Source organism: Enhygromyxa salina (assembly GCF_002994635.1).
Lineage (GTDB): Bacteria > Myxococcota_A > Polyangia > Nannocystales > Nannocystaceae > Plesiocystis > Plesiocystis salina_B.
Genome location: NZ_PVNL01000121.1, coordinates 1 through 57,671, shown reverse-complemented (window position 1 = coordinate 57,671; position 57,671 = coordinate 1). Strand labels below are relative to the sequence as shown.

38 protein-coding genes are annotated in these 57,671 nt (G+C 69.6%); 16 read left to right on the top strand and 22 right to left on the bottom strand.

Translation table 11 applies throughout. The features are described 5' to 3' along the window. Window positions 1-7 precede the first annotated feature (7 nt). Together gcvH and ENSA7_RS32025 are read left to right on the top strand one after the other, a co-directional pair. Window positions 8-391 carry a glycine cleavage system protein GcvH gene (gcvH, locus tag ENSA7_RS32030; RefSeq protein ID WP_106093209.1) on the top strand — a complete coding sequence of 128 codons (384 nt, stop codon included), beginning with the start codon at window positions 8-10 and terminating at the stop codon, window positions 389-391. A 31-nt stretch (window positions 392-422) separates the two neighbouring features. Beyond that, the gene (locus tag ENSA7_RS32025) at window positions 423-1,577 is read left to right on the top strand and encodes an aminotransferase class V-fold PLP-dependent enzyme (protein WP_106093208.1); all 1,155 of its coding nucleotides are present in this window, start codon (window positions 423-425) and stop codon (window positions 1,575-1,577) included. Between the two features lie 12 nt (window positions 1,578-1,589). Here the strand turns inward: ENSA7_RS32025 and ENSA7_RS32020 are convergent, their stop codons facing one another. After that, window positions 1,590-4,172: an MMPL family transporter gene (locus ENSA7_RS32020; RefSeq protein ID WP_146158377.1), complete on the bottom strand. Its 2,583-nt coding sequence runs from the start codon at window positions 4,170-4,172 to the stop codon at window positions 1,590-1,592. 150 nt (window positions 4,173-4,322) lie between these two features. Between ENSA7_RS32020 and ENSA7_RS32015 the strand changes: the two genes are divergently transcribed. From ENSA7_RS32015 to ENSA7_RS32005, 3 genes are all read left to right on the top strand, one after another. Further along, the gene (locus ENSA7_RS32015; RefSeq protein WP_106093206.1) at window positions 4,323-5,987 is read left to right on the top strand and encodes a sodium-dependent transporter; all 1,665 of its coding nucleotides are present in this window, start codon (window positions 4,323-4,325) and stop codon (window positions 5,985-5,987) included. A gap of 191 nt (window positions 5,988-6,178) precedes the next feature. Beyond that, a complete protein-coding gene (locus tag ENSA7_RS32010; protein WP_106093205.1) occupies window positions 6,179-6,997 on the top strand; it encodes a hypothetical protein in 819 nt (272 codons plus the stop codon). A gap of 281 nt (window positions 6,998-7,278) precedes the next feature. Further along, window positions 7,279-8,358: an STAS domain-containing protein gene (locus tag ENSA7_RS32005; RefSeq protein WP_244923978.1), complete on the top strand. Its 1,080-nt coding sequence runs from the start codon at window positions 7,279-7,281 to the stop codon at window positions 8,356-8,358. A gap of 90 nt (window positions 8,359-8,448) precedes the next feature. Here the strand turns inward: ENSA7_RS32005 and ENSA7_RS32000 are convergent, their stop codons facing one another. From ENSA7_RS32000 to ENSA7_RS31985, 4 genes are all read right to left on the bottom strand, one after another. Beyond that, window positions 8,449-9,489 (bottom strand): fatty acid desaturase family protein, encoded by a 1,041-nt coding sequence (locus tag ENSA7_RS32000; protein ID WP_106093204.1) that lies wholly within the window; start codon window positions 9,487-9,489, stop codon window positions 8,449-8,451. A 144-nt stretch (window positions 9,490-9,633) separates the two neighbouring features. After that, window positions 9,634-15,201 (bottom strand): AAA family ATPase, encoded by a 5,568-nt coding sequence (locus ENSA7_RS31995; RefSeq protein WP_106093203.1) that lies wholly within the window; start codon window positions 15,199-15,201, stop codon window positions 9,634-9,636. A gap of 109 nt (window positions 15,202-15,310) precedes the next feature. Beyond that, entirely contained in the window at window positions 15,311-20,989 is a 5,679-nt protein-coding gene (locus ENSA7_RS31990; RefSeq protein ID WP_106093202.1) for an ATP-binding protein, read from the bottom strand. A 20-nt stretch (window positions 20,990-21,009) separates the two neighbouring features. Continuing rightward, window positions 21,010-22,524, bottom strand: a complete 1,515-nt coding sequence (locus tag ENSA7_RS31985; protein WP_146158376.1) for a hypothetical protein — start codon at window positions 22,522-22,524, stop codon at window positions 21,010-21,012. 60 nt (window positions 22,525-22,584) lie between these two features. Here ENSA7_RS31985 and ENSA7_RS31980 point away from each other — a divergent pair, with 60 nt between their 5' ends. Next, window positions 22,585-24,711, top strand: a complete 2,127-nt coding sequence (locus ENSA7_RS31980) for a tetratricopeptide repeat protein (RefSeq protein WP_146158375.1) — start codon at window positions 22,585-22,587, stop codon at window positions 24,709-24,711. A 142-nt stretch (window positions 24,712-24,853) separates the two neighbouring features. On the opposite strand, the gene ENSA7_RS31975 is transcribed toward ENSA7_RS31980, so the two are convergent. From ENSA7_RS31975 to ENSA7_RS31950, 6 genes are all read right to left on the bottom strand, one after another. Further along, a complete protein-coding gene (locus tag ENSA7_RS31975) occupies window positions 24,854-27,241 on the bottom strand; it encodes a rhomboid family intramembrane serine protease (RefSeq protein ID WP_146158374.1) in 2,388 nt (795 codons plus the stop codon). Between the two features lie 33 nt (window positions 27,242-27,274). Beyond that, window positions 27,275-28,255: an acetyl-CoA carboxylase carboxyltransferase subunit alpha gene (locus ENSA7_RS31970; protein WP_106093198.1), complete on the bottom strand. Its 981-nt coding sequence runs from the start codon at window positions 28,253-28,255 to the stop codon at window positions 27,275-27,277. Further along, entirely contained in the window at window positions 28,252-29,274 is a 1,023-nt protein-coding gene (gene miaA / locus ENSA7_RS31965) for a tRNA (adenosine(37)-N6)-dimethylallyltransferase MiaA (RefSeq protein WP_181234306.1), read from the bottom strand. Before miaA ends, ENSA7_RS31970 begins: the two co-directional genes overlap by 4 nt. After that, complete coding sequence (gene mutL / locus ENSA7_RS31960; protein ID WP_106093196.1) at window positions 29,271-31,352, bottom strand: DNA mismatch repair endonuclease MutL; 2,082 nt, start codon at window positions 31,350-31,352, stop codon at window positions 29,271-29,273. The genes miaA and mutL overlap by 4 nt, the downstream gene beginning before the upstream one ends. A 138-nt stretch (window positions 31,353-31,490) precedes the next feature. Continuing rightward, window positions 31,491-32,384 (bottom strand): GGDEF domain-containing protein, encoded by an 894-nt coding sequence (locus ENSA7_RS31955; RefSeq protein WP_106093195.1) that lies wholly within the window; start codon window positions 32,382-32,384, stop codon window positions 31,491-31,493. 345 nt (window positions 32,385-32,729) lie between these two features. Then, window positions 32,730-33,977 carry a phosphoglucose isomerase-related protein gene (locus tag ENSA7_RS31950; RefSeq protein ID WP_181234305.1) on the bottom strand — a complete coding sequence of 416 codons (1,248 nt, stop codon included), beginning with the start codon at window positions 33,975-33,977 and terminating at the stop codon, window positions 32,730-32,732. Between the two features lie 91 nt (window positions 33,978-34,068). On the opposite strand from ENSA7_RS31950, the gene ENSA7_RS31945 reads away from it, so the two are divergent. Both ENSA7_RS31945 and ENSA7_RS31940 read left to right on the top strand, forming a co-directional pair. After that, on the top strand, window positions 34,069-35,646 hold the full coding sequence (locus tag ENSA7_RS31945) for a penicillin-binding transpeptidase domain-containing protein (RefSeq protein WP_181234304.1): 1,578 nt from the start codon (window positions 34,069-34,071) through the stop codon (window positions 35,644-35,646). 31 nt (window positions 35,647-35,677) lie between these two features. Next, the gene (locus ENSA7_RS31940) at window positions 35,678-36,901 is read left to right on the top strand and encodes a tetratricopeptide repeat protein (protein ID WP_146158372.1); all 1,224 of its coding nucleotides are present in this window, start codon (window positions 35,678-35,680) and stop codon (window positions 36,899-36,901) included. Here the strand turns inward: ENSA7_RS31940 and ENSA7_RS31935 are convergent. The 4 genes from ENSA7_RS31935 to ENSA7_RS31920 form a co-directional block, all read right to left on the bottom strand. After that, window positions 36,885-37,679, bottom strand: coding sequence for a thioesterase II family protein (locus ENSA7_RS31935; protein ID WP_106093191.1), 795 nt, complete (start codon window positions 37,677-37,679; stop codon window positions 36,885-36,887). The genes ENSA7_RS31940 and ENSA7_RS31935 overlap by 17 nt on opposite strands. Before the next feature lie 636 nt (window positions 37,680-38,315). Next, window positions 38,316-38,918 carry a hypothetical protein gene (locus tag ENSA7_RS31930; protein WP_146158371.1) on the bottom strand — a complete coding sequence of 201 codons (603 nt, stop codon included), beginning with the start codon at window positions 38,916-38,918 and terminating at the stop codon, window positions 38,316-38,318. A gap of 392 nt (window positions 38,919-39,310) precedes the next feature. After that, window positions 39,311-39,637, bottom strand: a complete 327-nt coding sequence (locus ENSA7_RS31925; protein ID WP_181234303.1) for a PEGA domain-containing protein — start codon at window positions 39,635-39,637, stop codon at window positions 39,311-39,313. A 7-nt stretch (window positions 39,638-39,644) separates the two neighbouring features. Further along, window positions 39,645-40,613, bottom strand: a complete 969-nt coding sequence (locus ENSA7_RS31920; RefSeq protein ID WP_106093188.1) for a hypothetical protein — start codon at window positions 40,611-40,613, stop codon at window positions 39,645-39,647. A 180-nt stretch (window positions 40,614-40,793) separates the two neighbouring features. Between ENSA7_RS31920 and ENSA7_RS31915 the strand changes: the two genes are divergently transcribed. Beyond that, window positions 40,794-41,681, top strand: a complete 888-nt coding sequence (locus ENSA7_RS31915) for a hypothetical protein (RefSeq protein ID WP_146158370.1) — start codon at window positions 40,794-40,796, stop codon at window positions 41,679-41,681. A gap of 10 nt (window positions 41,682-41,691) precedes the next feature. Further along, complete coding sequence (cysS, locus tag ENSA7_RS31910; RefSeq protein WP_106093248.1) at window positions 41,692-43,320, top strand: cysteine--tRNA ligase; 1,629 nt, start codon at window positions 41,692-41,694, stop codon at window positions 43,318-43,320. A 71-nt stretch (window positions 43,321-43,391) separates the two neighbouring features. Here the strand turns inward: cysS and ENSA7_RS31905 are convergent, their stop codons facing one another. The 4 genes from ENSA7_RS31905 to ENSA7_RS31890 form a co-directional block, all read right to left on the bottom strand. Continuing rightward, the gene (locus ENSA7_RS31905) at window positions 43,392-44,084 is read right to left on the bottom strand and encodes a hypothetical protein (protein ID WP_106093186.1); all 693 of its coding nucleotides are present in this window, start codon (window positions 44,082-44,084) and stop codon (window positions 43,392-43,394) included. Between the two features lie 137 nt (window positions 44,085-44,221). Continuing rightward, the gene (locus ENSA7_RS31900; protein ID WP_244923977.1) at window positions 44,222-45,616 is read right to left on the bottom strand and encodes a Vgb family protein; all 1,395 of its coding nucleotides are present in this window, start codon (window positions 45,614-45,616) and stop codon (window positions 44,222-44,224) included. Window positions 45,617-45,733: 117 nt separating this feature from the next. Continuing rightward, complete coding sequence (locus ENSA7_RS31895; protein ID WP_106093185.1) at window positions 45,734-46,399, bottom strand: hypothetical protein; 666 nt, start codon at window positions 46,397-46,399, stop codon at window positions 45,734-45,736. A 30-nt stretch (window positions 46,400-46,429) separates the two neighbouring features. Beyond that, window positions 46,430-46,684 carry a DUF4169 family protein gene (locus tag ENSA7_RS31890; protein WP_106093184.1) on the bottom strand — a complete coding sequence of 85 codons (255 nt, stop codon included), beginning with the start codon at window positions 46,682-46,684 and terminating at the stop codon, window positions 46,430-46,432. A gap of 91 nt (window positions 46,685-46,775) precedes the next feature. Here ENSA7_RS31890 and ENSA7_RS31880 point away from each other — a divergent pair, with 91 nt between their 5' ends. After that, the gene (locus ENSA7_RS31880; protein ID WP_181234302.1) at window positions 46,776-48,683 is read left to right on the top strand and encodes an IgGFc-binding protein; all 1,908 of its coding nucleotides are present in this window, start codon (window positions 46,776-46,778) and stop codon (window positions 48,681-48,683) included. Between the two features lie 140 nt (window positions 48,684-48,823). Continuing rightward, entirely contained in the window at window positions 48,824-49,687 is an 864-nt protein-coding gene (locus tag ENSA7_RS31875) for a hypothetical protein (protein ID WP_106093181.1), read from the top strand. Between the two features lie 23 nt (window positions 49,688-49,710). Here the strand turns inward: ENSA7_RS31875 and ENSA7_RS31870 are convergent, their stop codons facing one another. Together ENSA7_RS31870 and ENSA7_RS31865 are read right to left on the bottom strand one after the other, a co-directional pair. Next, window positions 49,711-50,922 carry a hypothetical protein gene (locus tag ENSA7_RS31870; RefSeq protein WP_106093180.1) on the bottom strand — a complete coding sequence of 404 codons (1,212 nt, stop codon included), beginning with the start codon at window positions 50,920-50,922 and terminating at the stop codon, window positions 49,711-49,713. A 61-nt stretch (window positions 50,923-50,983) separates the two neighbouring features. Then, entirely contained in the window at window positions 50,984-52,729 is a 1,746-nt protein-coding gene (locus tag ENSA7_RS31865) for a formate--tetrahydrofolate ligase (protein ID WP_106093179.1), read from the bottom strand. 171 nt (window positions 52,730-52,900) lie between these two features. On the opposite strand from ENSA7_RS31865, the gene ENSA7_RS31860 reads away from it, so the two are divergent. Both ENSA7_RS31860 and ENSA7_RS31855 read left to right on the top strand, forming a co-directional pair. Continuing rightward, a complete protein-coding gene (locus ENSA7_RS31860) occupies window positions 52,901-53,581 on the top strand; it encodes a hypothetical protein (protein ID WP_106093178.1) in 681 nt (226 codons plus the stop codon). A gap of 9 nt (window positions 53,582-53,590) precedes the next feature. After that, complete coding sequence (locus ENSA7_RS31855; protein ID WP_106093177.1) at window positions 53,591-53,875, top strand: hypothetical protein; 285 nt, start codon at window positions 53,591-53,593, stop codon at window positions 53,873-53,875. Window positions 53,876-53,884: 9 nt separating this feature from the next. Here the strand turns inward: ENSA7_RS31855 and ENSA7_RS31850 are convergent, their stop codons facing one another. After that, the gene (locus ENSA7_RS31850) at window positions 53,885-54,439 is read right to left on the bottom strand and encodes a DUF421 domain-containing protein (protein WP_106093176.1); all 555 of its coding nucleotides are present in this window, start codon (window positions 54,437-54,439) and stop codon (window positions 53,885-53,887) included. Between the two features lie 249 nt (window positions 54,440-54,688). On the opposite strand from ENSA7_RS31850, the gene ENSA7_RS31845 reads away from it, so the two are divergent. Together ENSA7_RS31845 and ENSA7_RS31840 are read left to right on the top strand one after the other, a co-directional pair. Beyond that, window positions 54,689-56,248, top strand: coding sequence for a serine/threonine-protein kinase (locus ENSA7_RS31845; protein ID WP_181234301.1), 1,560 nt, complete (start codon window positions 54,689-54,691; stop codon window positions 56,246-56,248). A gap of 18 nt (window positions 56,249-56,266) precedes the next feature. Continuing rightward, window positions 56,267-57,671, top strand: a 1,405-nt coding sequence (locus ENSA7_RS31840) for an aldehyde dehydrogenase family protein (protein ID WP_106093174.1), incomplete at its 3' end; no start/stop codon positions are given.

Here is a 57,671-nt window from a genome sequence, read left to right as displayed (position 1 = left end):
ACACCACATGAGCGAACTGCCCGAGAACCTCCGCTACACCAAGGACCACGAGTGGGCCCGGCGCAACGACGACGGGACGATCACCGTCGGCATCACCGCCCACGCCGTCGGTCAGCTCGGCGACATCACCGCCGTCAGCTTGCCCGACGTGGGCGAGGCCCTCGAGGCCGGCGAGCGCTTCGGCGACATCGACTCGGTCAAGGCCGTCTCCGATCTGTACGCCCCGATCACGGGCGAGGTCGTGGAGGTCAACCGGGCCCTCGACAACGAGCCCGAGATCATCAATTCCGAGCCCTACACCGAAGGGTGGATGATCCGGATCCGCCCGGCCGAGGGCGTCGATCTCGGCGAGATGCTCGACGCCGAAGCCTACCGCCAGCTCCTGGACTAGCCGCTTCACAGCGGCACGCGTGGCCACCACCATGGCTGAACCCAAGATTGACGCCGAGCTCGAGCGCTACCGCGAGGACTACCCGATCCTCGCGGATAGCGTGTACATGAACAGCAACAGCATGGGCGCGATGCATCGGGGCAGCGCCGAGGCGCTGCGCGAGTACACGCAGGTGTGGGAGCGCGAGGGCGTCGAGGCGTGGGACCACTGGCCTGCGTTCATCGATGAGACCGCCGACATGGTGGCGCGCTTCTTCAATGGCGGGCGTGGCAACACCACGCTCGGCGAGAACGTCGCGACTTTGCAAGCTCGGGTCGCGAGCTCGCTCGACTACGCCAAGCGGCCCAAGGTCGTGATCGAGCAACTGATGTTCCCCAACGTGATTTACGTGTGGGAGCGGTTCGCCCGGCTGGGGGTCGAGCTCGAGCTGGTGCCGAGCGACGACGGCGTGACGATCTCGACCGAGCGGATGCTCGAGGCGATCGATGAGCGGACCAGCATCGTGTCGATCTCCCACGCGGTCTACGTCTCGGGCGCGCTGCTCGATGTCCCGGCGATCTGCAAGCGCGCCCACGAGGTCGGCGCGCTGGTCATGTGCGACGTGTACCAGACCGCGGGCGTGGTCCCGATCGACGTGCAGGCGTGGGATCTGGATCTGTTGGTCGGCGGCAGCCACAAGTGGCTGTGCGGCGGGCCCGGCACGTGTTTTTTGTGGGTCCGGCCGGGGCTGCGCGAGCAGCTCGAGCCCATGACGACCGGGTGGATGGCTCACGCGGCCCCGTTCGACATGGCGCCCGCGCCGATCGAGCTGGCCACGGACAGCTGGCGCATGCTCGCGGGCACGCCCTCGGTCCCGGCCTACTACGTGGCCCGCAACGCCTACGAGAACCTGCTCGAGATCGGCGTCGATCGGATCCGCGCGCACAACCTCGCGCTGTGTCGGATCATCATCAAGCGCGCGCTCGAGGCCGGGCTGACCGTGCGCTCGCCGATCGACGACGCCGCGCGCACGGGCTTTGTCGCCGTCGACTTCCCGAGCAGTGAGGCCGCCAGCAAGGTGCTGGTCCACGAGCGCTACAAGCATGACTGGCGGCCGAATTGCGGGCTGCGGATCGGGCCACACTTCTACAGCACGCAGGCCGAGGTCGAGCGCATGATGACGCGCGTGATCGAGCTGGCCCGCTGATGCCCGGTAATATCACCGTGTCTCGGCGCGGAGCGGATAGAGCACCAAGAACGCCACGCCGACACAGACTGACAGGGCGAGGATCCCCACCTCGCCGATGCTGCGCAGGCCCAGGTGGTCAGCCGCCAGCAGGCCCGAAAACCCAGCGACCGTCGTCAGCGTGGCGAGCATCGCCGCCCTGCTGGTCGCGCCGAGGTTGGTGCCTGTTCGCGCATGCCACAGGTGAATGCTGGCGTCGATCCCGAGGCCGACCACCGCGGGCATCACCACGATATTGAAGAAGTTCAAGCGCAGCGGCCACTCGCCCATGATCCCGAGCGTCAAGATCAGCCCGAGCCCCAGGCTGGCCGCGCAGATCAGCGTGGGGATCAGGCGACGCAGATCGAGGGCGATGAACACCAGCATGATCAGGAGCGCCCAGATCGGCAGGCGTCGCGCGTCGTGTTCGACGAGCGCCATCAGGTCGGCGAACACCAGCCGACTGTCCGCGGCCAGCACATCGGTGCCCTCGGTCAGCACGTCGAGCCGGTCGCGGACTGCGATCAGCTCGTCGATGCTCCACCCAGCGATGTCGAGGCATGCATGGGCGATCCGATCGCTGCGACCGTCCTTCTCCGTGAACGGTTCGACGGCCCAATCCGGCAGCTCGCTGACTTCGAGCGGCTTGGCCTTGCTGAGCCGCTCGAGCGCCTCGAGGTGGCTGCGGTGCTGCTGCGCCTGCGCGTCGAGCTCGGGCAGCTCGGCCAGGAAGCCGTTCGTCAGCTCGATCAGGGGCGCGATGCTGCGTTGCTTGGCCAGCTGATCCGTCGGCATCAGGGTGCGCAAGCTGTAGACCTCCCGCACCCAGGGTGTGCGCGGGGCACCAGTCTCGACGGCGCCGGGCAGCAGCTTGGTCTGCTCGGCCTGCATGCGCGCGACCACCAGATCGAGCTCGGCCGGATCATCGGCGAGCAGCGCGAGGGTCTTGGCGCAGCGGCCACCCGTCGCCCCATAGTTGATCGTGTGGGTGGTCGCCGCCGTCTGGCTGCGCAGCGCCCGGGTGTCTCGCTCGAAGCCGAGCTTGGGTGCGCCGAGCATGCCGAACACCGCCAGCCCGACCAGCAGCGCGACGCGGGCGACCTGCAGCGGGCGCAGGAGCTTGGCCGGGACCCGCAAGCCCGGGGTGCCGGCTCGGCCGACCCTGGTCACGCGCCGCAGCGGTCCCAGCAACGAGTCGATCACCGGGACCAAGACCAGCGCAAACACAAAGCAGATCGTCACGCCGAGCGCCGAGATGACGCCGAACTCGCGAAACGCCTGGAACTCGGCCAGGCGCAGCGCAACCAGACAGCCGACCGTGGTCAGCATGGTCGCGGTCAGCGGGCGCAAGTTGGCGCTGACTACGGCGGGCCAGTCGGCGTCCCGGCCTTGCGCCTGGCGTTGGGCGTAGAGGTGGACGCCAAAGTCGACCCCCATGCCCAGCAGCACGGCGAACAAGAACACGGTCAGCGCGTTGAGCTCGCCATAGACGGCGGTCGCGACGGCGAGCGTCACCGCCATCGACACCGCGACCGGAACCAGCACCAAGACCAGCGCGCGCGCGCTCCAAAATCCCAGCCCCAGCACGGCGATGATCAGCGTGGCCGAGATCCACGTCGCCCGAGCGGCGTCGCGCACGATCGTGTCGACCTCCTTCGAGACGTCGTAGGCAGCGACGACCTCGACCCGGGCGTCGACGGCGACGCCGCGCGCCTTGGCAGCGGCGACGCGGGCCTCGATCCGCGCGACCACCTCCTGGGCGAACTCGACGTCGGTCGCCGGGATCGAGAGGCTGGCCTGGAGCACGCGGATGTCGCCAGTCTCGCTGGCGTATGGTTCGCCGATCCGTGGCTCCCAGACGATCTCGCCCGCCTCGTTCTCGCCGGGCCAGATCAGCTGCAGCTCTTTGTTGCTCAGTTGGCCGTGCGCGCCCGCTGCCTCGCGCTGCTCCGTCAAGAACCGGTCGAGATCGAACCCCGGCTCGGCGGCTGCGGGCGGCGTCGAGGGTGGTGCGCCCTCGTCGAGCGCTGCCTGATCCGTGGGCGCGTCCCAGTCGTCCCCCTGGATCGCCTCGATGTCGATTGGATCACCTGTCAGCCCTGGGCCGAGCGCGCCCGCGACCGCCTGCTTGCGCTGATCGGTCAGAGTCTCGCGCAGCTCGTCGATCTGCGCGAGCTCGAGGAAGTACAGGGCGTGGTCGCGCAGCGGTGTGAAGTCGCGATGGATCGAGACCCCCGAGGTCTCGGACCAGCTCGAGACCTCGGCCGCGAGCTCGTCGATCATGATCGCGTTGGCTTGCTCGTCCGGGCTCTCGACCGCGACGACCAGCCGCTCGGCGCTGCCTTTGCGGGCCTCGATCGTGTCGAGCGCGACCACGCTCGGCGCGGTCTTCGGCAGTAGCGCGCGTAGATCCGTGTCGACCCGGATCTGCGCGCCGTAGAGCAGCGACACGCCCGCGAGCAGCAGCGCGAGCACGATCATCGACGCGCTGCGTTCCCGGCGTTCCACGAGCCAGGCGACCTGACGCACCACGATCCGCGTGAAGGGCCCCGAGGGTCGCCCGGCACCAGGGTTCATCGGGCGCAGACTAGCCGCTCGCAGGCAGGTCGACGATGGGCCGCCCGGGCGCCGCCCGCGAAACCGCAGCCCGGAGCCGTGTTTGCGAAGCACGCGTGACAGGCGACGCTCGCGCAGATGGCCGCGTGCGATCTTGTCCCGACACGACATATGGCGGGCCAACAAGCGGGCGCGACAAATCAGACCAAGGACCAATGGGGTACCCGCATCGGCGTGATTCTGGCCGTCGCGGGCTCGGCCGTCGGTCTGGGCAACTTCTTGCGATTCCCGGGGCAGGCAGCCGCCAACGGAGGCGGGGCGTTCATGATCCCCTACTTTTGCGCGCTGCTCGTGCTCGGGATCCCGATCGGCTGGGCCGAGTGGACGATGGGCCGCTACGGCGGGCGCAAGGGCTTTCACTCGGCCCCCGCGATCATGGGCGTGATCGGCCGCGGTCGCGCAGCTCGCTACCTTGGCATCATCGGCGTGCTGATCCCGCTCGGGGTCTCGTTCTACTACGTGTTCATCGAGTCCTGGTGCCTCGGCTACTGCTGGCAGTTCGTCGAGGCCATGCTCGGCGGTGAGGGCCTGGGCATCGATCCAAGCGCGAGCATCGAGGCCCAGACCCGCGCCTCGGCCAGCTTCTTCGCCGAGTTCACCGGCCAGCGCGGCGACGGAGTGATCTTCACCGAGCTCCGCGAGACCGCGCTGTTTTGGCTGGCGGTCATCGCCGTCAACGTGTTCTTCGTGTTCCGCGGGCTGTCCAAGGGCATCGAGAAATTCTGCAGCCTGGCGATGCCGGCGATGGCGATCTGCGCGCTGATCGTGTTGATCCGCGTGTTGACGCTCGGCCCCAACCCCGACGCGCCCGAGCAGAACGTCGCCAACGGGCTGGGCTTCATGTGGAACCCCGACTTCGCGGCGCTGGCCCGGCCACAGACCTGGATGGCCGCGGCCGGGCAGATCTTCTTCAGCCTCTCGGTCGGCTTCGGGGTCATCATCAACTACGCCAGCTACCTGAAGAAGAAGGACGACGTGGTGCTCTCGGGTCTGACCGCGTCGGCGACCAACGAGGTGTTCGAGGTCGGGTTTGGCGGGATGATCACCCTGACCGCGTCGTTCGTGTTCCTGGGCCTGTCAGGCACGATCGGGGCGGTCGCGGGTGGCTCGTTCGGGCTCGGGTTTCAGACCCTGCCGGTCGTGTTCGCCCACATGCCCATGGGCGACCTGATCGGCGCGCTGTGGTTCTTCATGCTGTTCCTGGCCGCGATCACCAGCTCGCTGTCGATGTACCAGCCGACCCTGGCGTTCGTGCAGGAGGCGCTCGGGACCGACCGCCGCCAGTCGACGGCGCTGGTGACCGTGCTCGGTGTCGCCGGCTCGGCCTGGGTCGTGTGGTTCAGCGCCGGCAGCGTGGCGCTCGGGACGATCGACGACTGGGTCGGGACCTTCTTGATCGTGGTGCTCGCGGCGATTCAGGTGATCGTGTTTGGCTGGGTGATGGGGATTGAGCGGGGCCGCAACGAGGCGCACGAGGGCGCCCAGATCCACATTCACCCGGTGTTCTGGTTCATCATCAAGTACGTCGCGCCGGCCTATCTGTTGGTCACGATCGGTCGCTTCGTCTGGGTCACCTTGCCCGAGTGGATCGCGGCGCTCGGGGCCAACCCCGTCGCACGCAACACGGTGTTGTTGATCGGCGTGGTCGTCGTGTTCCTCTGTGCGCTGGTCTACGTCGGTGAGAAGCGCTGGCGCGCGCTCGGGATGGACGTCGATGGTGTGGACCCGCCCAACGATGATGATGACGACCTGCAGTCGAACGGAGCGACGCCATGACCACCACCGGGATCGTGTTCATGATCACCTCGCTGACCTGCGTGTGGGGGCTGGCGCTGTGGTGCTACCGCAAGGTACTGGCGTCGCCCAAGCCACCCGAGCCGCCCGACGACTAGAGCTTCGCTTGCGGAGGCGTGGGCGAGGTGGGACCCTGTGCACATGGTCGTGCGTGTGATCGAGCAGGCCCGCTGATGTTCATCGTCGCGATCACCCGCTGGGGGGCTGGATTCGACCAGCAGCTACCGGAGCTCGCGAGCATGCTCGGCATGTTTCCCTACGATCTGCGGGCGCGGGTCGCTGGCCCGCTGCCCGTGATCGTCGCCCGGATCCCCGAGCGTGAGCGCGCGTCACAGCTGCTGACCAGGCTGCGCGACTGGGGCCACGGGGTGGTCGGCTGCGACGCAGACACGGTCCCGAGCGCGGCGGCCATGCATCAGCCCCGCGACTTCAGCTTTGACGGCGAGACCCTGCGCACCCAAGACCACGCCAGCGCGCCCGCGTCGATCCACGCCAGCGAGGTCTATGCGCTGATCCACGCCATGGTCCTGGCCGATCACCAGACCACCAAAGAGCGCACCAGCAAGAGCTTCAGCGCCGCGCGGGCCGTGCTCACGGGCGGCATGGTCATGACCCGCACCAGCACCAGCACCACGCACAGCAACACGTCCGAGTCCGAGGAGCGCATCTATCTGTTCAGGCGCACGGGCACCCGGTTGGGCGATCCCATGCTGTTTTGCCAGCACCAGCTGCGCTACACCGGGCTCGGTGAGGCCATGGGCCACTCCAGTCACGAGAGCTTCGCGGCCCTGACGACGCGGCTGCGCAGCAGCTTCCCTGGCGCCTACTACGACGACCAGCTCCGCAGCTCGAGGCGCAAGACCACGTTCACCGCGGCCACCAGCGCGAGCTCCAAGGCCACCAAGGTCAGCAGCGTGATCAGCTCGAACGCCTCGGGGGTCGATCTCGCGGCCTACCTGCTCGTCATGGCCCACTCGCGCGGGCAGCTGTGAACCCCGCGCATCGCCAGGTGCCAATCGTGTGTTCAGGTCGTCATTCGTGGCGGCCAAATCATGCCACCGTGTGCCGAATACTCTGCATTCGTCGTTCTGGCGTGTATCGATTGACTTCGCCCGACTGCGCGAGATCATGGACCCGCCCGATTGCGCGCAGGCCCAGCTGCGGCCGTTTCTACGCGGAGCGAGTACGCGCAGTCCAAGACCGCGCGCTGCTGCGAGTTAAAATTGCGCCGCCAACTCCGCAGTGAGAGACTCGCTCGACTCGGGAGACCGCGATGACTGACACGAGTGCTGACAGCGAACCGCGCATTAAAGTCGATGGTAACGAATTCCTGTGGCAGCGAGAGGCGGGCTTGCTCCGGATCAGCGGCGCCCCCTCGCTGGCGCTGTGGATCGAGTCCTCGCTCGCGGGCCTGATGAAGGGCATGCAGCACATGGTCGGCACCGATCGCTTCAACGTCGCCATGCAGTCCGGCGGCCGCGACAGCGTCGACGGGGACTGGGGCTACCTCTCGCGCTTCGACACGTTTGAAGAGGGGCTCGACCAGCTCGGGATCCTGGCCAACACCTGCGGCTGGGGCCGCTGGAGCCTGATCTCGATCGACCGCGAGGCCCAGGTCGCCCGGTTTCGCGTGACCAACGGCTGGGAGGCGCTGTATCAGACCGCGCTCGGTTGCGAGTGGGGCTCCACCTTCATGGCTGGCAAGTTCGCCGGGCTGTGCACCAAGCTGTTTGGCACGAACTGTTGGGCGACGCAGACGCGCATGCAGGCCCGCGGCGAGCCCTGCGATGAGTTCGAGGTGCGGCCGTCGACGAACACGATCGAGCGCGAGCTCGAGGCCCTGTTGTCCGGCGACAAGGCGACCCGGGCCGATCTCGCGGTCGCGCTGCAACAGCTGCAGCGAGAGGTCAGCGAGCGCCAGCGCGCCGAGCGAGAGGCGACCAGGCGGCTCGAGATGATCGAGTCCCAGCGGCGCGACATCGACGCCCTGACGACCCCGATCATGCAGATCTGGGATCGGGTCTTGACCCTGCCGATCCTCGGCAGCCTCACGGGCGAGCGGGCCGAGGCCCTGACCCAGCGCCTGCTCTCGGAGATCCAGCGGACCCAGGCCCGGTTCGCGATCCTCGACATCACCGGCGTCGAGGTGATCGACACCAACACCGCCAATCACCTGATCCGGGTCACCCGCACGGTCTCGCTGCTCGGGGCGACCTGCGTGATCACAGGCACCCAGCCCGCCGTCGCCCAGACCATGGTCGCGATCGAGACCAACTTCGGCGCGGTCGTGACCCTCGCGACCCTCCGCGACGGCCTCGAGTACTGCATGCGCGCCCTCTCAACGCCGCACTGAGAGCTGACAACAGCCCGCTGCCCACGGTGAACCGGTCTACCATTGGCGCCTGCAGGCGGGTCAGAAGCCTGACCCGAGCTGTTACACCCCTCAGGCCCGGATTGGGCGAAGGCGTGTGCGCATGAACTCGATCCGCTCTTCGATGTTGCGCTCGGGCGCGCCCGGGAGCTCGACCATGGCCTTGGCCAGGGTCCGGTAGGCGCCGACCATCAGCAGCGCCCAGACCAAGAAGAAGTCCAGCCCGCGGAACACGATCGCGTCGTGCTCGCCGTAGACTGACTTGTTGGTCTGAAACTCGCCGGGGTAGTCGCTCCAGTGACAGCGCGCCTTGACGTGGTGGTAGATGTGGTAGCCGTCGTTGAAGCAGCGTCGGTTGTAGCGCGAGTCGATGCAGGTGATCGAGTTGCGGTACGGATCTTCGGGGTGCGCGGCGTCCACGAACGCGTGCTGCGCCCAATTGCCGGCCATCATGAGCACCCGGACCATCAGGACCGGGAACGCGAACACGACCAGGGTCGCCCGCCAGTCGACGAACACCGCGAGCAAGGTGACGATCGACCAGAACACCAGCTCGCCGCCCACGGCCTTGTAGGCCATCTTGGCCTGGCCCCGGCGCACGAAGTAGATCGACAGCTCGAAGATGATCAGGAAGAAGAACCGGAGAAAGTAGCGCAGCCAGTGCCCAAAGCTGTCCCGCTGAAACCGCATCGTGGAGCTGAGGTCGTCGGGCAGGTTGTTCTCCGGGTGGTGCATGCCCATGTGGTGGCAAAAATAGGTCTGGGGCGTCTCGCCAAAGAACGGCCCGAGCACCAGCGGGATCACGTTGTTGAGCCACCCGTACTTGCGCCGAAACAAGATCCGGTGCGAGGTGCAGTGCAGCATCAAGATGAACCGGTCCAGGGTCCACAGCGCCCAGACCAACAGGTACGCGACCGCGGCGGCCCAAAACCAGTCGCCCTGCAGCACCGTGAGGCTGAGCGGATACAGCGAGAGCCCGAGCAGGGCCGTGACGATGCACGCGACCATCAGGTGGACGAAGCCCAGGTCCCGCGGGTCGTTGATCATTTTTAGCGCGGCGCGATCCCACGGGGGCGGGCGCTCGTTTAGCGTGGGCGGGCCTGGATCCGGCATGGGCAACCGGAAGCTACCAAACGCGCCCCGGTCAGGTCACGGCCAACCCGGCAGCCGTGCTAGCACCCGTTCGCGCCGCGCTGGTCGGAGTTTGCTCGAGAGTGTGCGTACTCTCAGGATCATGGGGCACGCCCGGACCCCCGATCATCCCGCGAGCTCCGCCGCGATCGGCAGCTCGAGGTGAAAGCGGGTACCGACGCCGACCTCGCTCTCGACCCGCAGATCCCCGCCGTGCTCGAGCGCGATCCCGTGGCTCACGGCCAGGCCCAGACCGGTGCCCTGGTCCCGGCCCTTGGTGGTGAAGAAGGGATCGAAGATGCGCGCGCACACGTCTTCGGGGATCCCGGTGCCGCGATCGGCGATCGTGAGTCGAAGCCACGATCGGCCGTCGCGGTCGAACCCGCGCGCGCTGATCTCCACGACCTTGTCGTCGTGAAAGCCCGAGTAGCGATCGTTGAGGGCGTCGCGGGCGTTGGTCACCAGGTTCATGATGATCTGCTGGATCTGCTGCGCGCGACACGAGACCAGCGGCAGCTCGTCCGGCAGCTCGAGGGCCACGCGAACGTAGTCCTTGCGGATCACGGCCTGGATCAGCGAGAGCGTGGCCTCCACGAGCTGGCTGACGCTGACGTCCTCGCGCTGCTGCTCGCGCTCTTGCCGAGAGAACGCCAGCAGGTTGCGCACGATCGTGGCGACCCGCTCGGACTCGTTGGTGATCTCGCGCGAGAACTCGCGCACGGTCGCGGGATCCTCCGCGCGGCCGTAGATCAGCTCCGCGTAGTTGAGGATGCCCTGGACCGGGTTGTTGATCTCGTGGGCCACGCCGCTGGCGAGGGTCCCGAGCGAGTCGAGCCGCTGCTGCTGACGCAGCTGGGCCTCGAGCCCCTTGCGCTCGCTGATGTCGGTCGAGATCGTCAGGTACTTGGTCTGGGCCCCCGCGCCGACGCCGGTCCCCACGCTCACGATCCGGGTCATGTAGTGGCGCCGCGGGTGCCCCTCGGGGGCCACGCACAGCTCGACCTCGCGCGGGGCTCGGCCCGCGACGACGCTGTCGAACGCGTCTCGCCACGCCAGCTTCGAGGCAGGATCGAGGTACGCGTCCGCGCTGCGCCCGATCAGCTGGCTGGGATCCGCGTCGTAGGGCGAGAGGTGGTTGACGAACTCGAGCTGCCCGTGCGCGTCCATGAGCGCGATCACGTCAGGGACCCCGTCGACCAGCGAGCGCCACTGCGCCTCACTTCGAGCCAGGGCCGCGTACAGGCGCGAGTTGTCGAGCGCGCTCGCGGCTTGGGCCAGCAGGATCCGCAGGATCTCGAGCCGCTCACCCGTGAACGCCCCGGCGGCGAGGCGATTCTCGAGCATCAGCGCGCCGATCCGCTTGGTCTGCTTGAGGATCGGCATGCACAGCAGCGACCGCACGCCCGAGCTGACCACGTAGGGATCGCTCGAGAACCGCGAGTCGGCGGCGATGTCGTCGACCACGACGGAGCCGCCCGTGCGGACCACGTAGAGCACGACCGAGGTCGCCAGCCGATCACGAGCGTCGCGCAGCGGCACGGGGTTGGCCATGAACTCGGCGGTCTCCCGACCTTCGCCCTCGGCGACCATCGCAAACTCGCCGCCGCGATCGAGCATCAGCACGCCTCGGTCGGCGCCAGCGTGCTCGATCGCGCTGGCGAGCACCCGGGTGATCACCTGCCCGAGCTCGAGGTCCTCGCTGATCGCCTGCATGACCTGCATGGTCGCGAGCACGGTCGCGACGTCGAGCGACTGGCCCGAGCCGTCGGTCGTGATCGCCCCGCGAAACATGGTGGTCTGGGTCATGCTCGAGCGCTCGAGCGGCGGCAGCTCGTGCGACGCGAGCCGGCCGTGCTCGCGGTCGAGCTGCTCGACCAGCGCCCGCGCGCCCATTCGCTCGTAGGCCTCGCGGGCGCTGCGTTGGGCCCCAAGCTCGGTCGAGGCCAGGCCCCGCTGCTTGGCCCAGGTCGCCAGGCTCACGCTGGCGAGCGCGGCCACGTAGTGCGCCCCGGACTCGAGCGCGGCGGCGTGGGCCCGCTCGAACATCCGCAGCGCGGCGTCGGCTTGCCCGCGCAGCGAGGCCAGCTCACCCGCGACGATATCCGCCATCGCCTGGTAATTCTCGGGGCACAGCCTCGCGAACCGCCGGATCGTTCGCAGCCGCTTGCGGATCCCCGCGACCAGCCTGCGCCGCTCACTGGCGCCAGCGGCCGAGCAGCGCCGGGCCGCGAGCAGGGCGGCGAGCATCGCAAACCGCGGGACCACGATGCTCCCGAGCAGCACGCGCTCGTAGTCGTGGAGCACCTGCTGGGCGAGCGTCCACGCCTGCTCGGCGTCACCGAGCAGCATCCGCCCCCAGACCTCCGACGTGATGATCACGTAGCGAGTCAGCGGGCTGATCTCGTCGCTGGCGACGTCGTCGAGCCGCATCAGGCTCGCGCCCTCGGTCCCGATCATGCACCCCAGCAGCCGGCGAAACATCTCGGCGAGGATCTGCAGCTCGCGGCCACCAAAGCTCTCGTCGACGCTGCGCACCCGCGCGTCGATCTCGAGGATCTCACGCAGGTGGGTGCCGGCCTCGAGGTGGTTGACGAGCCCGACGGAGCCGATCAACCCGGCGACGTAGCGCTCGCCGACCTCGATCGCCTCGGCGTGGGCGGCCTCCATTGGCTCGGCGACCTCACGGAACGCCCGACACTGCGGCCCGACCATGACCAGCGAGTTCGAGCGGGCCGAGACTCGCGCCGCGGGCGTGCTCTCGCGCGCGGTCGCGAGCTCGACCGCGCTGTCGACCATCTCGCGGGCCTCGTCGGCCTTGCCCATGCTCATCAGGAGCATCGCAAAGCTACCGAGCGCCGAGCCGGCGGTTGGATGGTAGCCAGCCCGCATCAAGGTCTGCAGATGCGTGCAGACGATGATCACCCACAGCTCTTGCCCGGCGAGCCACGCGGGACCGATCGCCGCGGCCAGCAGGTGCATGATCGCAATTTCGCGCTCGTCGGTCGCGACGGGCATGTCGCGGAAGCGCTTGCGAGTGGCGCCCTTGACCGATCGCGTCGCGCGGATGATCGCGAGGATCATCTGCGGCTTCGAGGACGCGCGCGGGAGCTTGCAGCCCAGCGCCGCGAGCCCCGACAGCGCCTGCGCCAGGGCCTCGGCCGGGCGCTCGCGCAGCTCGAGGATCCGGACCTGGCGCCCGAGCACGCGGGCGCGCTCGACGATCGTCAGCTCCCACCCGAGCAGCCGCTCGAACGCCGCCTCGGCCTGATCCGTGTGACCACCAACCGCCATCGCCTGGGCCTGACCAAACGCGGCGGCGAACGCCTGATCGCGAGCTGGGCCCGACGCCCGCGCTGATCGCTCGAGGTCACCCGCGAGCAGCTCGACGCCAAGGTCGAAGTAGGCGCGCGCGGCCGCCCATGCCGCCGAGTCGAGCGCACGCTGCCCGGCCTGCAGGTTGAGCCGGACCAGCAGCTGCCGACGCGGCTCGGGCATCCGCTCGATCGGCAGCCCGGCGTCGAGGTGGTCGACGACCTCGAACACCCGCTCGCCGAGCCCGTCCTCCCCTCCCCCTCGGCTGTAGCGCGCGAGCAAGTAGTCGCCGATCTCCCAGTCCAACGAGCGCCGGGTCTCGGGCTCGATTCGGTCCCGCGCGACCGCACGGATCCGCTCGTGGCTGAACACGTAGTCGGACCCAGACGGGCTGACCAGGCCCTGCTGCTCGAGATCGTGCAGCGCCCCGAGCACGACCGAGCGCCGGGGATCGCCGAGCGCCTCGAGCAGCGCGACGTCGAAGCGCGAGCCCACGCAGGCCGCCAGCGCCAGCAGCTCGCGCGAGTCGGGGTGCAGGCGATCGAGCCGCGCACGCATGACCTCGACGACGTCGTCGGGGATCCCAGCGGCGGCGATCTCGTCCGGGTCCCACTGCCACCCGGCGCTGGTGGGGCGCAGCAGCTGCAGCTGCTCGATGTGCAGCAAGAACTGGCGGATGAACAGCGGGTTGCTGGCGGTCTTGCGCGCGACCAGCTGCGCGAGCGCAGCCATCTCGACCCGGGGACGACCGAGCACGTCGGCGAGCAGCTGCTCGAGATCCTCGCGGCCCAGCGGCTGCAGCTCGATCCGCGAGACGCGTGGGTCGTGGACAGCGCCCACCTGCGTGGTCTCGACCGAGTCGAGCAAGCGTCGCAGCGGGTGCTCGTCATCGACCTCGCCGCTGCGATAGGCGCCGACGAACAGCACCGGGCTCTCGCCGCCCTCGCTCCAGAGCACGCGCAGGAGCTCGAGGCTGGCCGGGTCGGCCCACTGCAGATCGTCGAGCACCAGCACCAGCGGCCCCTCGCGTGCGAAGCCCGAGACGAACCGGGTCAGCGCGACGTGCAGGCGGTTGCGTGACTCGCCGAGCTCGAGCGTGGGCACTGGCGGCAGCTCACCCAGGACCAGCGCGAGCTCCGGGACCATCGCTGCGACCACGCCCGCGATCGGCCCGAGCGCCTGCTTGAGCGTTCTTCGCCAGCGCCCGAGCTGCTCGTCGCTGCGCGTCAGCACCTGCTCGATCAAGCTCGTGAACGCGCTGATGAAGCCGCGGTACGGCACGTCGACCTGGTGGTGCTCGAATTTTCCGAACGCCATGTGCCCGCCGCTGGCGTCCACGCGGGTGTCGATCGTGCGCAGCAAGGCCGTCTTGCCCAGACCCGGCGCGCCGCTGATCAACACCATCCGCCGCTGACTGCTCTCGCTGACCGCCGCGAGCGCCCGCTCGATCGTGTCGCGCTCGCGCGTGCGTCCGTAGAGCTGATGCGGCAGCTGCAAGGTGCTGGGGTGATCGTGACCGCCCAGCTCGAAGCGCGACTGGGCGTCGCCCGTGGCCAGGGCCTGAGCGCAGCGCTCGAGATCCGCGTGCAGCCCCCCCGCCGACTGGTAGCGGTGCTCGGGCGCCTTCTCGAGCAGCTTCATGACGATCGCCGACAGCTGCGCGGGCAGGCTCGAGTTGAGCTCGTCGGGTGGCGTCGGTCGCCGCGCCAGGTGGGCGTGAATCAGCTCGAGCGGCTCGTTCGCCTCGAACGGCCGACGCCCGGTCAGCAGCTCGTAGAACGTGGCCCCGAGCGAGTACAGATCGCTACGAAAGTCGACCTCGCGGGTCGTGCGTCCGGTCTGCTCGGGCGACACGTAGGGCAGCGTGCCCTCGATGACCTCGGGATCGAACAGGTGCTGCCGCTCGCTCTCGAGCAGCACCGAGATGCCGAAGTCGGCCAGGAACACATCGCCGGTCGCGGCCTCGACTAGCACGTTGCTGGGCTTGATGTCGCGGTGGACGATGCGGCGCTCGTGAACCCGGCCGAGGGTCGCGACGAGGCTCAGCGCCTTGGGCAGGAACACATCGACGTCGATCGGCTGGCCATCGGCGAACTGGGCGAGGTTGACCCCGTCGACGTAGTCCAGCAACAACACGAGGCGATCGCCAGCCCGCTCGACCCCGAGCGCCCGCACCACGCCCACGACGTCGAGCTGCTGCAGCAGCCGAAACTCATGCTCGACTCGCGCTTCGACGCCGTCGTCACCCAGCTCGAACACCTTCGCGACGACGCGCTTGTCGTCCCGCTTGCGCACGGCTTCGTACACATGGGCTCGAGCGGACGCACGCAGCAGGCGGCGAGTCGAGTAGCTGGCGAGCGGGACCGACACTGTCGGCGACATGAATACACCCACAGCGGCCGGCTCGGGGTGCCCACGGCTGCCCAATGCTCACGGTGCAACTCGCGCCAGCCCTGCCTCCAATCCTGGACCCGATGCCAATCAGCACACCTCAGGCCGACTCACCTGGCAGATCCAGGTGGAACACGCTGCCGACCCCGGGCTCGGTCTCAAACCACAGCTCGCCGCCGTGATCACCCGCGATCCCATGACTGACCGCCAGACCCAGGCCAGTGCCTTGATCCCGCCCCTTGGTCGTGAAGAAGGGATCGAAGATGCGAGCGCGCACGTGGTCCGGCACGCCGCCCCCACGGTCCGTGACGCTCAACCGAACGAGCGGCCCCTGGTCGGCCTCGACCGCGCAAGCCGAGATGGCGATCACGTTGCTGCCCTCCGGCGCCCGCTTTGGGTCCGGGTACATCGACCGAACCGCGTCGCGAGCGTTGGTGACCAGGTTCATGATCACCTGCTGAACCTGTTGAGGCCGGCAGCGGACGCGTGGAAGCCCAGTCGGCGTGTCGACCCGCAAGATAATCCCATCGCGCGTCACGACCGCGCGGAACAGCGTCAAGGTGGTCGCGACTAGATCTTCGACCCGCCGCAGCTCCGGGGGCTCGTCGACGTCCTGGCGCGAGAAGGCCAGCAGGTTGCGCACGATCGTGGCCACGCGGTCGGACTCGACCAAGATCTCCTGGGCAAACTCGCCGACGAGCGCGGGGTCGTCGGCTCGCCCCGCGATCAGCTCGGCGTAGTTCATGATGCCCTGGATCGGGTTGTTGATCTCGTGGGCCACACCGCTGGCCAGGGTGCCGACCGAGTCGAGCCGCTGTTGTTGGCGCAGCTGGGCCTCGAGCGACAGCCGCTCGGCCTCGGCCCGCTTGCGCCCCGTGATGTTGGTCGAGACGCTCAAAAGGTTGCCGTGGCGGCTGCCGAACCCCACCGCCCCCACGCGGATCTCGTACCAGTGGACCGTGCCATCGGGCAGCTCGAGCTCGATCTCGAACTCCTGTTGCTCGCCGGTCTCGCGCACGTTCGCAACGGCCGCGCGCCAGCGTGGCGCCGCGTTGGCGCCCAACAACAGGGCTGCGTCCATCCCGATCAGGCTCGCCGGATCGCCGGGGAACCCGCCGAGATGGTTGATGAACTCGATGCGTCCGTGTCGGTCGAGCAGCGCGATCATGTCGGGTGCGCCGCTGACGACGGTCTGAAACAGCGCCTGGCTGCGCTGCAGGGCCTCGTGGATGCGCGCGTGGCCGAGCGTGGCACCGGCTTGGCTGGCGAGCACGCGCAGCGCCGACAGCCGGTCGCCCGAGAACACCCCGACGACCTGGAGATGCTCGAGCATCAGCGCGCCGATCTGCCCAACGGGACCCGAGATCGGCGTGCACAGCAACGAGCGCGGGCGGGTCAGCTGCACGTAGGGATCACTGGCGAAGCGTGGATCGGTGGTCGCGTCGTCGAGCACCAGCGCCGTCCCCGTCCGCATGGCGTGGTCGATCGCGGTGACGGGCAGCTGGTCGCCCGCGTGTGCGAGCGCCACCGCATCGTCGACGCGGATCAACCGCGCCCCCTGGCACGCGCGGGCGACCTCGTACAGCTCGCCGTCACGCTCGAGCAGCAGCACGCCCCGCTCGGCGTCGCTGGTCGCGAGGGCGCCCTCGAGCACGCGCGAGACTACCTCGTCGAGATCGAGGTCCTCGCCGATCAAGTACAACATCCCCACCAGCAGCTCGGAGTCGACCGGCTCGCGAGCGTCGCCGGGCGCGATCGCCGACGCCGCGACGGGCGGTGGCCCCAACGTCGGCAGCGAGCTCGCCTGCGCGACCAGCTCGGCGTGCTCGGGGTGGCCGCGCTCGAGCTGCGCGACCAACTCCGACGCTCCCCACCGCCGCGCGCGTGTGATCGCGGTGAGCGTCGCGCCGCGAGCGGTGGCCTGGCGCCCGTGGGCCTGAGCGAGGCTCAACAGCCGCTCGCACGCGAGCGCGTGCACGCAGCTGCGATCGGTGGTCTCGGCCAGATCGCACGCGCGCTCATAGCTTGCGAAGGCCTGATCGATCCGCCCCCGGCCGCGCGCGTGCTCGGCCGCGACGAGCTCGGCGCACGCGCTGAAATTGGTCCAGCCCTGGGCCGCGAAGCCGCCCGCGAGCGCGCGCGCGTGGTCGAGCTGCGCGCGCGCCTGTGGCTCGATGGACTCGCCGACGGACAGCTGCGCCGAAGCGGTGATCGCCGACATCACGACCGCCAGCGCGCCCGTCCACGACCCCGCCAGCGCGTGCTCGAGCTCGCCGACGAAGCGGCTCACGCTCGCGGTCGCGGCCGCCCGCTCGCCGAGCAACCACTGGGCGACCGACTGGAAGATCCAGACGCCAGCGCGCGTGGCCGCGCTGCCCCGCTCGAGCTCGGCCTCGCCCAGCCAGCCCCCGCTCACGCCTGCCTCGAGCGGCCGCTGCAGCCGCTCGACCACCCGGCGATGTCCGGCAAAGGCCAGCCGCAGGTCGAGGGCGCCACCAGCATCGCGGCCGCCGTCGAGCCGCGCCGACCACCGCTGGCCTCGCGCGATTAACTCCGACACACCGCCGAGCTCGCCGGCGCCCGCGAGCGAGCGGGCGACCTCGGCGTTGGCGATGCTCGCGGCGAGCTCGAGCGCGCCATGATCCACCGCCTCGCGCAGCAGCTGGCGTGGTCGCGCGTGGCTGCGGTCGAGCGGACGACTCAGCGGCCAGACTCGCAGCCACGCGATGCTCTCGACCCACAACCCCTGCTCGAGCTCGGCGGGCGCCCGCGCGCACAGCTCGTTCGCGGCGTCGCACAGGCGGGCGCCGTGGTCGGCCTCGCCCAGCCTGGTCGCCAGCACCAGGCCGAGCCCGGCCAACGCCGCCGGGGCCGTGCGGTGAAACCCGTGGATCACCAGCAACTCGACGTGGGCGCAGGCGAGGCACGCGAACGAGCGGGCGTCCCTGCCCAGCAGCGCCCGCGCGAGCGCGGCGAGGATCGACATCGCGGCGTCGAGCTCGGCGACCAGAAGCTCGGGCCCGTGGTGCAGCGCGTCCAGCCAGTCGGGCTGCGCGGTCCAGGCCGCGCGGACCCGCGACGCGGCTGCGCCCAAGTCCGTGACGCTCGGCTCGACACCACAGCGCGCGAGCCCGGCCAGACCGAGCTCGAGCGCGTCGTCGCTGCGCCCGCGCGCGACCAGCGAACGGATCGCCGCGATCACGACGTCACGCACCAGCGCAGCCGGGAGCGGTCGCGCGAGCAGCTGCTCGAAGGCCGCGTCCGCGTCCGCGTCGCGCTGACTCCACGCCAGCACGACCGCCCGTGACAGCGCCAGCTCGACCCCCAGCGCAACCTTGCTGCGAGGCACGGCGTCGGCGAGCGCGGTGGCGAACTCGAGGTACGCCGACGCGACGTCGCGCGCCCCGAGCATCACCGCGTGCGCGCCCGCGACCGCGCAGCCCTCGAGCACCTCGAGCCGCCGCGCTTCGGCGAGACCTGCGAACGCCTCGGCGCCCTCCAGCTCAGGCACCGTCGACAACCGGTGATGCACCAGCGCGAACGCGTGGGTGCCGAGCTGGGAGCCGAGTCCGTGGCGGGCGAGCAGGCCCTCGGCGATCGTCGCGTGGACCCGCGCGCGCGGCCGCGGGGCCAGCCACTCGTGGGCCGCTGCCCGCAGCTGCGGATCGCAAAACTGCAGCTCGCCGCCAGCACAGACCAAGACCCGTCGCCGCTCGAGCTCGTGCAGCTCGGCGGCGAGCGCAGCGGGGCTGAGCTCGCACAGCTCCGCGAGCGCGCCCGGGTCAAACCTTCGGCTCAGGCAAGCCGCGCGGGCCAGCAGCTCACGCTCGCGCTCGTCCCAGGCGCCCGCGCCCGCGGGCCCGCCCGCGGGCTCGCCCGCTAATAAATGGTTCGTCGAGCGCGGCACCTCGGCGGAGCCAGGCGCGGGCGAGTCGTCCGTCCACGCCCACCCTTCAGGCGTGCGGTGCAACAGCCCGCGCTCGGCCAGCTCGACCAGGTAACTCTTGACGGCCGCGGGGTGGTTGGCGGTCTGCTCGGCGACGAGGGAGAGGAAGCTGTCACGGTTGACGAGGTCGGCGAACTCGCCCCCGAGCAGCTCGCCGAGCAGCTGTTGGAACGCCTCGCGCCCCAGTCGCTCGAGCGCCACCACGCCCGGCTCGCGACCGAGCTGAGCCAGCTCCGTCAGCAGCTGGCCCAGCGGTGCAGCGGGCTCGAGCGCGGCGCTCGTGCACGCCACCACGATCAACAGCGGGGACTGAACGTGGTCGAGCAGCAGCGCGCGCAGCAGCTCGATGCTGCGCGCGTCGGCCCACTGCAGGTCATCGAGCACCAAGACCGGCGTGCCGATCCGCTCGAGCGCCACGAACAGGCGGCTCAGCGCCAGCTCCAGCGCGTGTCCAGCTCGTCCGGCGTCGCGGGCCGAGCCGTCCGCGAGCGGCCCCGTCGGCGGTCGCCCCACGATCGACTCGAACCCAGGCACCAGCGCGGTCACGAGCGGCAGCAGCGGGCCGACCTGCGCGACGAGGTGCTCGCGCCAGCTCGCGCGCTCGTGCTCGGGGGCGAGCGAGAGCCGCTTGGACACCCCGGTCAGCGCTTCGATCAGGCCACTGAGCCCACTCAGCCCGCCCAGTCCATCGCTTGGATCAGGCGCGTGATAGCGGCCAAACGCGAAGGTCCCGGCCGCGCCCGCGACGACCGACTCGAACGCCTCGAGCAGGGCCGACTTGCCGATCCCGCCCTCGCCATGAACGACCATGAGGCGGCGATCTCGACGCTCCCGCGCGCGACCGAGCTCGATCGCCATGGTCCGGGCGTTGAACTCGCGCCCGTGGAGCTTGGTCGCGGGCATCAACCCCGTCGCGCGCTCGCTTGCCCCGACCTCGAACCATGGATCGCCGTCGCCGTGCTCGCGCGCGTCGACGACGCGCTGCAGATCCGCGAGCAGCCCGCTGGCGGTCTGATAGCGCCGCGCTGGGGTCTTCTCGAGCAGCCTGGCGACGAGCTCGGCGAGCACGCGTGGCAGCCCGACGACCCTGCCGTAGAGGGGCCGTGGGGCGCTCCCTAGCTGCGCGTCGATCAGGGCCGCGACCGTCACCGCCGGGAACGGCAGCGCGCCCGTGAGCAGCTGATAGAAGATCGCGCCGACGGAGTAGAGATCGCTGCGCGCGTCGACGACCCGCACGACCTGGCTGAGCTGCTCGGGCGCGACGCACCCGTACCTGGCTTGGATGAGATCAGGATCGGCGAGATCGCTGCGCTCGCGCTCGAGCAGCGCGGCCACGCCCGCGTCGGTCAGATACACCCGGCCCGTGCTGTGATCGAACCACACGCTGCTCGGCTTGATGTCGCGGTGGAGCACGCCCGTCGCGTGCAGCCCAGCGAGGATCCGCGTGAGCCCCCGCGCGATCGTGCAGAACAGCGCGGTGCTCAGCCCCCCGCTCGCGCACAGACTCGCGAGGCTCACCCCAGGCGGGGGTGCGCGCAGGACCACCAGCAGATCCCCCACCCGCTCGACCGCCAGCGGCGGCACGAACCCCTCGACCTCGACCGCGCCGAGCAGCTGCAGCTCGTGCGAGACGCGGGCCGCGAACAGCTGGTCGTGCACGTGGTAGACGTTGGCGAGCACCCGCGACGGGGCCGGCCCCGCGCGCTCGAGTTCGTGCACCTGCACCCCCGCGGACGACTGCAGCACGCCCACGCTCGAGTACCCGGCCACGCGCTGGTGCGCGAGCTCCGGCCGCGGGGTGGCGCTCGGCGTCGCTGGATCTCGGTGTGACATGCTGGCCGGTTGCAGGCACCTCAGCGTACTGAACCGTGGGTCCGCAGCGAAGCGTCGAGCGCCGCGCCTTGAATGTAGGTGGCGATATCGCCCGCGCCGCTGACGATTGGCGCGGGCGCAGGCTCGAGCTCGTCGATCCGGGTGAGCACCCCTTCGCCGGTCAGGACGAACAGGCTGCGGGGCCGCCCAAACGACGCGACGCCGTCGACCTCGTCCATGATCAGCGACGCGACGCTGTACCCCAGCAGATCACCCTCATCATCGATCGCCAGCGGCAACAGGGGCACGCCCACGTAGCGCTCGAGCCCGTTGACGGAGGCCCGCACGACCACCCCGCTGGTCGCCGTGAGCTCGGTGGTCGAGTCGTGACAGCTCCAGCTGGCCCAGTCGCCGCGCGGGGAGATGACCGGCGCGCTGGCCCCTTCCTCCGAGCAGTCGGTGGTCTGGAGGTTGAGGACGGTCGTGCGCTCGGCGTCGACGCGATACATGGACCCCGACAGGGACAGCAGCACCAGCGCCCGCCCGCGATCGACGGGCGCCCAGACCAGCGGCGGCTTGGCGAACACGGGGGTCGCCTCGACGATCCCCGCCGCGCGATCCCAGCGAACCAGCTGCCCGGCGCCGAGCCACACGCTGACCGAACGATCGATCACGTGCAGGAGGCCCAGCCCGCCGCCGCCGGCCGCCGCCGCCGCCAGCTGGTCAGGGAGCTCGAGCTGCCCAGCCTGATGGGGCGCGCGACGATCGAAGATCGACCACCCGCCTCCGCCCGCGTAGATGATCGCCAGCTCGCCCGCCGGCTCGACCCCGACCAGCGTGAAGCAGCCCGTGGCCTGCGCGCACTGGCGAGCCTCCAGCGCCTCGTCGGGCAGCCACAGCGCGTCGGTGGTCGCCTCGCGGACCAGCGCAGCGCTGGGATCGTCGGCGTCGCCATGCCGAAAGTAGCTCGCGCTGCCGTCGGGGTGCTTGACCAACAACCGGGGCGCGTCGAGGCTGCCGACCACCCACACCGCCCCGGCAGGCTCGACGACTGGGATCACGCTGCCGTCATCGCGGCGCTGCAGCGGGACGCCGGGCGCGAGCGGGACCAGGTTCAGTGAGCCGTCCGCTTGCTCGCGCCACCACAGCGCGTCACCGCGAGCCGTGAAGTTGACCGGGCCGTCGCCGCCAGGGGTCGTCGGCGGCAACACCAAGGGCAAGCGGCGGCCGTCGTCGAGGTCGAACCACGCGCCCGCGCGGACGTCGGCGCGAACCAGCACGCCGCGCCCGCTCGGCCCGAGTCGGACCCGCTCGTGCGGATCGGTCTCACCCAGCACGTCGAAGTCGTAGCGATGCCCGCGATCGTAGACATGGATCGATCGCACACCGTCCGCGCCGAGGCCGTCGACCCACACGGCCCGCGCCGTGACGGGCTCGGCACCGCAACCCATGGCGGCTGCGCCGAGCAACCCCAGGCCGAGCGCGGTGCCGCGGACCGCGTGAGAACGCGCGCGACGATGTCGCCCGTCGATCTCCCGCGTGATTGGGGGCCTCACACGAGCCACGATATCACCGGCCAATTCGGGATGAAACGAGCGCGGGCCAGGCTTGCGTGGATGCATCCGTTCGTGCAGGCTCGTGCGCCCATGGCCGCCGAGGACGACAACAGCACCATCGACACCGACGACGACGCGGCGATCGAAGACCAGAGCAGCGACGCCGTCGAGTCGGCCCAGGCCGCCCAGATGGCCGCCATGCAGAAGGCCGCCGGGGAGATCGAGCTCGTGGTCCTGCCGCTCTCGTGCACCAACGAGGGCAAGGGCGCGCCGCTGTCGATGGGCGTGCAGCGCTGGCTGGCCCAAGAGCTGGCCCGCACCGGGCTCAAGGCCGCCGCCCCCGTGTTCACGGCGCTCGCCGAGCAGCAGGGTCGCAAGGTCCCGGCCCTGCTGATCTACCGCGACGCGTGGAGTGATCAGCGCGCGCTGCAGGGCGCGGTTCGGTTCGCAAACGCCCGCCGGCTGATCGCAGCCAACTTCAGCGTGGCCGAGGACAAGCTGGTCCTCGACATGCGCCTGGCCGACATCCACCTCGACGACCCCGAGCAGGCCGAGCAGGCCGAGCAGGCCGAGCCGGCCAAGGCCGAGGACGCCGAGGGCGAGGACGCCGAGGGCGAGGGCGAGAAGATCGCCGGTCGGCTCGAGACCGTCGCCACCTGGTCGACCGAGACCACCGCCGACGCGATCGGCGAGAAGCTGTACGAGGCGCTGGTCGAGATGGCCAAGCACAGCGGCCAGACCGTCGCCCACGAGGGCTGGGAGCAGGCGTTCGGGACCACCGACAAGCAGGCGATGCTCAGCTTCCTCGTTGGCCTGGGCAACCTGTCGGCGCTGCAGGGCCGCACGGTCCCGGCCACCGCGGATCAGCTGCTCAACCCGCTGATGGACGCGATCAACCGCGATCCCAAGATGGACGGCGCGATGGAGGCACTCCACGCGATGACCGACATCCTGCTCGCGCTGCAGAGCGGCGACCGCACGGCCCAGCCGCTGTGCCTGCAAGCCCTGTCGATCGCGGCCCAGCGCCGCAAGGAAGACCCCGAGGCGTGGCACCACCTGGCCGTGGTCGCGCGGCGGCTCGGCGACCTGCCGACCGCCGTCAACGGCTTCAACCAGGCGTTCAACCTGCTGCCAACCAGCGTGCAGATCGCCGTGGACTTCATCCAGACCCTGCGCCGGGCCGGCGACGCCGAGAACGCGCTCAAGGTCGCCCAGCACGCCGTCGAGCAGGGTAACGAGGCCCCGCCGATCCTCGCGCTGCTCGGCAGCCTGCTGATCGAGATCGACGACTTCGACTCCGCCGAGCCGTTCTTGCGCCGGGCCGTCGACGAGGGCCAGATCGCCAGCGCCTACGGCGATCTCTCCAACGTCCTGTGGGATCGCTCGGACGACGACACCCCCGAGCAGGCCGAAGATCGCGAAGAAGCGATCGGACTGCTGAAGACCGCGATCGGCCTGCGCCACGTCGCCAAGTCGACCCTCGACATGCTCTTGGACCTCTCGACCGACGAGGGCCACGAGGACGCCGAGAAGCTGCTGCGCCAAGCTGGCGAGAACCACGCCGACAACCCGGCGGTGCTGACCTCGCTCGCGACCTTGCTGCTCGAGAGCGACGAGCCCGAGCAGGCCCGCGTGTGGCTCGACAAGCTGCTCGAGCTGCCGCGCCGGTCGCTCGACGACGACGCGTTCGGGCGCCGGGCCGTGCTCGCGCTCGAGATCGACGACTTCGAGGATCGCTACGAAGCCGCGATCGACGGGGTCAACAGCGCGGGCGCCAAGCAGCAGAGCGAGGCCGCCGTGTTCCTGCGCGAGGTCATCGCCAAGGACCCGCGCTACTGGCAGCCGCACCTGATGCTCGCGCTGGCCGTGCGCCAGACCGAGGGCGACGCCGCCGCGCTCAGCCACCTCATGAACGCCGTCCGGCTGCGGCCCAACGACGCGCAGATCCGCCAGCTGATCGCCGCGATCATGCGCAAGCAGGGCCGCCCGCGCGAGGCCGTGGAGCACCTGCGCGCCGTCGTCGCGCTCAACCCCCGCGACGTCGATCCGGTCATCAACCTCGCCACCTGCATGCGCGACGCGAACATGTTCGCGGAGGCCCGGCAGATCTGCACGGCGGCGCTGCAGATGATCCCGAACCACCCGCAGTTCAAAGCGGTGCTCGACAGCCTCCCCAAAGAGGCCTGATCGCAGCCTGCTCAGCGAGAGCTGAGCTCACCTGAGCTCACCTGAGCTCACCTGATCATGGCCGCCGGTCCCCTGGACCCGGCGGCCTTTTTTCGTAGCCCCGGTCGGCGCGACCACACACTCGAGCTCGGCAACCCGAGGGCTACTCGACCACGCACTGGACCCGCGGCGACGGATCCTCGCCCGCGCTCACGGCCAGCTCGGCCTCGCGCATGATCGCGGCGTAGACCCGTGGCGCGTGCTCGATGGCGGTCGCCGGGGACGCGATCAACATCAGCGTGACGCGCTCGCCTGCGGGGCCCTCGATCCGCTTTTCGATCACCCGACCGACGCGCTCACCGTTGCGCCAGAGATCCGAGCCGCCCCAGCGACCCGCTGGATCGGCCGCGACCAGCTCGACGAAGGGCTCCGGCAACGGACCGAGCGCGGTGGCCGAGACCTCACCCGCCAGCCCGTCGACCAGCCCGAACAACGCCGGCGCTCGGTCCCCGTCATCGCCGCTGATCGCCGTCTGGCGGTGGACCGCGAGCTGCACGAGCGAGCCATCTCGAAGCTCGAGCGCGTCGACCAGCCCCTCCACCAGCGGGAGCTCGTACGGCAGATCGGGCGGCTCCGTCAGCGGCATCAGGCTCGACGGCGTGTGGACGACGACCCCGTCGAGCTCGCAGCGCTGCGCGCGATGATCGACGAGGTAGGTCTCGGGGTCGGCCTGGATCACGATCACCGCAGCCACGCCCGTGGCCAGCAGCGCCGCGCCCACGTTCAGCTCCTGGACGATCGCCAGCCATCGCGGCGGCTCGAGCGGCATCGCCAGCGTGATCGCGCTGGCGAACCCGATCGTCACGACCAGGGCGATCGGGGCGAACCCGATCCCCGCGCCCGACAGCCCCGGCAGGCCTGGCAAGTTCGTCACCACGTTCGCGACCAACAACAGCGCCAGGGTCACGATCAAGTTCCGCCGCGAGCGAGACGCCAGCGCCGGCGTGCGGCTTGGCAACAGCAGCCACAGCGCCGCCGTGATCGCGCCCAGCGCCATCAGGTTGCCGCCGGTCGGCGCGACGATCGCCACACCCTCGAGACCCCGCGACCACAGCAACGGCAGCGCGACCACCGAGGCGGCGATCCCAGCGACCGCCGCGACGAGCGTGACCATGGCCATGCGCGCCGAGCCGAGCATCCGCTCGACGATCTGGCCGGCCAACCACAGCGCGTAGAGGTCGAGCAGCAGCGCGACCAGATCGACGTGGATCCACGCGCTCGTGAACACCCGGGCCCACGCACTTCCCGTGCCCCGCCCGGCCCCGAGGCCGGTCCCCATGCCCGTCCCGCGGCTCAGATCCTCGGACAGCGCCCCAAGCTCGAGCAGGCCGATCCCGCCGCCGCCTCGCAGCACGTGCACGCCGTACACGAGGCACAGCGCGAACATCACGGTGTAGGTCACGAGCGGCCGCTGGTGCGGGTGCACGGCCGGCGCCAGCGACAGCCACCGACGCAGCCGCGCCGCGACCAGATCGACGTACCCGCTCAGCTCGGGGGCCAGCTCGACGGCGCGCGAGTCGAGCGCGGCGCCCGACGCCGCGGGCTCGCCCGGCAGCTCTGGCAGGACCGCCCGCGCGCGCTCGAGCAGCGAGCGCGCGGCCTCTCGCACTCTTCGATCCCGCGGGCCGGCGAGGGCCTCCACGTTGGTCAGGGTCTCCACCGCCTCGCGCGGCTCCCCTGCCCGAGCCTGCGCGATGCCCTTGAACAGCTCCGCCGTCGCGGCGGTCAGGCCCAGATCGGCGAACCGCGCTCGGGCGACGATCTCCCCGACCGGGTCGACCGCGCCCGCGTAGGCGAGGAAGGTCAGCCGGGCCTGGCCGAGCAGCTCGGCCGTGCTGGGATCGGCGCCGACCGGGCCGTCCTCGAGCTCGCGCAGCAGCCCGGCGGCGGTCTCGAGCCGCCCCGCTTCCCCGTATGCGCGCAGCAACCCCAGCGCCAGGCTGGGCCGCAGGGCCGCGTAGCCAGCGTGAAACCGGCGCTCGTAGTGAGCGATGCCCTCGTCCCAGCGCTGGCCGTGAAACAGCATCGAGACGATCTGCTCGTGGATGACCGCGGCCTCGGGCCCATCCTCAGCCTGCTCGGCGAGCTTGCGAAAGTGGGTGAGCGCCGCGTCGACGCCCTCGCGATCGAGCACCGCCAAGCCCTCGAGGATCGGCAGCTGCCGGGCCAGGCCGGATCCAGGCATCAGGCTGGCGCGCAGGCTCGACAGCCGCCCCACCCAGATCAGGTGACCACGCGCGAACGCCCAGCGCGAGCTGTGCTCGAGCACCCACGGCAGCACCACCGTGACCGTGACCAGCGCCAGCGCGACCACACCGAGCACCCGACTCGACTCGCCGAGCGAGCCCATGGCGAGCAGATCGAAGATCAGCAGCGCGCCGACCACCAACGAGTAGCCCCGCCCGATCCCATCGCGGCGGCGCAACAGCCGAACCAGCGTGGCCGCGCACGCGACCGCGCCGAGCAGCAAGGCATGATCAAAAGAGTTCAAAAGGCAGTTATCAGCTTGGGGAGCGGAAACGGTTCACTCGGCCGAGGCGTCGGCGCGGGACTCGATGTGGCCGATCGCGCGGAATTTGGCGTAGCGATCTTCGATCAGCTGCTCGGGTGAGAGCTTGGCGAGCTCGATGAGGTGCTCGTCGAGCGCCTGCTCGAGCGCGGCGGCGGTGACGGTGAGGCCCCGGTGTGCGCCGCCGATCGCCTCGCGGATGATCCCGTCGCAGACCCCGAAGTTGAGCAGATCCTCCGCGGTCATGCGCAGCTGCTCGGCGGCGGTCTGCTCGGCCTCGGGGTTCTTCCAGAGGATCGACGCGCAGCCACGCGGCGAGATGACCGAGTACACCGCGTGCTCGAGCATGAGGATGCGATTGGTCAGGCCGATCGCCAGGGCCCCGCCGGACCCGCCCTCGCCGATCACCACGGAGATCGTGGGGACCCGCAGGGCGGCCATGAGCTCGAGGCTGGCGGCGATCGCCTCGGCCTGGCCGCGCTCCTCTGCGCCGATCCCCGGGTACGCGCCCGCGGTGTCGATCAGGCAGATGATCGGCAGCTTGAATTGCTGGGCGAGCCGCATCAGTCGCTGGCACTTGCGGTAGCCCTCTGGGCGGGCCATCCCGAAGTTCCGCAGCACGTTCTCTTTGGTGTTGCGGCCCTTTTGGTGGCCAATGATCATCACCCGGCGGCCGCGCAGCCGACCCATCCCGGCGACGATCGCCGGGTCGTCGTGGTAGGCCCGATCGCCCTTGAGCTCGACGAAGTCGGTGGTGATCTCGCCGACGTAGTCGAAGGTGTAGGGCCGGTCGGGGTGCTTGGCCAGCTGCAGCTGCTCCCACGCGGAGAGCTGGGCGTAGTGCTCGCGCTGCAGCTGCGAAGCGCGGGCTTCGAGCCGCTCGATCTCCTTGGCCATGTCCTCGTTGCCGCCAGCGAGCAGCAGCTTGAGCTCGCGGATCTTGCCCTCGAGCTCGACGATCGGCTTCTCGAAGTCGAGGACGCGCGTGTTGGTCACGCTGGCCCCCGGTCCAAGTGTGGGTCCGAGCTCGTATCCAAGCCGGTCTCGCCCGCGAGGAAGGCCGCGACTCGAGCGACAGGAAACGCGTCTGGGTGGTCGATGTTGACGATCCGCGCCATCGGAAGAAGATCTTTGAACTGGTGGCGAAAGTAGGTGCGCTGCCGTCGAGCGTAGTTGCGGGTCGCTCGCTGGATCGCGGTCTTGGCTTGCTCGAGCGAGGAGCGGCCGTGGATGTGGTCGAGCAGTTCGCGGTAGCCGAGGCTTCGCATCGCCTTGTAGCGAGCATCATAACCGGCCGCCACCAGCTTCTCCACCTCGGCCAACCATCCGCGGGTGAGCATGGCCTCGCAGCGACGATCGATCGCCGCGTCGACGGCCGCCACGCCGGGATCGATGACGACCATCAGGAGCTCGATCACAGGCCGCGGCGGATCCTGCCTGCGGACCGCGCTGATCGGTGCCTGGTGGTGTTCGCACAGCCACAGGCTACGCAGCGCACGGACGACGTTGTGGGGATGGATCCCCGCCGCGGTCTCGGGATCGCGCCCGCACAGGGCCCGATGGATGGCGCCCGCTTCGCTGGCTTCGCGCGCCATCCACTGCGATTCGAACTGCACACGTCGGTCCCCGCGATCAGGGTTGCACGCCTCGTCCGTCTCGGGACTCGCGTCGCCGGGCCCACGACCCGAGTAGGTCCAGCCAGTCGCGCGCAGGTACAACCCGGTCCCGCCACAGATGATCGCGGGCCCGCGCGCGAGCTCGGCCTGCGCGAGCGCACCGTACTCGCCCGCCGAGAACCGCTGATCGGGATCGACGAGATCGAGCAGGCGATGGGGCACGCGCGAGCGGTCTTCGGCGCTGGGCTTGGCCGCGCCGATGTCGAGCCCGCGATAGATCTGGACCGAGTCGCAGCACAAGATCGGCAGCCCGAGCGGCTCGGCGACCGCCAGCGCGAGCGAGCTCTTGCCCGCCGCCGTCGGCCCGACGATCGCGACGGCGCGCGCGAGGTCGGTCACCCGAGCAGCTCCTTCGCCGACCAACGCCGCAGCCCGGGGAGCTGATCGACCGCGCCCGCACCCGAGCCCGAGCCCGAGCCCGAGCCCGAGCCCGAGCCCGAGCCCGAGCCCGAGCCCGAGCCCGAGCCCGGTTGCGACGCGAGCAGCTCCGCGAGCCAGCGCCGGGCCAGGCGCGGGTTGACCTCGATCGTGCGCGCGCTCGCCAGCTCGGCCACCGCCTCGACGAAGCCCTCGCGCTCGGTCGCTGACGCGCTCGCGTGGCCGTGCATGCGCAGCCACGGCATCAGGCGATCGAGCAGGCCCCCGACCTCCGAGGAGTCGAGCAGCCGGGGCAACACCGCCGGGACCGCGCGCACCAGCACCGCATCGTCGCCAAAGCCCTCGAGTTCGAGGCCCAGGCGCGCGAGCGCCTCACCAGCCGCGAGCAGGCGCTGGCGATCGTCGGCGCCGCGCCGGACCACGACCGGCTGCAATAACCCCTGCGCCGGGGCCCGACCGTCCGCGGTGGTCGCCGCGAGCTCGGACAGCAGTCGACGCCGGACCAGGTGGGCGCGTATCCGGCGGAGATCCGCGACCAGCAGCTCGCCGCGAAGCTCGAACAGGGCGACCGGACCGGGCAGGCAGGTCAGCAGCCGCGGGCCCTCGAGTTCGAGCTCGTCGTGCGGCGCGCGTGCGCGTGGGTCTGGCGGAGGCCCGTCGACCTGATCGACCTGATCGACCTGATCGACGTGATCGCGATCTTCGAAGGGCAGCGTCGCGTGCTCGCGGCCGCGCTCACGATTGACCGGGGCCAGGCTCGATCGCAGGCGCTCGACGTCGTCACGAAACTCGAGCTTGTTGGCCCGATAGTCGCCGCCTGCCGCCCGGGTCCCCAGCTTGTACCCCCCACCCTGCCCGCTCGACGGCGCGTCGCGGGCGACCATCGCACCCGAGAGCCCCTCGCGGCGCGACCACCCAGCCAGGGCCGCCTGCGCGCCCGCTCGCGGCGCGTCGACGCGAGCCCACTCGTGATCGTGATCGAGGTCCGGCGCGCTCCCGTCGTCGTCGCGCGGCGGCGGGCGACGCCAGGCCGCAGACGCCAGCCCCTCGTCGACCAGCTCGCGCACGACCGCGTAGACCACCTGCGGGCTCGAGAACCGGACTTCGGACTTTTGCGGATGGACGTTGACGTCGACGGTGCCGCGCGGCGGCTCGACGAACAGACACGCGACCGGGTGGGTCCCCCGCGGCAGCGCGTCGGCGTAGGCCTGCTTGAGCGCCGCGCCCAGCGTCCGCTCGCGAACGACCCGCCGCCGCACGACCACGAAGCTGGCGCTGCGCTGGCGCGTGGCGGCGCTGGGCGGGCCGAACCAGCCCTGGACGCTCACACCCTGGCGCTCGCTCGAGAACTGCACGAACGGCCCGGCGCCGCCGCGACGCTGCAGCACGGCGATCACCCGGCTGGTCTGGTCCCCGGCCGCGAACTCCAGCAGCTCGCGACCGCCGTGGCGGACCCGAAACTGCACGCGCGGGTGCACGAGCGCAGCGCTGATGACCGCCTCGACGCAGTGGCCGACCTCGGTCGCCTCGCTGCGCAGGAATTTCCGCCGGGCTGGCACGCTGGCAAACAGGTGCGCGACCTCGATCTGGGTTCCAAACGGCATCCCGATCGGCTCGATCCGCGGCGCCGAGTCGGGCGTCGAGCGCAGCCGATGACCGACGGCCTGGCCCGCGACCCGACTGCGCAGCTCCACCCGCGCGACCGCGCTGATCGACGCCAGCGCCTCACCGCGAAACCCGAGGGTGTGGATCTCGACCAGCTGCGCGGCCGTGCGCAGCTTCGAGGTCGCGTGGCGGGTGAGCGCCAGCGGCAGGTCCTCGCGGTGGATCCCCCCGCCATCATCGATCACCCGGATCAGCTCGCTGCCCCCGGCCTCGAGCTCGACCTCGACCCGGGTCGCCCCAGCGTCGAGCGCGTTGTCGACCAGCTCCTTGACGATCGACCCCGGCCGCTCGACGACCTCGCCCGCCGCGATCTGATCGGCGAGCGAAGCAGGCATCACCGCGATGCGGCCGTCACAAACCTGATCCTCGGGCATCCCGGAGGCCTTTATAGACAATGGCAGCGAGCGCAGCGAGTGACCGCGAGCTGCGAAACGGGCCCGGTCACCCAGTCGCGCACAACCTGCCGGCCCGATCCGCCCGCTCGATCAGGCCAACCAGTCATGCCAGCCAGATCAACCGTGGTCGACGACGCGGTTGCGGCCGCCAGACTTGGCCGCGTACAGGCGCCGATCCGCTGTCTGGATCAGATCGTCAGCGTTGGCGACCGAGCTGTCGAGATCCGCGACCCCGATCGAGATCGTGACCGGGATCTTGCGACCCTCGAACGCGAAGTCTTCCTCGTCGATCAGCTTGCGGATCTTCTCCGCGAAGATGTGGGCGCCCTTGATCTCGATCTCGGGCAGGATCACGGTGAACTCTTCACCGCCGTAGCGCGCGACGACGTCGACCTTGCGGGCGCGCATGGTCACGAGTTCGGCGATGCGGCGCAGCACGAAGTCACCCGCGCGGTGACCAAAGTTGTCGTTGCACTTCTTGAAGTAGTCGATGTCGAAGATCAACAGCGCGAGCGGCCGATCGTAGCGACGCGCGCGGCTGAGCTCGCGCTCGAGGGTCTCCATGAAGTAGCGACGGTTGAACACCTGCGTGAGCCCGTCGACCGTCGACAACCGGAAGATTTCTTCGTGGTAGGAGCTCTCGATGTTCTCGCCCGACAAGAACTTGAAGATCGAGCGACCGACCTTCACGAGGTCCCCATCCCGCAGATAGGCCTCGTGGATCTTGTTGTCGTTGATGTAGGTGCCGTTGGTCGAGTCGTTGTCGCGGATCTTGATCCCGAAGTCGTCGACGATGATGTAGGCGTGCTCGCGCGAGACGGCGTCTTGGCTCAGGCAGATGTCGTTGGTCGTCGCGCGACCGATGCGAAGATCACGACCGACGATGTTGTACTTGCGGCCGAGGTCTTGCCCGTAGATCACGACCAAACAAGCGTCCTTGCGCTTGACCTTGGGCCCTTGGGTCTCGTCCACCTTCGCGTGGACGATCGTGTCCTGGTTCTCGTCTCGCATGCAGCACTCGGTCGTCGAAGACTCGCGCTTCGACCGCGAGCGACCAACCGCCAAATCTGGTCAGCGTGGGCCGCTCGCCCGGCAGGGTAGCAAAGTGGGGCTCAGAAAGCTCTCCCACACTTCCTTCCGGCGCCCCACCTGTTCAGTCCCCCTCAGCTTCGCCCGGTCGGTTCGCGGCTCGGGCTTGCGCTCTCGGCTGCATGTGTGACCCATGGGGCGGGGGTCGCCCGACCGCGCGTCCATGGCCGATGCTCGCCATGGGCCCGACGGCCGGGCTCGCAAGCGAGAGGCGCTGCGCCGGGCGCGGGAGGCCAACGGCACTCGGGTCCGCCCGGCCCGTGTTGCTCACAAACGAACACGGATGCCGCGCTTGATCTTCTCGACCGCGGGCTGGCCGTAGGGATCGATCGACAAGGAGGCAGCCGTGACGGCGGTCTCGATCATCCCGTGCAACATCAGCGCCCCCAGGCTCGAGGGGCTCCTGTCACGCACCAGGAGGGTCCGTGTGGGCAAAGTCATGCTTTCGCAGGTGGCGTCGCGCTCGATCACCCGCAGCCGCGCGAGCTCAGCGAGGTCCCCGGCGTAGGTGCCCGCGGGGTCATCGTCGAAGTCGGCGAAGGTCACCCGGCCACGCGCCGGACCGTCGAGCAGCAGCTGCGCGACGCTGTGCTGATCGGCCGGGCCTCGCAGCGCGGTGACCAGCTCTCCGACCCGCGAGCCGTCCTCGCGCACGCGGCCCAAGCTCTCGCACTCGAGCTGCTGGGTCCACGCCGCCCAGTGCATCAGGACCTCGCTGTAGCACCACAGGATCGAGTACGGCGCGGGGTGGTCGAGCCGCCACCCGAGCGAGCGCGCGAGCGCGGCGCGTGCATCTGGCCCCGACGCGAGCCGCTCGCGCTCGTGGATCGCGGCCCGAGTCAGAAGCATGGGATCGAGGTTGGCGGCCCGCAGCGGGACCTGCCCGACCGCGGTGAGCACCGACCAGCGACCCCCGACCGCCGCGGGCATGGTCAGCTCGATGTGGCTGCCGCCGCTCGCCTCACGCACGCGGGCGTTGATCGGCGGAAGTGAAGCGGCGGTCGCATCGACGGGATCGCTGATGATCGTCGCGGGCTCGAGCCCGCGGGCCAGGCAGGCGTCGAGCAGGCGCAGCACCTCGATCGTGTTGCCGCTCTTCGACACGATCAGCAGCTTCGCGTTGCAGGCGGTCGCCCAGTCCAGGCAGTCACCCACGACCCAGGGATCGACCGAGTCCAGGATCCGCTGAGGCCCAGGCCGCAGCCCCGCGACCTCCGCGAACTCGAGGGCCGCGCGGGCACCGAGTGCGCTGCCGCCGAACCCCAGCAGCAAGGTTGGGCCGACCGGCACGCGGCGCAGATCTTTGTCGCTGACGATCCCCGCCTCGATGTCGAGCCACGACGGGCGCGCCTCGAGCAGCTCGACGATCGCTCGATCGCTCGCGGCCACGTTGGCCGCCGTCGGATCTTCGGGCCCGAACGTGACGCGATGAGGCGGGCGCGACTCGTCGGGGGCCGCCGCATCCAACCATGGGGTCCGGGAGCCTGACAGGGTCGTCGTCTCGGGCTTGCTCACCACCTATCCCTATCACCATTGGCCCAGCGCCGACCATGCCCCCGTATGCCGAGTTTTTGACCTGGACCGACGCACGATGTATGGCGAGACGATGACGGAGGAGCGAAGCGCGCGAGGCCGATTTGGCGGATTGGGCGCCATCTTCTTCCTGGCAACCCTGGGCGGAATCGCGTTCTATGTGCAGGAACAGTCGATCCCCGAGGATCGGGACGAGCTGCGCAAGCCCGCCACGGCGCTGCCCAACCTGGTCGACGACAACGCGCCGCCGCCCCTGGCCTGGCGCGATCGCCTCGACCTGGCCGCGATCGCGCTGACCCCGATCCTCGAGGCCGACGCCGCGCCCACGGCCCCGGTTGCCCAGGGCGCCGAGGCGGCGGCCGAGGCCGAGCTGTCGGTCGACCCCGCCACGGCCATGTACGTGCAGGACCTCGCCGACGGCCACCGCCTGCTCTACACCCTGGACCCGGTCCTTCACCAGGCGGCCCAGACCATCTTCCGCAACCGCGAGGTCCCCTACGCGGCCGCGGTCGTGCTCGATCTGCGCGACAACTCGGTGCTGGCGTTCGCCGGGCACTCGAGCATGGATCCCCAGGTCGACCCGCTCGAGATCCTGACCACCGCCTGGGCCCCGGCGGCGTCGACCTTCAAGCTGGTGACCGCCGCTTCGCTGATCGAAAATGGCGCGGCCACCCCGGCCACCAAGGTCTGCTTCCACGGCGGGCTGCAGGGGATCTCCGACGATCTGCTCGTCGACGATCCCAAGCTCGACACCCGCTGCGACACGCTGAGCAACGCGATCGCCTACAGCTATAACCTGGTCCTGGCCAAGCTCGCGCTCGGGCACCTCGATCAGCGCAAGCTCGAAGAGACAGCGACGAGCTTGCTGTTCCAGACCGAGATCCCGTTCGAGTTCCCGCTCGAGATCAGCCCGGCCCACATTCCGGCCGACGCCAACTCCCGCGCCAAGGTGGCCGCGGGGTTCTGGCACGTCGACCTGAGCCCGGTCCACGCGGCCGTGCTCGCCAGTATCTATGCCCGCGGCGGCATCTACCAGCCGCCGCACATCGTCGCGCAGGTGGTCGGCCCCGACGGCAGCGACCTGACCCCCGAGGTGCCCGAGCACAGCCGCGCGATCGCCCAGTCGGTCGCCGACCAGGTCGGGCAGATGATGATCGGCACCACCAAGTTTGGGACCGCGCGCGACAGCTTCCGCGATCCTCAGGGTGTCGAGTTCATCCCGGCCTACGACATCGCGGGCAAGACCGGCAGCCTGACCGGCAAGCGCGATCCGGTGCTCAACTACAACTGGTTCATCGGCTTCGCCCCCGCCGAGCGGCCCGAGATCGCGTTCGCCGTGGTCCTGGCCAACGACGCGCAGTGGCGGATCAAGGCCCACTACGCGGCGCGCCGGATGGTTCAGATCTACCTCGAGCGGCGCGACGCGATCGCGGAGGCCCGGGCCGCCAAGCTTGGGCTCGAGAAGCTCGAGCTGCCCGCCCGCGATCCCGAGACCGGCGCCCTGATCGCGCACGTGAAGAGCCCCGAGCGCCCGAGCAAGCCGGCCGGAGGCGACGACGCAGGCGTCAACGAGGTGCCCGATCTGGCCGACCTCGAGGACGAGCTGCCGCCGATCCCGGGTCCGCTGCCGTCGCTGCCCGGCGCAGATTGAGGGCGCCAACCCGAGGTACTCTCTGGGCCGCATGCGAGCCCAACTCAGCTGGCGGGCGCGGCCACGAGCGAGGCCGAGCGCGCGCGTGCTCGCGACCCGGCCCTCGACCAGGCTCGCGATCATCCTCGCAGTTGGGTTGTCCTGGACGCCGGTCAGCTGGACCCCCACAGCCCGCGCGGCGGCGCCCGAGCAGAGCGAGGCTGATCTAAAGCAAGCCGCGCGCGCCCAGGTCCAGGCTGGATCGGCCGCGTTCGGGGCCGGCGACTTTGCCCTGGCGATCGAACACTACGAGGCCGCGATCGCGCTGCTGCCCGCGCCCAAGCTGCACTACAACCTGGGTGTGTGTCACCAGCGGCTGTCGTTGAGCGCACCGACCCCGGAGCAACGCACGCACGAGCGGGACCTCGCGATCGAGAGCTACAACGCGTACCTTCAGCAGAATCCACGCGCAGAAGATCGCTTCGAGGTCGCCGCGATCATCCGCGAGCTCGGCGGCACGCCAGCGACGATGCCCGCGCTGATGCCCGTGTTCGAAGACGACGAGGATCAAGTCGAGCCCCAGCCCGATCCCGAGCCCGAGCCCGAACCGGAGCCCGAGCCCGAGCCCGAGCCCGGCGCGATCGTCGACAGCCCGCCGACGCAGCCCCGGCCCCCCTACTACCCCCACCATGGTCGGTTCGGGGTCAGCATGGCCGGCGGCTACAGCCCCACGATCCACGCGGCCGCGGACATCAACGCCGAAGGCATGATCGCGCTCGACCTGCATGGCGGCGGGTTCCTCGGCCCGCGTCGTCGGTTCTTGCTCGCGGCGCACACTGGCCTGCACAACGGCGCCGGGTCGAATCGCGCGGGGCTGTTGCTGTCGGGCTTCAGCCTGGGCTTGCTCGGCCAACAGACCTGGGTTGTCGGCCGCGAGGCGGTCTCGCTCGGGATCGGCAGCGTGGTCGCGCTGGCCGGGCAGAGCCTCGACATCCGCTCGGGCGGCGTGTCCCCGGCGTGTCGGATCGGCGCCAACACCCGCGTCGCCTCCCGCAGCGGCGTGCTCTTGGCCCCGCGGCTCGAGCTGGGGATCCTCATGGGCGCGCGCCGCCGCGGCATGATCGCGCTGCTGGCCCAGCCCGGGTTTGCGATCTTCGGTGACGGCCGCAGCGGCGAGGGCTGCGAGCCTGGCGAGACCCCGTGGACCAACCTGGGCGTGCGTCGCCGCTGGCAGTTTCAGCTGTGGGCCGGCGCCGGGTTCAATTTCCGGTTTTAGACGTGGCCGGCGACGACAGGGCCTCGACGACCTTCGAGAGGACCCACGCCTGACCTCGATCGCTCGACAGATAGAAGTGACCACCGTCGAACTGCGCGCAGTCGAACGCGCCCGTGGTCCGGTTGCGCCACAGCTCGAGCTCCGTGCGGGTCACGTGGGGATCTTCGTTGCCGCCGAGCGCCAAGATGTTCGACTCGATCGGCGGCTCGTCGTCGACGTGATGGTTCTCGTTGACCGCGAGATCAGCCCGCAGGATCGGCAGCATCCGCTTGAGCATCGCGGGCTCGACCAGGATCTCGCGCGGGATGCCGCCATAGATGCGCTGGACCTCGCGGATCAGGTGGCGGTCCGGGAGCTCGTGCAGCCGCAGCGTGCGTCCGGTGCCTGGCACCGTGCGCCCCGACACCACCAGCAGCGCGGGCGGGCGCAGGCCTCGCCGTCGCAGCTCGTAGACCAGCTCGAGGCTGAGCAGCGCGCCGAGGCTGTGTCCAAAGATCACCACCTGAGAGCTCTCGAGCAGCGGCTCGATCGCGCGGGCCAGCGGATCCGTGATGTCGCGGGCGGTGGTCGACAGCGGCTCGTCGACCCGCGCGCCTCGTCCTGGCAGCCGCACCGCGAGCAGCTCGACGTCGCTCGGAACCAGGTCGGCCCAGGGACGAAACGCGCTGGGGCTGGCGCCCGCGTGGGGCAGACAGATCAGTCGGGCGCGCGCGTCGGGCTTGGGAGTCGGGCACGCGATCCACGTGCGTGTCGCATCGAGAGTGTGGTCGTAGTGCATCGAGACTCGACCGGAATTCTAGTACGGACTGATCCGTCGAAGATAGCTGCGCCGCGACCGGAGCCACGATGACCGAGCAGCCACTGCGCGAAAGTTGGCTGGCTCTGCCGGCCCGCCGGGGCGGGGGTCCCATGACGACTCCGTCGGCATGGGGGAGGGGCTGCGAAGCCCCTCCATATCAGGAGCGAGGCCGAAGCTGTATCCGGCATACTGCGAGCGCCGAGTCGACAACGGCAGGTGCGGCCCCAGATGTGCCTGGCGTCGTGAATTCAAACTGGTCGGTGCTCTAGGTGGTGCGGCGGGTGCAGCACCGCAGAAGCGCAGGTCGTGCAGGAGCATAGTGCTCCAGATGCACGCCGTCGTGCACGCGAGCCGCTGAGTCGGGTGCATGCCCGAGCGCAGATATGACGCACGCGATGCTCTCTTGTGGCCGCGAGTCATCGGCTAGAAGGAGGCACCATGCCCATCATCAAAACCATCGTGTTCGTAGCACTCGCCGCCTGCGGCGTCTCGCCAGCCCAAACCCCAGCCGCCGCCGATCCGCCCGAGCAGCCGCCCGAGTTCGAGCCCACTGAGCCGGTCGTGAAGCCGACCGATTCGCACTGGTGCTGCCAATCGACCGACCCCAAGACGCAGTCAGGTGAAGGCTGCAACGCCTTCTCGGGCGCGATCGAGCTGATCAATGCGTGCGCCGAATACCTCTACTGCGAAGGCAACGCTGTGAAGCACGATGGCAAGGTGACCTGTACTTCGTGAACGGGAGATGACCCCGTCGCTGGTGGGTGGCGGCGGCGCGAGGCAGCCGAAGTGCTCGGGCGGCAGCGCGTCGAGCTCGACTTGGGTGCGGACGTGGGCGAACAGATCGTCGACGATCTCACGGTCGAAGTGGCGGCGGTACGCGGTCGCGATCGTCGACGCCGAGCTGCCGTAATCTACGTCTGCGTAGAGCTGCAAGAAGGCGCTGGCACCGAACTCCTCGAGCAACCAGGCCGTGAGCTCACCCGAGACGTAGTAGCCCCTGACGATATCGCCCAAATCGTATCCACTCTTGGCGATGCGAAAATCAGCCGCAACGAGGTCAGGTGAGAGCGAACGGGTACATGAAAGCGGTGAGACTGCTTCGGCGACCCCCTCACTGAATAGCGGGACCGTGGGCTGGTCGGCGAGGCGAGCGTGAACGAGTTCGTGGGCGGCGGCCCGCTCGAAGAGATCGTAGTCGAGGAGGACGAACGGGACCAAGCGCCGCAAGACCGCGGTGGCGGCGTAGGCCTAGAGGAGGAAGCTTGCCAGCAACGTCTCACGGGCAGAATGCAGCGAGTGAACGAGACACCCGAGGCGACGCGCGACGCTCCTAAGCGGCGACCCCCTGTGGGTCGACCCGCGACACTAGACAGCGCACGCCACCGACCGGACATGGACATGCAGCTCTGCGCCGCGGCGACCGCCGCGGACGTAACCTGCGAATATCAGAATGACCCACAGTCGGACCCAGATCGTTCCCTCGCTGCCTTCCGCCCGCGAGGTTCTCCGGGAGATCCCGAAGACGAGATTTTCGGTTGACAAAGGTCAATCCATATCAGGAGCTAGTTCCCTCCATCTGGAGTTCCGCCAGGAACTTCGGATACAGGGCGCTAGCGCGGGTCAGTCAAGAGCTCAGCGGCGACGACGACCGCCCCCCCAGCCTGCTTCTCGACGCGGACAGTCCGCTGGACCGGGAAGTGCCCGGGCTTGCGGACCTCGACCCGGTGCACGCCCGCGGCCAGGCGCAGCTGGCCCGACACCGCCGAGATCTGGCCGATGTACTGCCCGTCGACCCACACGTCGGCGTCGGGTGTGTCGCAGCTGATCTCCAGCACGCTGGTGGGCGCGGCGCGACCCGACTGGGTGTGCGCGCAGCCAGACAGCGCGAGCACGAACACCCAGACGACCGCGCGTCGCCAAGGTCCACCCCCGAACACGGGGCGGCTACTGCATTCGTACGCGGAGGGCATGGGCACCATCGACGCGCAAGCCTACCAGCGCGAAGCCAGGAAAGCTCAGGTCTTGTAGGGCGCGACCGAGCTGCTTGGCGTCGATCCGGCCGCCGACCCGCAGGATCGCGGTCCCGTCGGCGCTGATCCCCGCGAGCTCGACGGCGTCGACGCCGATCACCGCTTCACGCAGCGATCGCTCCAGGCTTGCGACCCTGGCCGCCGGCCACGGCTGCTCGACCCGCAGCTCGAGCTCACCGCGGGCCACGACCGCCAGCTCGTCGGCCAACTCACCCACCGCGCGATCCAGGGCGATCCCGGTGGCGACCTCGATGTCCTCGGCGAAGCCCCGACCCGTGAACCCGAGCTCGAGCTCGACCGCGCCGGTCGTCTTGGCGGTGATCTCCACGGCGGCCGCGCGCACGTGGGTGTTGGCCACCGCCCCGCGATCCTTGCACGCGATCGTCAGTGACAGCGTCGCGTCACCACCGTCCGCGACGATCCCATAGGCGCGCAGCGGCCCGGTCAGCGCGGCTTCGTCGATCCCCGTGCACCCGCTGACCTGCAGCTTGCCGAACCGAAACCCGCTCGGGCGCTGACTGGCGGCGACGACGGCGATCCGCTTGCGCAGGCGCGGCAGATCGATCTCGACCTCCACGCTGACCTCGACGTGATCGGCGCCGGTGGTGACCTCGAGCACCCGGTAGGCCGCCGTCCAGGCCTCGGCGCGGGCCAGCACCTGGGCGACCGCGGCCGGGTCGGTCGGGATCTCGACGCTGGAGATCGCCTGCTCGAGCGCGGCCTTGCGGGCCTTCGCGGTCGCCTCGTCCCGGGCCCGGTCGGGCTTCCCCGCCGCCGCAATGGCGGCTGCGTTCGCCTGGATCGGCGCAGCCTCGGCGCGGGGGCAAACCACCAAAAACGACGAGACCGCCGCCAACGTGCTCGCGACCGCAAGCGCGGACAAGCGAGCCCCTGAGCCCAACGGACGGCGCATGTCCCGAGATTGCGCGGTCATGGGTCCGATCGCAACAAATCCAAGATCTCGGACGATCGCGGCATGTGCCGCCGGGTGCCATGGGTTAATTCCACGAGCGTCGCTTGCGGGCCCTGGTGTTTGGGGTCCGTCTGAGCTACATCCCGCGCCATGTTGCGTGGTCCGTTTCCGGGACATCGACGCTACAGCATCACCCATCGCGCAGTGCAGAGGCTGCGCGAGCTGGTCCCGACCATGGACGACCTCGACGACGAGGCGTTGCGAGATCAGCTGGATGTAGCGCTTGGCAAGGCGGAGGACGGCGGCAAGGCCGTGCGGACCCTCGACGCGATGCTGGGCGAGCCACAGGTGCTGATCCCCGTCGAAGAATTTGGCGAGACGTTATTCGCCATCATCAAAGAAGACACCGTCGTCACGGTCCTGCCAAAGGGCCACGGCGAGGAGATCCTTCAGCGCGGGCAGGCCCTGCAAGCGAAGGTCGCCACTGGTGAGGTTCAAATGCCGGATCGGGAGCCGGTCGCCGAGCGCTGGGAGGGCCGACGACGCTGGCGTCGTGAGGCCCCCGGGCCGGTCGTGATCGAGCGCCCGCGGCCGGTGATCGTGCGCGACGAGCCCGAGCCGACGACCCTGCCCGCCCGTGCGTCGGGCGGCTTGTCCGGTTCAACCGCCCGCGGCGTGACTGGTTCAACCGGCCGCAGCGTGACTGGTTCAACCGCCCGCGGGGCTGGCCTGTCCAGCGCTGGCGGCAGTCAGTCGGTCGACGCCGCCACGCTGACCGAGGACACTGGCTGGGTCGGGCACGCGCCCACGCCCGAGCGACCAGACGAGCCCGTCGCCGCCGCGTTGTGGGACGCGCTCGAGCGTGGCAGCCGTCGCGCGGTCGTGGCCGCGCTCCACGAGCTGATCGATCGCAAAGAGCGCGACGACGACCTGCTGCCCGTGTGGAACGAGATCGCCGAGCTCGGGATCCCCCAGGGCCTCAAGCTCGGCGACCTGATCGACGCCTGCGCGCTGTCCAAACAGGCCGAGCTGTCCTAAAAGCGGCTTGATGGCGCTGCACGTCTTCAACACCCGCACGAAACAAAAAGAGCCGTTCGTCCCCGCCGACCCCAAGGTGGTGCGGATCTACACTTGCGGTCTGACGGTGTACTCGCACATGCACATCGGGCATGCGCGGACCTACTGCTTCTGGGACGTGTTCCGGCGCTGGCTCGAGTACCGGGGCCACCACGTCATCAGCGTCATCAACTACACGGACATCGATGATCGGATCATCTCGGGTGCCGCGGGCGGTGGCACCGGGATGCTCGACCACGCCGAGCGGATCATCGCCAGCTTTCGGCAGGACTGCCGCGCGCTCAACATCAAGGACTACGCGACCTACACCCGCGCCACCGACTTCGTGGCCGAGCAGATCGACGCCGTCCAGGCCCTGCTCGACAAGGGTCACGCGTACGTGAGTGACGGCGAGGTCCTCTACGACGTCCGCAGCTTCGAGGGCTACGGCGAGCTCTCGGGCCGCACGATCGAGTCGCTGCAAGAGGGCGCGAGCGGGCGGACCGACGCGGCCGAGCGCGAGCGCAAGCGCTTCTTCGCCGACTTCACCCTGTGGAAGCCCAGCAAGCCCGGCGAGCCCAGCTGGGAGACCGGCCGGCCCGAGTGGCCCAGCGGTCGGCCCGGCTGGCACATCGAGTGCTCGGTGATGAGCACGACGACCCTGGGCGCCCACTTCGACGTCCACGGCGGCGGGATCGACAACCTGTTCCCCCACCACGAGAACGAGGTCGCGCAGGCCGAGCCGCTGTGCGGCCACCCGTGGGTTGGCTACTGGATGCACCCTGCGCACCTGCAGCTGCTCAACGAGAGCAACGAGCCGGTGAAGATGAGCAAGTCGCTCGGCAACGTGATCTCGATCCCGCAGCTGGTCGAGCACCACAGCGCCGAGCAGATCCGGTGGTTCTTTGGCGTGACCCACTACCGCTCGTCGCTCGCGTTCAACTGGCAGCTGCTGGCCGAGTCCAGCAAGGGCTTCGAGAAGATCCAGCGCGCCGCCGCGATCCTCGAGCGCCGGCTCGAGCAGGCGTCGGACGATGAGCTGAAGATCCCCGTGCAGGGCACCTACGCGAGCTTGCGCCCCGGTGATCAGGCGGTCCCGCGCGAGCGTGAGAGCTTTGTGTACGGGGCGTTTGGCGAGGCCTCGACCCGCTTCATCGATCGCTTCATCGCGGGCATGGACGACGACATGGGCACGTCCAAGGCCACGGCGGCCGTGTTCGACTATGTCGGTGAGCTGTTCGTTGGCGGCATCGAAGCCAGCGACGACGTGCCCAGCCTGCTCGCGGCCTACCGCTGCCTGACCCGGCACCTGTGGGTGCTCGGCGCAGAGCTGCCCAACCCGCGGCTGTACCCCGAGCTCGCGGTCGAGTGCACCCGCAGCGCGAACGCAGGCGGTGGCGACGACACCGAGCGCGTCGCGGCGCTCGGCGGCGTGATCGACAAGCTGCTCGAGGCCCGGCAGGACGCGCGCAAGGCCAAGGACTTTGCGAAGTCGGATCTGATCCGCGATCTGCTGCAGGCCGCCGGCGTCGCCGTCGAAGACACCCCCAAAGGCCCCCGCTGGGCTGTTATCAGCTTGGCCCAGGCTTCTGGCCCACTTGCGAACGACGTCGTGGACTAGCTGTTTTCAGCTTGGGCCAGGCTTCTGGCCCAAGCTGAAAACAGCCTGGCCCAAGCTGAAAGCAGCCTACGTCAACCGGCGGCGAAGCTGGCGGTGAAGCTGGCGCCGACCTCGGCCGCGCGGGCCGGGATCTCGGTGACTTGACCCTTCACGTCCTCGATCTGGGTGAGGATGCCGTCCTTGAGCGCGGTGACCTCTTGGATCTGCGCCTCGATCTCGGCCTTCTTCTCGCCCATCGCGACCTTGGCCTTGGCCGTCAAGCTGGCGACCAGCTTGGTCGACAGCTCGACCGCCTCGAGGCCGATCTGGACGATGTTCTCGGTCGCAACCGTGACGCGGGCGGGCGTGGTCTCGAGGCCGACCTTGATCTCCTTGAGCTTCTGCAAGGTCGCGGTCAGCTCGGCCTTGGCGTCCTCGGCGATCGAGAGGTCAGCGCTCAGCTCGATCTCGGCGCCGGCTTCGGTGATCGCGAAGTTGGCCTGGACCATCGCCTTGAAGTCGGCGGCGCTCAGGCTGTAGCGCTCGGGGATGGTCTCGATCTCGCCCATGAGGGTCTCGGCGTCGGTGATCGGGGCGATCACACCGTCGACCTCGGCCTGCAGGCGATCGGGGATGGCTTTGAGCGCCTCGAGCGGATCGCCGGCCTCGCCGGCCTCGTCGGGGTTCTCGGTCTTCTCGCCCTTGGCTTTCTTCTCGCAGCCACCGGCGGTGAGAGGGAGCGCGAGCAATGCGAGGATGAGGGCGGTGTTGATTTGTCGGAGCATGGGAGTTCGATCGTTGGTTTGGGAGAGAGCGGGAGTCCGCAGCGTCGCTGCGGCCCCGCTCGATGGCACCCGGTAGCCACAATGTCAAGACGACCGGCAGCCCATGATCGCGCATGATCGCGGCTTCCAGCCCCTGCTCACCCCTGGGGCTCGTTACAGGTCACATTGCTCAGCTGCCCGCCGCTCATGTCCGAATACGTATACGGGGCGTTGAGCCCCATATACGAGGCGATCTCATAGGTGTCCGGGTCGATCCGAAACGCTTCGGTCCCGCCCAGGGGGATGGCCCAAATGAAGCCATCGACATCGACGCTGACCCCCCGATAGTTGCCCTGGGCCGGGAGCGGGACCGTATCGCCCACGACCATGGTCTCCATGTCGACCCAGCCCACGCCGCCGACCGTGCCCGACCAGATCCGGCCCTGCAAATCTTGCGCAACCCCGGTGCCGCCGCTGCCGGGGAGGTTTCCGATCGCGCTGGTCCACTGGCCGCCCTGGGGATCGAGGCGCCGCGGGGCGTCGGTCCACGGCCGGCCCTCGCTGTCGACGGTCAAGCCGTAGCTACCGCCCGAATAGATCTGATAGCTGAGATCGCTGTAGTTGACGCGCACGACCGTGCTCTGGCCGAACACGAAAAACCACATGTTGCCTTCATTGTCGACGGCGGCGCCGTAGGGGCCAAGACCCCAATTCGACGCGCCGAAGGTGCACTTGACCTCGTCGTGCGGGATGTGAATCGTGTCCTCGACCTCGCCAGTATCGCCATTGAGACGGTGCACATACACACCCGTCTCACCGCATTGACCGGGCGAGCCGCTGTCGCCCGTGGTCGTCCAGATCTTCTGGTTCTCCCACACGCACGTGGCCTCGTTGTAGGTGCCCGAGGTCCACGCGACCGGGCGCTGGACCGACATGTCCGGGAACGGCGTGTGCCAGGCGATGCACTCGTCGGCCGCAAACGCGCGAACGTCGTTCTTGCCGGTCGAGGTGTCGATCATGCCATTGTTGTTCTTGTCCTCGCAGTCGTCGAGGTCGGCCCAGATCTTGGTGATGCCCACGTGGCGGTTGGCGATCGCCACCGCCCGCCCGTCGACGCTGACCGAGGTCCGCGACGGGCTGCCGCCTTGATCGGGGCGGGTCCAGTAGCGGCCCTCCTCTTCGAGCGTGCGGGTGTTGAGCTTGGTGACCGTGTTCTCGCCGCTGTTGGCGATCCAGATGTAGCTGAACTCGGCCTCCCCGCAGATGTCCCCGCCCTGGCAGTTCTGCCCGCCGCCGTCGCCAGCGTCGACGGGATCGAGGGTGTCGAACTTGACGCCGTCGGTCTCGGTGCCGCTGTCGGGGTCGGTCGTGTCGGTGCTCGTGGTGCTGCTCGTGCTCGTCGTGTTCGTCGAGCTCGTGCTCGTCGTGGACCCGTCGGCGCTGGACTCGTCGCCGTCGGTCTCGCCCGAGTCGATGCCCTCGCTCGCGGTGACTTCGGTCGCGCCGGACCCCTCGACCTCGGCGCCGCCGCAGCCGGCCAGGAGCACCGCCATTGCGAGTGGAGCAGGAGCGCACGCAAAATTCAGCTTCGACATCACCATCATCAACCTCGGCCTCACGGTACCCAGGTTGGCCGCGGCGGGTCAACGACCAACGCCCGCGGGGACGGATCACATGCTGATCGAGACCCGCGCGACGGTGATGTCCCAGCGCTGGTTCGCGCTCGGCTGGCTCCGAAACGAGAACAGGAAGCCGGGTTCGTAGGCGCTGACGACCCCACCCATCTCGGGCAGGGCGAACACGCTGAGCTCGCCCCCGGCGTCGAGCAGGTCGGCGAGCAGCATGAACCGGTAGCCGCTCAGCCCGGTCCCGAGCAGCGAGCCGATGTCGACGCCCGCGGAGGCCTGATCGATCGTCACCGCCAGCTTGGTCCCCGTCAGCAGCGCCGCGGCCCGGCGATCCGGCGTGGTCGCGAACCAGTCCACGGTCCCGCTGATGACCTTGCCACCGTCGCCCTGCAGACCCACGACGCCGTCCGCGGTGAGGCTGACGATCCAGTAGCCGCGCGGATCGACGACCGCGCTCGAGCGCGCGCCGAGCTCGGCCATCGCGGTCGCGACTGCCGCCTGCGACTCCCCGTGGGCGCGATCCAGCAGGGTGTTCCCCTGGGCCCGATCGACGTAGCCGTCGAACTCGTCGAGCGAGATCTCGAAGGTCCCGTCGAAGTCCATCGGGCTGAGCCCCGGTCGCCACTCGACGTAGGCCTGAGAGCCCGCGCAGCCGAGCGGGGCCAGGGCGAGCAGGGCAGACAACAAGATCCGAGCGCGGCGGAGCACACCGGACGATGCCACGCCGACTCAACGCCGTCACCCCGGCTCGGGCGGGTCGGCTGGCGCGGAGCTGGGATTCTCGGACTCGGGCTCGGGCCCATCGCGCTCGGGTTCCTCGCGCTCGCGCTCGTGGCCGGCGTGGGCCTGCTCGGCGAGCTCACGCTCGGCCGCGGCCGCGCGCTTGTCGGCCTTGGTCCGACCATGCACGACCCGCTGCCAATCCGCCTGCTGCTGCTTCGCCTCGCGACGCTTGCGCTTGCGAAACCGATTGAGGTTGACGACGTCGCCCACGGTGGCTGCAACATAGCACTCGCGCCGGCGCCAGACCGACCCGTTCGCGGGCTTCCCTGGTAGACTGGCGCGCATCGAACCACTGGCTCACATGCTCGTACTCGCCTGGAAGACCTCACCTCGCGTGGCCGCGGCCGCGTCTGTGCCCCTGTTGCTCGCGTGCTCGTCGAGCAGCCCAAACCCATCCAACGACAGCCCGGCGGACACCAGCGGGATCACGCTGTCCGGCGACGGTGACGGCGACCCCGGCGACGGCGACCCCGGCGATGGCGACGGCGAGCCGGGCGACGGCGACGGCGACCCCGGCGATGGCGACGGCGACACCGACACCGACACCGACACCGACACCGACGGTCCCAAGTTCGATATCCAGAGCGAGGGCGATCTCGATGACCCGGGCTGCCTGCAGTGCTCGGCGGATCTGCACGCCATCGAAAATTGTCAGGGCGCCGAGGTCGAGGCCTGCGCCCCCGACGAGGCCTGCGACAGCTCGACCTGGACCTGCTCGCCCGCGTGCGAGGCCATGGTCAACAACAAGTCCTCGATCGGCTGCGAGTACTTCGCAACCGAGATGGACAACGAGTCGGGCGGCAACACCTGCTTCGCGGCCTACGTGGCCAACACGTGGAACCAAAACCTGCACATCACGCTCGAGTATGGCGGGCAGAACCTGAACGTGGAGGCCTACACGCGGGTCCCGCTGGGGTTCGGGCCCAACCTGACGCTGGCCCCGTATGACGCGGGCGACGGCCTCGCGCCCGGCGAGGTCGCCGTGGTGTTGCTCAACGGTCCGGCGCCCAACGGCGGCGGGGTCCCCTGCCCGATCGTCCCCGCGATCGCGCAAGACACCCGGATCTCCGGCACAGGCAAGGGCAGCTCGTTCTCGATCACCACGGATCTTCCCGCGGTCGCCTATCAGATCAACCCCTACGGCGCGGGCATCGGCGCCGCGGTTGCGGGCGCCTCACTGCTGATCCCGACCAGCGCCTGGGACACCAACTACGTGGCCGCCGACGCGTACGAGTACGACCTGCCGGGCCGCGCGCCCTCGATGAACATCATCGCGACGCAGGACGACACCACCGTCACGATGAACCCGATCGTCGCGGTCCAAGGTGGCGGCGGGCTGCCCAACGCGGCCGCCAACCAGGTCCTGCAATTCACGCTCGATCGTGGCCAGCACGCCCAGTTCTCCCAGCCGGCCGAGCTGACCGGCAGCATCATCGAGTCCGACAAGCCGATCGGGTTGATGGCCGGCCACTCGGGCCTGCGCGTGCCGGTTGGGGTGTCGTACGCCGATCATGCCGAGCAGATGATCCCGCCCGTGCGCGCGCTCGGCCACGAGTACGTCGGCGTCATGCACCGACCTCGCGGCAACGAGGGCGCGGTGTGGCGGATCGTCGGCGCGGTCGATGGGACCACGCTCGACTGGACCCCCGACGTCGGCGGGCCCGCGACCGTCGAGCAGGGCGAGATCGCCGAGTTCATCACGCCCCAGGCGTTCGTCGTCACCAGTCAGGACGCCGAGCACCCGTTCATGCTCCATACCTACATGAGCGGCTCGGGCTGGGCCCCGATCGGCGTCAGCGGCCACGGCGACTCGGACTTCGTGATCAGCGTCCCGCCCGAGCAGTACTTGCCGTCCTACGTGTTCTACACCGACCCGTCGTACCCCGAGTCCAACCTCGTGGTGATCCGCGCCAGGCAGGCCGGCATGTTCTGGCCGGTCGACCTCGACTGCTACGGGCCGCTCGATGACTGGCAGCCCGTCGGCGACTACGAGTGGACCCGCATCGATCTGATGACCGGCAACTATCAGCCGGCCAACGGGTGCTCGACGGGCGTGCATCAGATCGACAGCGACGCGCCCTTCGGTCTGTGGATCTGGGGATGGGGCACGCCCGCGACCACGGAGTTCACGCAGAACCGGTCCTACGGGTACCCGGGTGGCATGAACATTCGGCCGATCAACGATCTGGTGATCGATCCGCAGGGGTAGCTGGCGGACCGGGTCCCGAGGCCGCTCCCGCCCCGCGCGCTCGGGGCTTGGGGCGGCCCGCTATCCGGATCTGGGGCCGCTCCCAGGCCGGTTGGCGCGGGCTCGATCCGCGGTCGGAAAATACGCTAGAACTCCGGCCCGTGCCCAAGAGCAGCCGCAAACTAGACGCCCTCGCCGCCCTGCTCGAGCGCACCGGCGGCGATCCCAAGCGGATCGAAGCTGTGCGCCGCGCCCAAGGCTTCCGCCGTTCGTGGGTCGACCTCGCCGAGATCCTCGTTCAGGTCCGCGCCCGCAATCTGCACGAGAAGTGGGGCTACCCCGACTTCTACGCTTACGCGCAGGACGAGCTCACGCTCAAGCGAGGGACCGTCGACAAGCTGACCGTCAGCTACAACACGCTCGAGCGCCACGCACCCAAGATCCTCGAGCACGACGGCGTCGCGACCAAGATCCCCTCGTACGACGCGCTCGACTACTACAACCGCACCGTCGGGGAGCTCGAGGCCGTCAGTGACAGCTCCGAAGAGGCCGCCAACGAAGACCCCGAGCAGCCGCGTCGGCGCGCGCGCGTGCCCCAGCTGCCCGGGCCCGAGCTGCGCCAGGAGTTCGAGGACGCCGTGTTCAACGAGGGTCAGCCGCTCGGCGAGCTGCGCAAGCGCTTCGACCCGCACTTCTTCCCCAAGCCCAAGGGCGCCGAGGAGCTCGAGCGCATCAAGAAGGCCAACGGGATCGCCCGCAAGCTCGCCGAGCTACTGACCGAGATCGAGGGTCTGCCCGACATCCAGGTCCGCAAGCTCGAGGCCGAGCTGGGCAAGCTCCGCACCCGCCTCGACGAGCTCGCCGAGCCGATCAAAGAGCAGGTCACCAAGGCGACCGCGCGGGCCAACAAGCGCGCGCTCAAGGCCCGCGCCGAGCTCGCTGAGCAGCTCGCTCGCGAAGCTGGTGACGCGTCGGAAGACGACTCGTCCAAGGCCCGCAAGCGCAAGGCGGCTGCGGCGACCTAGCCTAGCAGGCCAGGCGCCCACGCTCAGCCCTCGGGCTGATACTCCTGACAGGCCAGATCAATGTTGTCGACGAGCGCGGCCTCGACCGCTTCGGGCACCGCGGCGGGGCCATCGCAGACATCCGCCGCGTAGCCGTTCATGCCCTCCTGCAGCATCGCAAACTCGAACAGCCGCTCGGCGTGATAGGCCTCGACCGGCGCGCCGCAGCTGCGCGGCTGACCGCAGAAGTTGTCGCCCGCGTTCATCATGGGATCACCCGCGATCACGATCGCCGAGACCCCGGCCGGGTCGCCGCCCTTGAGCGCGACCAGGGTGCTCTGCAAGGTCGCGACCGCCTGACCGCCAACGTTGCAGCCGATCCCGCACAGGTTGCCGCCCTGCTGGTCGTACCAGCCGTAGTCGTCGACGTCGCTGAGCAGCACGACGACCAGCAGCGCGTCGTCGCGGACGAACCCGCTGCTGTCGCCGTCGAGCAGGTTGACCGCCGAGCTCAACACATGCTCGCACCCCAGCGGCGCGCCGCCGCTGTTGCCAGCCTTGGTCGCCGCGGCCTCGAAGTGGACCGAGATCTCGTTCGGCGCGTACTCGAGGCTGTCGAACCACGGGTTGGGGTCGGCCCAGCCATTGGGCACGAGCCAGCCGTTGTCGTTGTCGGCCGTCACGCCAATCCGATAGTCGATCCCCCCGCAGTTGAGCCCCTCGAGCGTGTCGACGATGCTCAGGAACGCCTGCCCGGACTTGAGCGCGTTGATCTCCTGGATCATCGACGCCGAGCCGTCGAGCGCGAACAGCATGTCGATCTTCTGACAGCCGAGCTCGCACGGCATCCCGTCGTTGCCTTCGTCCGGGGGCAACACGTCGAGCTTGGGACCGCCGTCGCCGTCCCCGTCGCCGTCGCCCGAGTCGCCGTCCCCATCACCCGGATCGCCGTCGCCCGAGTCGCCGTCTCCGTCGCCCGGGTCCCCGTCACCCGAGTCGCCGTCGCCCGTGTCACCGTCGCCCGAGTCGCCGTCTCCCGGGTTGGTGTTGCCGCTGGTGTTGTCACTCTGCTCGTCCGGGTTGGGCCCCGCGTTGACGCAGATCATGCTCAGGCAGGTGAGCCCGGGATCACAGGCGCCGCCGCCCGTGCACTCGCAGCCCTCCGCACCCACCACGCACTCCTGCTTGCAGCCCTCGAGCGTGAGGCCAAAGGTGAACGCCGTCAATCCAACGAAGGTGAGAGCAAGCTTGCGCATGCCTCACACGATACTCCGTACCCCGTCCTCGATGGGGCACAACCATCAGGCCCTCAGGGCCTCAGGATAGCCCCACGATGTTGCCCGCCGCGTCGAGCCCGATGCTCTGCGCGGCCGACTTCTTGGGCATGCCCGGCATCAGCATCAGATCACCGGTGCGCACGACCACGAACCCGGCCCCGGCGCTGAGCTTGAGCCCGGCGACCCGCAGCCGCCACCCGGTCGGGGCGCCGCGCAGCTCGGGGTTGTCCGACAGCGAGTGCTGGGTCTTGGCCACGCAGATCGGCAGCTCGTCGCCGCCGCACGCGACGATCTGCGCGAGATCGGCCTCGGCCTCTTCGCTCCAGTCGACCCCGTCGGCCCGATAGATCGTCCGCGCGAGGGTCTCGACCTTGTCGCGCAGCGGCACCCCGAGCTCGTAGCAGGGGTTGAGCGGGCGGTTGCCCTCGGCGCCCGCGGCCATGACCGCCTCGGCCAGCGCCGTCGCCCCCTCGCCGCCGCGACCAAAGCCGTCGGAGATGGCCCAGCGGGCGCCCTCCGCCTCGATCAGATCGACGAGCGCCTGCAGCTCGTCGTTGGTATCGAACCCGAACCGATTGATAGCGACGACCACGGGGACCCCATAGACATCGCGGAGGTTGGACAGGTGCGTGCGCACGTTGGCGAACCCCTGCGTCAGCGCCTCGATGTCCTGCGCGCCGAGCTGGTTGAGCGCGACGCCCCCGTGCAGCTTGAGCGCGCGACAGGTGACGACCAGCACCGCGGCGGCCGGGAACGTGCCGAGCTGACGACACTTGATATCGAGGAATTTCTCGGCGCCGAGATCAGCCGCGAACCCAGCCTCGGTCACGACCCAGTCCGCGCTGTGCAGGGCCAGCTCGGTCGCGACGACGCTGTTGCAGCCATGCGCGATGTTGGCGAAGGGTCCACAGTGGATCAGCGCCGGGGTCCGCTCGATCGTCTGGACCAAGTTGGGCGCGAGCGCGTCGTAGAGCAGGACCTCGAGGGCGCCGATGCAGTCGAGCTCACCCGCGCGGACCGGGCGACCGTCGCGGGTCCAGCCCACGACCATCCGCTCGAGTCGGGCTTCGAGGTCGGCGCGATCCTTGGCCAGCGCGAGCACGGCCATGACCTCGGACGCGGCGGTGATGTCGAAGCCGCTCGCGTGCGGGAACCCGTCGGACTTCTTGCCCAGGCCGATCTCGCAGTGACGCAGCTGGCGATCACACACGTCCAGGACCCGCCGCCACGCGATCCGAGCGGGATCGAGATCGCCCGGCTTGGCCTCGGCCTTGCCCCGCTTGATCGCCCGCTCCTGGTGATGCACGTGGTTGTCGACCACCGCCGCGAGCAAGTTGTTGGCCGAGGTCACCGCGTGGAGGTCACCGGTGAAGTGCATGTTGATGTCCTCCATCGGCAACACCTGCGAGCGCCCGCCCCCCGCGGCGCCGCCCTTGATCCCAAAGGTCGGACCCAGCGAGGGCTCGCGCAGCGCCAGGCAGTGCGAGACGCCGAGCTTGCCAAACCCCTGCGCGAGGCTGATCGAGGTCACCGTCTTGCCGTCGCCAAACCGGGTGGCGGTCATCGCCGTGACCAGCACCAGCTTGCCCTGGGGTCGCTGCGCGCGGCGACGCTCGAGCACGTCGAGCGAGACCTTGGCCTTGTGGCGTCCGTAGGGCTCGAGGTCGTCCGCGTCGAACCCCAGCTGCTCACCGATCACGTTGATGTGGGCGAGCTCGGTCGCCTGCGCGATCGCGGCGTCGGGTGGAAGATCGGGGAGCGGCGACAGGGGCGGGAGCTCGGCCATGCGCATACCGTCCACTGGCGAACCCGGCGCTGACAAGTCCGAGTTTGAAGCCACCCCACCGCACGCTCGGGGTCGGGTTAAATCATCGTTCGTGCTCGAATTGGCCTGATCTGGCGTGGATCCATCGCCCCCACCGATACTGAACTACCATTCAGCCCACGGAGACTCCTCGTGACCGCAGCCAAGCTCATCTCTCTCCCCGGCTTCAGCTCTCCCGCTTCGCCCGAGGCACCCAGCGACGCGCGCCCGCTCGCCGAGCTCGCCGCGCCGGGTCGCATCGTCGAGCTGTGTGGCCAAGCTCAGTCGAGCACCGCGGCGGCGATCCTCGTCCACGCCCAGCGCGAGGGTGAGACCGCCGCGTGGATCCAGCTGGCGCAGGGCGAGCTCTACCCCCCCGATCTGAGCGCCGCCGGGGTCGACGTCGAGGCGCTGCTCGTCGTCCACGTACCACCGAGCGGGTCCGAAAAAATATCCGGCCCAACAGGTCAGTGCCGCGCGGCGGAGCTGCTGCTTCGCTCCGGTGGGTTCGGTCTGGTGATCCTGGACTTTTGTCGCGCCGAGCCCGAGGGCTCCACGGCGTGGCAGGGACGACTGCTCGGCCTCGCCCGCCAACACGAGGCGCGGGTGCTGATCTTGCGCCGGGACACCCGCGAGCAGCTCGCGTCGCTCGGTCCGCTGATCAGCATGCGCGTGGCCTCGCGCGTGGAGCGAGCGCAGGTCGACGATGATCCCCCCGGCTTCACCCGGCGCACGGGTCGCTTCGTGATCCGACACGAGGTGCTCAAGAACAAGTCGGGCGGCCCGCTCGAGCCGGCGCCATTGCTGGTCCGTGGACCGTGGGGCTTGCTGTAGACTCGCCGCGTGTCCCCTGCCCTGCGGTCATTCGATCTGGCGCTCGTCTGCTCGACGCTGGTCCTGCTCTCGAGCCTCGCGTGCACGCCCGCCGGGCTCGCGCAGATCAGCGCCGAGCCAACCGCGTGTCCCAGCGAGCAGCTCGAGATCAGCGAGGCCCATCAGCCGCTGGAGGGGCCGAGCTCGTGGACGGCCACTTGCTTCGCGTCGTCGGGCAACGGCGAGGCCCCGCCCCAAAAATGGTTCTGCTCGCGGATGCATCAGCGGGTGATCTGCACCGAAGACCCGCGCTGAGTCGGCGGGTCAGCCCCTCGCGTCATCGTCTGCATCGGCTTCCGCGTCTGGCATGCGGACGCCGGCCAAGCTCGAGGCCTCGATCGCGTCGTCCTGCGCGATCACGCTAAACGAGCCATCCGTCTCCAGCACCACGGCGTGGACCTGCTCGATCGCCGCGTGCCCGGCCGAGCGGACCGCCGCGCGCACCTCTTCGGTGGTGACTCGAGACCGGCGCAACATCCCCGGCAGGTAGCCGCCGCGATACAGCAGCAAGGTTGGCTCACTGCTGACGATCCGCCGGACCCAGCGCACGCGAACGCTGGCCCACGAGATCACGAACTGCAGGCCGATCAGCACGAGCAGCCCCACCACCCCCTGAGCCAGCGGCGTGTCCTTGCTGAGCAGCAGCGTCGCCAGCGTCGAGCCCAGCGCGATCGTGACGACCAGATCGAAGGCGTTCATCTTCGCCAGGGTCCGCTTGCCTGCGACGCGCAGGATCACGACGAGGCTGGCGTAGCCAAGCACGCCGAGCGTGACCGTGCGCGCCAGCGTGTCCCAGCCATCGAACAGGATCGAGTTCATCGCGGCCCGCCAGACTCTAGCGTCGACAACTGCGGCAGCAATGTAGACCCCCTCGCATTGATTTCGCGGGGCGGGGCGCCAGCGTGCTCGTCTTGCTGCGTGCTCGCGACCCCTCCCCCGAGCCAGCCGCTTGGCGTTGGCTGGGTCGAGCGACCCCAGCCGATCTCGGCAAATTCTCGAGCGATCGCGTGCATTCGGCTCACACAGCGTCGCGGTTTCATGGTCCACTGCCGGGGAGACGAGCCTCAGGTGACCTGGTATCCGACCACGAGCGACGGCGAACGAGCCACCAGCGACGCGGCCGAGAGCGACGCGCATCACCCCGCCGCGCCCTCACTCAGCCCCGTCGCGCCCGCGCGCACTCCCGTCGCGCCCGCGCGCACTCCCGTCGCGCCCGCGCGCACTCCCGTCGTCGCGCCCACGCGTACCGGGGAGACCGTCATCACCCGCGCTGACGATCTGCCCACGGTCGCGCTCCCGGCCCAACAGCGTCGGTCGCAGCGAGAGGTCGACGACGATGACCCCACGATCGCGCGGCTCGGGATCGGCGATCTCCACCCCACCAGCCGCACCGCGCCCGACGAGCTCACCCTCGACGACGAAGATCCCACGATCAAGCACAAGGCCGTGCGTCGGCAGGCGCCGCGGGCCGAGCTGCTCGATCACCGCTACCAGCTGAGCCGCCAGATCGGCGCGGGTGGCATGGGCGAGGTCTGGCAAGCGCGCCACGTGCAGCTCGGCCGCGAGGTCGCCATCAAGTTCCTGACCAACGAAGAAGGCGGTCCGCGCTTCAAGCTCGAGGCCCAGGCGATCGCGAGCGTGCGCCACAGCGGGGTCGTCGATGTCCTCGACTTTGGCGAGACCAGCCAGGGCGTGCCCTACTTCGTCATGGATCTGCTCGAGGGTCAGACCCTGTCCAAGCGCGTGCGCGCGACCGGCCCGCTGTCGTGGGCGCTGGTCCGCAACATCGCGCTCGAGGTCGCCGACGCGCTCGCCCACGCGCACGCCGTCGGCGTGGTCCACCGCGACCTCAAACCCAGCAACGTGATCGTGCTCGACAATCCACCGCAGCGTGGATCGTCGACCAAGCTGATCGACTTTGGCATCGCCAAGCTGCTCGGCGCCCACGCGCCCAAGCTGACCCAGAACGGCTTCGTGCAGGGGACCCCCGCGTACATGAGCCCCGAGCAGGTGCTCGGCGAGGATGTCGACGCCCGCACCGACGTCTACGGGCTCGGCTGCCTGCTCTACTACTTGCTCAGCGCCCAGCGACCGTTCCCCGACAAGTCTGGCGCCGCCGCGCTGCGGGCTCAGCTCGACGAGCTGCCGCCGCGCTTCGCCGAGGTCGTGCCGGGTCAGTCGATCCCGCCCGAGGTCGAGGCCCTCGTGTTTCGGGCGATCGCCAAGGACAAGGACGCGCGCTTCGACTCGATGTGGGACATGCAAGCGGCGATCATCGAGATCCCGCCGGACGCCAGCGCGAGCATGTCCGGGTCCTCGCCGCCGCACAAGCTCAAGCCAGCGGATGCCAGCGCCTCGGCCAGCCTGCGCACGACGGACAGCTATGGGGCGATGAGCCCGGCTGACACCGCGCCGTCGAGCTCGTCGAGTCACACGCAGCCGAGCGCGAGCGCGAGCGCTGCGTCTGCGTCTGGGTCTGCGTCTGCGTCTGGGTCTGCGTCTGGGAGCGCCGCGGTGTCATCGCAGACATCAGGCGGGGCTCGGATCGGGCTCGTGCTCGCGGTGGTCGGCTCGCTGACCTTGGTCGCCGCGGCGATCATCGGCATCATCTGGGCGCTGACCAGCTGACCGCTGCCCGCTACGACCATGTCTTCGGAACTTCACGCGCTGTTCTCCAAGCTCGAGCTCTCGCTGCCCTTCGTCACCCCGAGCTCGACCACGCTCGCCTGTGAAGATCCCTCGCGCGGCGTGGTCGTCGGCCACCTCGCGCAGGACGACAAGCCGCGCGCGCTGGTCAAGGTCGACGCGGCCGCGCGCAGCTTCGCGTCGCTGCGCGAGGTCCCGGCGCCGGTTCGGGGGGCGATCGTCAGGGCCATGGGCGAGCGCCTGCGCGAGCACAAGCAAGCGCTCGCCCAGCTGGTCTGCGCCGAGGTCGGCAAGGGCATCGAGGAGGCCCGCGGCGAGGTCCAGGAGATGATCGACATCTGTGACTACGCCGTGGGGCTGTCACGCATGATCGGCGGCAAGACCTTGCCCTCGGAGCGGCCCGAGCACCGCATGTTCGAGCAATGGCTGCCGCTCGGGCCGGTGCTGTGCATCTCCGCGTTCAACTTCCCCGTGGCCGTGTGGTCGTGGAACGCTGCGATCGCGCTGGTCTGCGGCGATCCGGTCATCTGGAAGCCCAGCTTGCACGCGCCGCTGTCGGCGATCGCGGTCCATGGGCTCCTGCAACCGGTGCTCGAGAGCGCGGGCCATGGCGACGCGATGCAGCTGGTGATCGGGCCCGACGATCCTGTCGCGCGGGCGCTGGTCGATGATGTTCGGCTGCCGCTGGTCAGCGCGACGGGGTCGTGCGCGATGGGCCGGGCCGTGGCCCCGCGGGTGGCTGCGCGTCTCGGTCGCTCGCTGCTGGAGCTTGGGGGGAACAACGCGGTGATCGTTGATCGTAGCGCGGACTTGGAGCTGGCTGTGCGGGCGATCGCGTTTGGGGCGGCCGGCACGGCTGGCCAGCGCTGCACGACGACCCGGCGGCTGTTCGTCGAGCGCTCGATCGCGGGGGAGCTGACGGCGAAGTTGGTCGCTGCGTATACGCAGCTGGGCGAGCGGATTGGGGACCCGCGCGACGCTGATAATTTGGTGGGTCCGCTGATCGACGGGGCGGCGGTCGGTCGGTTCTCGGCGATGGTTGCTCACGCCAAGCGGCTCGGGGCGACCGTGCTCGCGGGGGGGAGCGCGACCCATGGTGGTGGGCACTATGTGCTTCCTACGCTGATTCGGGTGCCTGACTCGCTGGGTCTCGATGAGGACTTCGCGCCGATGCAGACTGAGACGTTTGCGCCGATCCTGTATCTGCGTAGCTTTCCTGATGGTGAGCTGGAGCGGGCGATTGGGTGGCACAATGGTGTCGAGCAAGGGCTGTCGAGTGCGTTGTTTAGCGATAGCTCTCGGGCGATTGAGCGGTTTTGGAGCGCGGCTGGGAGTGATTGTGGGATTGCTAATGTGAATATTGGGACTTCTGGGGCGGAGATTGGTGGGGCGTTTGGGGGGGAGA

Coding starts and splice junctions, on each gene's coding strand:
- gcvH (WP_106093209.1), top strand. CDS start 8: ATGAGCGAACTGCCCGAGAACCTCCGCTACACCAAGGACCACGAGTGG.
- ENSA7_RS32025 (WP_106093208.1), top strand. CDS start 423: ATGGCTGAACCCAAGATTGACGCCGAGCTCGAGCGCTACCGCGAGGAC.
- ENSA7_RS32020 (WP_146158377.1), bottom strand. CDS start 4,172: ATGAACCCTGGTGCCGGGCGACCCTCGGGGCCCTTCACGCGGATCGTG.
- ENSA7_RS32015 (WP_106093206.1), top strand. CDS start 4,323: ATGGCGGGCCAACAAGCGGGCGCGACAAATCAGACCAAGGACCAATGG.
- ENSA7_RS32010 (WP_106093205.1), top strand. CDS start 6,179: ATGTTCATCGTCGCGATCACCCGCTGGGGGGCTGGATTCGACCAGCAG.
- ENSA7_RS32005 (WP_244923978.1), top strand. CDS start 7,279: ATGACTGACACGAGTGCTGACAGCGAACCGCGCATTAAAGTCGATGGT.
- ENSA7_RS32000 (WP_106093204.1), bottom strand. CDS start 9,489: ATGCCGGATCCAGGCCCGCCCACGCTAAACGAGCGCCCGCCCCCGTGG.
- ENSA7_RS31995 (WP_106093203.1), bottom strand. CDS start 15,201: ATGTCGCCGACAGTGTCGGTCCCGCTCGCCAGCTACTCGACTCGCCGC.
- ENSA7_RS31990 (WP_106093202.1), bottom strand. CDS start 20,989: ATGTCACACCGAGATCCAGCGACGCCGAGCGCCACCCCGCGGCCGGAG.
- ENSA7_RS31980 (WP_146158375.1), top strand. CDS start 22,585: ATGCATCCGTTCGTGCAGGCTCGTGCGCCCATGGCCGCCGAGGACGAC.
- mutL (WP_106093196.1), bottom strand. CDS start 31,352: ATGCCCGAGGATCAGGTTTGTGACGGCCGCATCGCGGTGATGCCTGCT.
- ENSA7_RS31955 (WP_106093195.1), bottom strand. CDS start 32,384: ATGCGAGACGAGAACCAGGACACGATCGTCCACGCGAAGGTGGACGAG.
- ENSA7_RS31945 (WP_181234304.1), top strand. CDS start 34,069: ATGACGGAGGAGCGAAGCGCGCGAGGCCGATTTGGCGGATTGGGCGCC.
- ENSA7_RS31940 (WP_146158372.1), top strand. CDS start 35,678: ATGCGAGCCCAACTCAGCTGGCGGGCGCGGCCACGAGCGAGGCCGAGC.
- ENSA7_RS31935 (WP_106093191.1), bottom strand. CDS start 37,679: ATGCACTACGACCACACTCTCGATGCGACACGCACGTGGATCGCGTGC.
- ENSA7_RS31915 (WP_146158370.1), top strand. CDS start 40,794: ATGTTGCGTGGTCCGTTTCCGGGACATCGACGCTACAGCATCACCCAT.
- cysS (WP_106093248.1), top strand. CDS start 41,692: ATGGCGCTGCACGTCTTCAACACCCGCACGAAACAAAAAGAGCCGTTC.
- ENSA7_RS31905 (WP_106093186.1), bottom strand. CDS start 44,084: ATGCTCCGACAAATCAACACCGCCCTCATCCTCGCATTGCTCGCGCTC.
- ENSA7_RS31900 (WP_244923977.1), bottom strand. CDS start 45,616: ATGGCGGTGCTCCTGGCCGGCTGCGGCGGCGCCGAGGTCGAGGGGTCC.
- ENSA7_RS31880 (WP_181234302.1), top strand. CDS start 46,776: ATGCTCGTACTCGCCTGGAAGACCTCACCTCGCGTGGCCGCGGCCGCG.
- ENSA7_RS31870 (WP_106093180.1), bottom strand. CDS start 50,922: ATGCGCAAGCTTGCTCTCACCTTCGTTGGATTGACGGCGTTCACCTTT.
- ENSA7_RS31865 (WP_106093179.1), bottom strand. CDS start 52,729: ATGGCCGAGCTCCCGCCCCTGTCGCCGCTCCCCGATCTTCCACCCGAC.
- ENSA7_RS31850 (WP_106093176.1), bottom strand. CDS start 54,439: ATGAACTCGATCCTGTTCGATGGCTGGGACACGCTGGCGCGCACGGTC.